The organism is Bifidobacterium sp. UBA4282, assembly GCF_002394995.1.
GTDB lineage: Bacteria > Actinomycetota > Actinomycetes > Actinomycetales > Bifidobacteriaceae > Bifidobacterium > Bifidobacterium pullorum_B.
On the sequence record NZ_DGVO01000029.1, the window covers coordinates 49,737 to 97,115 of the forward strand.

Sequence of the window (47,379 nt, forward strand, 5' to 3'; positions counted from 1 at the left end):
GGGGCGCCCGCTGTTTTCGGAAGGAGGGAGGGACGTGTTAACGGGTCTCGGTGGCCTGCTTCAGGGCGGGGGCCACGGAGACGGCCGGATTCAGACGCGGGATGAACGTGCACTGCAGCGCGTGGTACAGGTCGGACTTGCCGGGCCACACGGTGCCGATGACGTGGTTGTCCTTGTCCAGCTGGTGGAACCAGGAGCCGTGCTCATGGTCGATGAGGTATTCGTCGATGTACCGCCAGAACGTGGCGTACCAATCCTTGTACTCCTGCTTGTCGGTCACGGTGGCCAGCACGGCGGAGGTGTTCACGGATTCGGCGAGCGTCCAGTGCATGCGGTCGGTGACCACGGGGCGGCCGTTCCAGTCGGTGGTGTAGGCCAGTCCCACGGTGCCGTCGGTGTTCCAGGCGTCCTCGAGCGCGCGAGCGAACAGGTGTTCGGCGGCGTCGATCAGCGCGGCCTTCTGCTCGTCGGTGCGGCTGCAGCTGGTGGCGAACTGGGTGATCAGGCGGGCCCATTCGATGCCGTGGCCGGGCGTGGCGCCGTACGGCTTGAACTGGTCGTCGGGCTTGCTGCGGTTGAACTCCAGGTCCGGGGTCCAGTCGGCGGTGAAGTGCTCCGGGATGCGCCACGAGTTGTGCGACGCCCAGTCGACGACGTGGTCGATGATGCGGCCGGCGCGGGTGCGGTAGGTCTCGTCGCCGGTCACGTCCGCCACGGCCAGGAACGCCTCGACGGTGTGCATGTTGGCGTTGATGCCGCGGTACGGATCCAGCTCGGTGAACTCGGTGTTCCAGGTGTCCACGGCCAGGTCGTGCTCCTCGTCCCAGAAGTGCGCGTTGTAGGTGTCGAGCGCTTCGGAGAACAGTTCCTTGGCGCCCGGGCGTCCGATCAGCGTGGCCGAGGTGGCGGCCAGGATGACGAAGGCGTGCGTGTAGCAGACCTTGCCCGCCTCGGGGGTGCCGTCCGCGGTGATGGACGGATACCAGCCGCCGTTCACATCATCATGCAGCGGCCCGCGCAGGCCGTCGAGCGCCTTGTCAACGAGCTCCTCGGCGTCTGGCTCGCCGTGGATGGCGCCGAGCGTGTAGACGTGCGCCATGCGGCAGGTGATCCAGGTCTGGATGCCGTGGGAGGGGTCGGGGTTGCCGCGATCGTCCAGCCAGGTGGAACCGCCGTTCGGGGCGGGGAAGCGGTGTCCGAAATGCAGCAGTTCGTTGCTTTCGGCCTCAAGCAGGTCGTGGTTCTCCGGCGAGCCGAAGACATAGGCTTCGGGCGCGTAGGCGGCGGTCATATGCGATGTCCTTCCAGGCGTCCGTCGACATCGACGGTAACTGCGTTAATACGTTAACAATGTTAATGCTAAACCGCTTAAGACATGCCGGGTGCGGTGGATATGACGGTGTGAGAGCAACAAAAAAGGGTTCCAGGCGTATGCCCGGAACCCTGAACAAGTGGAGCCGCGGGGAATCGAACCCCGGTCCGATGACCGTACCCACAGTCTTCTACGTGCGTAGTCCGCTGGCTTTTCAGCTATTGTTCTGCCTCCACCTATATCGCGGACAACCGGTGGCAGGCCTATCCACAGTGTAAGTCCCTCAGACGCCCTGCGGCTCGGCGAGTGAGGCGAGTCTCCTTAACGACGCCCGATTTCTTCCCGGAGACGCAGAAGAACGGACGGAGCGGCTGCTCGCTGGATTAATCCTGGCGCGAAGCTCAGGCAGCGAGAGCGAACTCAGTGCGGTTAGATTTAGCACTTATTGTTTTGCGGGGGACATCCACGAGCGGACCCCGCATTCTCGGCACGCTTCCCTGCAGCGAACAGGTCATCGTCGAAACCGATCGGCCCCTTTTGAATTATCAAACCAGCCGGCGCGCGGCCGGACTTTCCACAATAACCCTGTTGCCCGATGAATGCAACTCGATATTCGCTCGGTGTACGGATCCATGCGTCGCATGGACATGGTGCGCCCGCGACGGAAAGATCCGATGGAGAGCACGAGATGGTCCTTCTGGTGTATGGATACGGTGTGCATGCACCAGAAGGACCAGATGACGAGTGCATAAAGATCCTTTTGACGCATAGGCACCGTATCCATGCGACAAAAGGACTTCCAAGGGCACATGTAATGGCCCATATGTCGCACAAGCACTATGCTCATGCGACATATGGGCCATAACGCTCACTCGCCGTTGATGATCTTGCAGTAGTCCGGGATGCCCTCCTCGGGATAGGCGGGCCAGGCACCTTCCTGCGTGCAGACGAAGGCGGATGTGTTGACGGCCGCGCGGTGCGCCTCCTCCATCGTGGCGCCGTTGAGCAGCTTGCCGGTGAAGGTGCCGGAGAACGAGTCGCCTGCGCCCACGGTGTCGGCCACCTCGACCCGCGGCGTGGAGATCGTGGAGCTCTTGCCCGTCTTCGACATGACGGTGCTGAAGGCGGCGCCGCCGGTCAGGATGATGTAGTCGAGGCCGTATTCGTTGATGAACCAACGGCAGGCCTCGTCGTCGGAGGTGCCGCGGATGTCGAACATGTCGCGCAGGAGGAACAGTTCGTCGTCGTTGATCTTGAACACGGTGGCGTATCCGAGCAGTTCCTCGATCAGCTCCTTGGAATAGTGGTCGCCGCGCAGGTTGATGTCGAAGAACTTCATCGTGCCGGGCTTGGCGTGCTTGAGCAGTTCGATGATGGTGTCATGCGATTCGGGGGAGCGCAGGCCCAGCGTGCCGAAGCAGATCGCGTCGGCGCTTCCGACGACCTCGATGAGCTGGCGAGTGTACAGGATGTGGTCCCAGGCCACGTTCTTCACGATTGTATACTCGGGGATGCCGTTCTTGAGCGCCACGTCCACGGTGCCGGTCGGCCAGGCGTTGCGCTGGATCATCGAGTTGATGCCGGCGGCCTGGGTGGCGGCCAGCAGCTCGTCGCCGAGCTCGTCCTCGCCCACGGCGCTGATGGCCACGCCCTCGGCGCCGTTCATGGAGGCGTGGTAGATGAAGTTGACCGGGGCGCCGCCGGCGCGCTTGCCGGTGGGGAGCATGTCCCACAGCAGTTCGCCGAGGGAGAGCACGGTGGGTTTGGTCATGGTGATTCCTTTCCTTGATTGATATGTTGGGTTGTCGATTGACGTCTTGGACCGCCTGCCGTCAGGAGATGTCGAAGAATCTCGACGGGGTGGTGAGGAACTGGGTGATGGCCACGGCCGCCGCGCCGGCGACGGTGGCGTCGGCGGGCAGTTGCGACAGGCGGATGTCCGTGGCCTCGATGACCTCGGCGCTGACACGGCGGCTGGTGATGTCGCGCACGATGTCGAGCAGCCGTTGCCCAGCCCCGGAGACGATGTCTCCGAGGATGATGCGCTCGGGGTTGAACATGTTGCAGATCGTCACGCATCCGTAGGCGATGTAGCGGCATGCTTCGTCGAGGATGGCCGTGGCCTGCCGGTCGCCGTCGTCGACGAGATCGAACAGGGCGTCGCACGCCTGACGGTGGGTCATCGATCGACTGTCGGCGATGATGCCGGCGGCGTTGATGCGCTCGTGGATGGCGTTGGCGGAGCAGTAGCGTTCCAGGCATCCGACGTTGCCGCAGTCGCAGGGCAGTCCGTTGACGTCCACGCTGGTGTGGCCGAGTTCGGTGGCCGTGCCTTGGGCGCCGTTGATGAGGTTGCCGTGGTCGATGATCCCGAGCCCGACGCCTTCGCCGAGCAGGTAGTAGGCGAGGTTGTTGCAGTGGCCGTCGTCGGAGAACAGGTGCTGGGCCAGCACGCCGGCGCGGGCGTCCTGCTCGACGAACACCGGTACGCGGAAGGCCGAGCCGAATTCATCGAGGAAGTTGATGGTGCGCCATCCTTGCATGGAGGAGACGACGGTGGTGTACCCCGCCTCGCGCAGGTACGGTCCGGGGACGGCCATGCCGATGGCGATGATGGCCGGGTCGGCGTCGAGCAGCGCGCCGACCTTGGTGTGGATGGCGGCGATGGTCTGCGGGATGGTGTCCTCGCTGACCGTGGGCAGGTCCTCGATAGACAGCGCGGTGCCGCTCAGGTCGAAGACGCCGATCTCCACCAGGCTGCGTGCGAATTTGACGCCGATGACGTGGAACCGCGTGGGGTCCAGGTTCAGGCCGATGGAGCGACGGTTCAGTCGTCCCTCCATGTCCCCGGTCTCCTCGATGATGCCGGCCTCGATGAGGCGTGCGGTGATCTTGGTGATGGCGGCGGGCGTCAGTCCCAGGGCCTTGGCGATCTGCGCCCGCGAGCAGATGCCGTGGTAGTACAGGTGCTGGAGGATGCGCGAGCGGTTCGACTCGGACACGGTCGCCTGCGATGCGACGGTTGTGGACGTGGGCATCGACGCCTCCTTGGGTGCGGTTGTCGGTCCGTCTTTGACTTCCAACGATTGTTTATATATTAACATGGTTAATGTATATGTCAATCGTTTTACAGCGTGTCGCCGACGGCCAAGGCCGCTGCCGCCCGTCGGGGATCCGTGACACGGCGTGGTGCCCGGTGCGGAGATGGTACCGTGGTGGCGTGGCAAGGCAGGAGAATCAAAGGAGATGCCCGTGACCGTGGAAATCGCCGTGCAGGATGTCGAAGGCGCGAGGATCGCCCTGGAGGAAGGGGCCGACCGCATCGAGCTGTGTGTGGCATTGGGCGCCACCGGTGGTCTGACGCCGAGTTTCGCACTGATCCAGGCGTGCTCGCATGTGGGTCTGCCGCGTGGCGTGCAGGTGCTGGTGCGCCCGCGTTCCGGCTCGTTCGTGTTCGGCAAGACGGAACGGATGGTGCAGCTGGGCGACGTGCGCTCCGCCATCCTGGCCGGCGCGAGCGGCGTGGTGGTCGGCGGGCTGAACGAGGACAACACCATCGACGTGCCCTTTGCCGCCGCCCTGATCGAATGCGCCCGGGACGAGGGCCGCCGCTGCAACCGTGACGTGCAGGTGACCTTCCACCGTGCGTTCGACATGGTGCCCGACCAGTTCGCCGCGCTGGACGTGCTGATCGAACTGGGGTATACGCGTGTGCTCACCTCGGGCGGGGCGCCGACGGTGCCCGAAGGCCTCGACCGGTTGCGCGATCTGGTGCGGCATGCCGCCGGACGCATCGAGATCCAGGCCGGCGGCGGCGTGACGCCCGAGAGCATCGGCGCGATTCGTGCGGCGGGGGTGGACGCCATCCACCTGTCCGGCAAGACGCTGGTCGCCGCGTCGGGCGGCCCCGGTGGCGGCGGCCAGAACCCCGTGGAGCGGACCGACCGCGTCATCGTGCGCGCCGCGGTGCTGGCCGCACGGTGACGTGTCGTCGGCGCCACGCCCCGCCGTATCACCGCTGAACGGCCGTCACCGCGCCAGATAGTCGCGCAGCACGGCGGTCGATTCGCCGCGGATCGCGATGTCGCTGCCGATCTCGCACCGCCGGATGCGTGTGTGGGCATGGAATGACGATGCCGTGGTCTGGTCCAGATAGCGCTGCGCGGCGTTGATGAAGTCGGAGTTGACGATATCCGGTGGTCCGTAGACGCAGATGTCGGTGATGTCGAGCAGGCCGACCGGCATGGCCAGAGCGTTGGCCAGATGGGCGCCGGCCTGTTCGAGGATGATCTGGCGCGACTCGGGATGCTCGCGCATCCGCGCCTCGAGCACCGGGGTGGAGATCAGCCGTTCGAGGCACCCGCGCTTGCCGCACGGGCAGGGCGGTCCCTCCGGGTCGATGGAGATGTGGCCGATCTCGCCGCCGGCGTGGTTCTCGCCGACCACCGGCACGTCGTTGATGAGCACTGAGGTGCCGATGCCGCGGCGGAACCAGACGAACATGAGATTGGGGCCGCCCTGTCCGAAGAACCGCTCGGCGAGCATGCCGCTGGTCGAATCGTTGTCCACGCTGACCGGCACGGCGAACCGCTGCTCCAGCGGCGTGCGCAGATCGACGTCATGCCAGCCCAAGGCGGTGGAGCGCCGCACCGTGCCGTCCACGATGACGCCGGGGGCGGCCACGCCGATGCCGATGACATGGTCGGTGTGGTCCATGAGCCGGGCCGTCAACTGCCCGATGTCGTCGATGGCGATGGTGTCCTCGGCGCCCAGCGCCAGTTCGGACCGGTACAGTATCGTACCCAGCAGATCGGTGACCGCACCCTGGATGAACCGCGACTGCGACAGGTCGATGCTGACGATGTGGAGCCGCTGGGTGTCGATCCCGAGCAGCGTGCCGCGTTTGCCCTTGCCGGGGTTGTGGGCCAGCCCGCCCTCCCTGATCAGTCCTTCGTCCAGCATCGAGCCGACCACGTCAGACACCGCCACGCGGGAGAGCCCCGTTCGTCTCCCGATCTGCGCGCGGGAGAGCTCGGTGGCGGGGAACAGCAGCCCGAAGATCAACGCACGGTTGTTCCGCCGTACGTCGGACGGGTCCGCTTTGGACGTATGCCCCGGCGCGAGGAAGGCGACGGGCGGGGTGGAAGGATTCATGGCGTTCCTTCTAAGTGTGCTGGGAAACGGTTGGCCGTTACCGTGGATACTTCATTGTATTGGTTCTCCATTGTAGACGGTTGCCCTTTCTCATATGCGATTGAGCCGCAGGGCGAGTTCCACGGAGCCCACGTTGTAGCCGCTGCACGCGTAGATGCCGGTCAGGGGGTCGTCCTGTGCCTGGCCGGGGCGGATGGCCACGATGACCGGCGACTTGTCCGGATCCACGAAGGTGATGCGCGCCAGTCGGGCCGCCGTCGGCTCGGAACACCGCCAGAGCCGGAACCGCCGGGGCAGGCGGGCGAGCATGGCCGTGATCGGGGCGCTGACGGGCGCATCATGCGGGCAGAGGGCGATGACGGGCTCGGTGCCGGTATCGGAATCGGGGCGTTCCGCCAGTGATTCGCGCAATTCGTCCAGCACGTGGATGCTCGGTTCGGAGCCGTGGACGTCGAGGATGAACACCACGCCGCGCCGGCCGTGCAGGACTTCGCTCAAGGGGGTGTCGGCCCCGTCGTCGGCGATGAGCGGCAGGTCCTCCAGCGGCAGATGCGCCAGCAGGTCGGACTGCGCCGGCCGGCGCCGGTCCAAGGCGATGGTGCGGTCCTCGTCCGCCACCCGGAGCGTCTGCGAGGCGGCCAACTGGCTGCCGTTGGGCAGGCGCGTGGTGGTGATGACGCGGTACGTGCCCGGCTCTAGGCGGATGCGGGCCGCGCCGTCCGTCCACAGGACGTCGCCCAGGTCGATGGTGGAGAAATCCATGCCGTACGGGGTGCGCTGCAGCCGGCTGATGGTCCAGTCCACGCCGTAGCGGGGGGTGTCGTCCCGTCCGGGGGCCGTGAGCGTGCAGGTGACCGGCCGATCGCTTTCGCGGGCCTGAACGTCAACGAACCGTGCGCCGTCGAAATACTGCGGGCTGCGGGTTTCGGGATTCAGACGCGCCGGGATGCCCAGGCAGCGGCAGACGGTGACGAACGCGATGCCGCGGTGCGGGCCGTCGCCGTATCCGCGGGACAGCAGCGCCGCCGTGCCGGTGTAGGGCTCGTCGTCCTCGGCGTCGCGCACGTCGCGCAGCATCTCCTGCCACAGCGTCCGCGGATCGGAACGGAACAGCGCGGTGCGGTCGGCGTCGAACCGCTGCTGCAGCACGCGGTGGTCGCCGGCGAGCTCCTCGCCGTCCACGCGCGGATTGAGCACGGCGTCACGCCACAGATCCGTGCGGGTGCGTTCGTCGAGGTCGGCCAGCATCCGCATCGCATGGTCCCGGATCGCCGCGGCCGCGGCCAGCGCGTCGTCGAGCGTCTCGGCGTGGACGTCGGCCAGATCCTTGTCGGAGAGCGCCTGCAACAGCAGCATCCGGTCGGGTTCGGCCCCCGCCTCCAGGAAACGGGCGATAACCGGCCAATTGCCGCCGGCCAGACGGAGGATTTCATCGGTGTCGGCGTCGCCGGTGGCCGACTGCCGGGCGAATGACTCAAGGCGTTCGACGCGCATGGTCTCCGCACGCCGCGCCCTGTCCGCGCCCACGGCCTTCTGCTCCGGCGTCAGCGCCGCGGCGCGGGAACCGCCGGCGGCGGGCGCGGACACCGACAGCGGCGTCCATGCGTCGTCGTCTCGGCGTTCGGCATCCAACGTCACGGTCACCGCGGTGGTGGATGCGGCGTCGACCAGCGCCTCGCCGAACCCATCCGGCGTCGAGGCGTGCACCAGCACGGTTCCGAGCCCGAGCTCGATGGCGGCACGGCCGTCCTCGTCGGCGGCCAGTTGGGCGATCGGCGCGAATTCGGCCATATTGAGCAGTTCAAAGCGCACGTTGGCACCGGGCACGGGGGCGCCGTCGGTATCGGTCACCGTGACGGTCAGTCGGGCGGTCGGCGCGTAGGAGGCCGTGAGGTTCTGCAGTATCGCGGCCCCCTGCCTGCCAGCCGACGGCGAAACATCGACCGATCCGGTCGTGTAATCGCAGAACACGCGGGCGTGAATCAGCATCGCGCGGGCCGCCGCGCAGTCGAACCATCCGCGGTCCAGCCGTTCCTCGGGCTCGCAAGCCCCCATGAAACGCCAGACGCCGTCGACCAGCGCCTCAACCCAGGCGTGGTTGTCGTCGCAATGCGCCCAGCGCGGGGTGTACACCTGACGCGCGGGGATGCCGATGGCTCGCAAGGCGCTCACCAGCAGCGTGGATTCCTCCCCGCAGCGGCCCGTGCCGCGGTTCAGCGCGCCGGTCGGACCGATCGTGCGGATGTCGGAGGGGGCGTAGGTCACATGCTCGGCGCACCAGTAATTGGTCTCGATCGCGGCGCATTCCATGTCAAGCGGCGTAACCCGTGCGTCCAGCTCGCCTGCGATGCGGCTGCGGCACGGTTCGAGACGCTCGTTGTTGACCCGCGGCCAGAACACGTAGTGGATGAAGACGTCCTCCGGCAGTGCCGCGGTCCATGCGCGGCTCCGGCGCAGCTCCAGGGCGTGGTCCACGTAGTCCAGCAGCGTCGCCGGCTCGCATTCGAGGATATCGGTGGTCGGCAGGGTGCCGACGAGCAGATGCATCAGGGCGCGTCGGTCGCCGTCGAGCCTGCCGATAAGCGTGTCGGCGGGGATCGTCAGGCCGCCCAGTGACGCCTTGCGGTCGCGATACCGGTTGTCGGCGTAGTCGTGCAGTGCGGGGGACAGGAGGTTCTCGCGCATGGGTGTGTCCTTGTGACGGCGGGATGGATACGGCAGTACTGTACGACGCCGCTTGTACCGTGACGGGTCGCGGGCGGTTCGGGTGGTAATCTGCCTAGTGACGCAGGTGTTGTGCGGGCGATGATGTGCCGCACGCCTGTGATCAGAGGAAAGCGAAGGAAACACCGTCAGGAGAGGAAAACCTACATGAATGAATACGTTGGCATCGATATCGGTGGCACCAAGATCGAGGCCGTGCTGGTCGATGAACGCAACACCGTGCTCAACACCTGCCGCATCCCCGCCCGGCCGGGTGCGCAGAACGTGCTCGACGACGTCATCGGCATCACCCGCAGGCTCGGCGGGGAGCCGGTGGCCGTCGGCGTGGGCCTGCCCGGACAGGTCGATTCGGTGACCGGCGTGGTGCGCGACATCGTCAACCTCGATATCGTCAAGCTGGAGCTGGGCCGCGAGGCCAGCAAGGCGCTGGGGATCCCGGTACAGGTTGAAAACGATGTCAACGCGGCCGCGCTGGGTGCCGTGGCCCTAATCGACGACCAGGTCTCCGCCGGCGATACCGTGGTGTTCCTGAACTTCGGCACCGGCCTGGCCGCCGGCGTGGTGCGCGACGGCCATGTGGAACGCGGGTACAGCGGCTCCTACGGCGAAATCGGACACATCCCGGTCGACCCGAACAAGTTCCTGTGCAACTGCGGCCAGCGCGGCTGCCTGGAGACCGTCACCTCGGGCGGCTCGGTGGCCAAGCTGTGGCCGGGCCAGCCGCCGCTGCCGGACCTGATCGAGAAGGCCAAGGCCGGCGAGCCCCGCGCCATGGAGGTGTACGGCATCGTGCAGCACGGGCTGGCGGACACCATCCAGGTGGTCGGCCAGGCGTATGACCCGAAGCTGATCGTGCTGGGCGGCGGCATGGCCAAGACCGGCCGTCCGCTGCTGGACATGATCGTCGAGGAGATGCGCCGCCGCGAGGAGACCAGCCATTTCATCGCATCGCTGCATCTGCCCGAGCGCCTGCGCCTGGCGCCGGTCGAGCGGCCGATCGGCGCGATCGGCGCCGCGCTCGCCGCCCCGCGCGACTGATGCGCAGTCGTCGTTTCCCGTCATGACGGCCGCCTTCCATGTGCACCAAGCCATGGGAGGCGGCCGTTGGCGTAGAGGGGGTGGCGGACGGCGTTTCTGGGGGAGAGGGCGCGGTAGGATTATTTATGACAAGGAAGTTAACGATTTAACTGCACAGTTATGTCGCTCACCCTGAAGAAAGTAGATATCATGCCGGAAATCATCATTGTTAAGAACGAAGCCGAAGCTGGTGAGATCTACGCTCGTTGCGTCGCCGACCTCATCAAGTCCAAGCCGAATGCCGTGCTGGGGCTGGCCACCGGTTCCAGCCCGCTGGCCGCCTATCAGGCGCTGGCCAAGGTCATCGACGCCGAGGACATCGATGTCAGCCAGGTCCAGGGCTTCGCGCTCGACGAATACCTGGGCCTGCCGCTGGACCATCCGGAGTCGTACCACTCCACCATCAACCGCACCGTCACCGTGCCGCTGGGCCTCGACCCGGCCAAGGTGCATGTGCCCGGCGACGCGCTGAACGGCTGCCCGCTGGAGGACGGCGAGCGCATCGCCGGCGCCGGTGCGGCCTATGACGCGGCGATCGAGGCCGCAGGCGGCATCGACGTGCAGATCCTGGGCATCGGCACCGACGGCCATGTCGGGTTCAACGAGCCGGGCTCCTCGCTGGCCTCGGGCACGCGCGTCAAGACCCTCGTCGAGCAGACGCGCGCGGACAACGCCCGCTTCTTCGACGACGACATCAACCAGGTGCCCACCCATTGCATCACCCAGGGCATCGGCACCATCATGCGCGCCCGTCACCTGGTGCTGCTGGCCTTCGGCGAGGGCAAGGCCGAAGCGATCCGCCAGACCTGCGAGGGCGGCATTTCCGCGTTCTGCCCGGCCTCGGCGCTGCAGATGCACCCGCACGCCACAATCATCGTGGACGAGGCGGCGGCCAGCAGGCTGAGCCACAAGGACTACTACGAGTACGCCTACGCCCACAAGCCGGCCTGGCAGGGCATCTGAACCCCGCCCCAAGTCCCAAGACTGCGAAGGAGTGATCATGGATTCCAACAGGATGGAAACCGTCAAGCGGGTCACCTCGGCCATCACCGGGGCCCCGGCCCGTATCGCCATCCGCGGCGCGCGGAAGATCGACGCCCGCGGCGTGCGGGAGCATTTCTGGCTGACCTCGGCCGACGGGGTCATCACGGCCACCGGCACCGACGAGGAGGAGTTCGAACACGCCTGCCGCTCCATCGCCATCGATCCGGCCGATGATACTCGGATCATCGACGCCGCCGGCCGTCTGTTGACCCCGGGGTACGTGGACATCCACGCGCACGGCTCGTGGGAGCGGTCCTTCGACGACGGTCCGGAAGGCATCGACATCGCCCGGGCCGGCCACGCCGTACACGGCACGACGCGGCAGGTGTGCTCGCTGATCACCAACCCGATCGACGTGATGTGCGAGAACCTGCGCAACGTGCGCGCCGCGATGGATCGCCGTCCGGATGTGCTGGGCTCGCATCTGGAGGGGCCGTTCCTGGCGCTCGCCCGCAAGGGCGCCCATGACCCGGAGTGCCTGAAGGATCCGGTGCCGGAGCTGGTGGAGCAGCTGCTGGACGCCGCCGACGGCAGTCTGCGCCAGATCACCATCGCGCCTGAGCTGCCGCATGGCATTGACGCCATCGGGCGGTTCGCGGCCGCGGGCGTCGTACCCGCGGTCGGCCACTGCGACGCCGACTATGACATGGCCAAGCGCGGTTTCGACGCCGGCGCGGGCATCGTCACGCATATGTTCAACGCGATGAACGGCCTGCACCACCGTGAGCCGGGCCCGATCCCGGCGGCGGTGGAGGACCCCCGCGTCACCATCGAGATCATCAACGACGGCTTCCATGTCCAGGATCCGATGGTCCGGCTCGGGTTCGGCTTCGCGCCGCACCGCACGGCGTTCGTCACCGATGCGATGGCCGCCACCGACTGCCCGGACGGCCCGTACAAGCTGGGTGCGTTGGATGTGAACGTGGTGGACGGGCACGCCCGACTGGTCTCCAACGGCGCGATCGCCGGGTCGACGCTGCTGCTGGAGGTCGCCGTGCGCCGCGCGGTCACCGTGCTCGGCATCTCGCCGGTCGACGCCGTCGAGGCCGCCACGCTGACCCCGGCCAGGACGTTCGGATACGACCGCCCGAATCCGGTCACCGGTGCGCCGCTGGGTCTGCTGGCCCCCGGATATGCCGCCGACCTGTTGCTGACTGATCCCGAGACTTGGACGGTCGGTGAGGTCTGGTGCGCGGGCCGTAAGCTCAAGTAACCGAGGCGTGCCTCGGTTGAGGCGACAAGAGTCCGTATAGTGAGATGACAACCTATGACGTCTCACTATACGGACTTTTTTGTTACGACCTATGATACGCCGGAAAACGGTGTCATTCCAAGGGAAAACGGGGATTGGATGACGTGGTTCGTGGGGTGCGGAGGGCCATGGGCAGGGCGATTTCGTAACATGCCGCGTCTACGGTCGTGACTTGGACGCCCGCCGAGCGCGATGCCAAAAGCGAATGTGGGATGCAGGCGGGTCCGAATGTTGACAGAGAGAGGATTCAAACGTGAATCGCAAGAAGATCACCGCCGTCATCGCCTCCGTGGCCGCAGTGGCATCGCTCGCGGCCTGCGGCGTGAAGGATGAGGCCGCACCGGCCGCCGACAGCAGCACCATCACCATCGGCACCACGGACAAGATCGTCAGCCTCGATCCCGCGGGCTCGTACGACAACGGCTCCTATGCCGTGCAGATCAACGTGTTCCCGTTCCTGTACGCTCAGGACTACAACACCTCCGAGCTGAGCCCGGACATCGCCGCCGACGACGGCACCTGGAACGAGGACGGCTCTCAGTTCACCGTCAAGCTCAAGGAAGGCCTGAAGTTCGCCAACGGCAACGATTTGACCTCTTCGGACGTCAAGTTCTCGTTCGACCGCATCAAGACGATCGACGACCCGAACGGCCCGGTGTCGCTGCTGGCCAACATCGAGTCGGTCGAGACCCCGGATGACACCACCGTGGTGTTCAACGCGGCCGTGCCGTTCGACGTGACCCTCAAGCAGGTGCTCTCCAGCCCCGCGGGTCCGATCGTCGACGAGGATGTGTTCAGCGCCGACGCCCTGACCGATGCGGACACGATCGTCGATGGCGACGCCTTCGCCGGCCCGTACAAGCTGACCTCGTTCACGCTTAACGAGAACGTGGCCTACGCCGCGAACGAGAACTACGAGGGCCTGACCCCCGCGCAGAACGAGACCGTGCAGGTGCAGTACTTCGCCGACGCCTCCAACCTGAAGATGGCCATCGAACAGGGCACCGTGGATGTGGCGTTCCGCTCGCTGACCGCCACCGACATCGAGGATCTCTCCGGCAATGACGACCTCAAGGTCGTGAACGGCCCGGGCGGCGAGGAGCGCTTCCTGTCCTTCAACTTCAAGATCCAGCCGTTCGGCGAGTCGCAGCCGGATGCAGACCCCGCCAAGGCCAAGGCCGTGCGCCAGGCCGTGGCCGCGCTGATCGACCGCGAGGAGCTGTCCGACCGCGTGTACAAGGGCACCTACACGCCGATGTACTCCTACATCCCGGATGGTCTGGAAGGCCATGAGGACACGCTGAAGGCCGCCTACGGCGACGGCAACGGCGGCCCGGACGCCGAGCAGGCCGCGCAGATCCTAGCCGACGCCGGCGTCGAGACTCCGGTGACCCTGAACCTGCAGTACAACGGCGACCACTATGGCTCCAGCTCCGCCGACGAGTACGCGGCCATCAAGTCGCAGCTGGAGGCGGACGGCCTGTTCACCGTCGACCTGCAGCAGACCGAATGGACCCAGTACAGCGAGCAGCGCCTCGTCACCGACGAGTCCGACGGCTCCTACCCGGCCTACCAGCTCGGCTGGTTCCCGGACTACTCGGATCCGGACAACTACCTGTCCCCGTTCTTCCGCGACGGCAACTTCGTGATGAACGGCTACTCGAACGAAGAGGTCAACACGCTCATCACCAACCAGGCCGGTGAGCAGGATCACGACAAGCGCATGGAGATGCTCGGCCAGATCCAGGACATCGTCACCGACGAACTGCCGACCATCCCGCTGCTGCAGGGCGCCCAGGTAGCGGTGACCCGCAACAACATCGACGGTGTCGTGCTCGACGCGTCGTTCCGCTTCCGTTACGCCTCGGTGACCAAGTCCTGAGGTCGCCTGAAGGAGGATGCCATCATCCTCCAAAAACGCCGTCGGACCCGTGTCTCCTATTCTTGACGGGTCCGACGGCCTTACCATCATACGTCCGACATCGCTGATGCCGGACACTCAACCGTATTCCGCCATCCTCCACCAAGGAGTTTTCGCGTGTCCCAAACCAGCACCCAGGACGCAACGGCGGAGCCCCCGACGCAGAGCGCATCCACGCGCCCGACAAAAGCCAAGAAAAACAGGCTGTCGGGAGGGTTCTTCCGCTTCGTCATCACCCGTTTCCTGCTTATCATCCCCACGGTGTTCATCCTGGTCACCGTCGTCTTCTTCGTCATGCGCGCCACCGGTGACCCGATCACCGCGGCGCAGGGCGGCCGTCTCAGCCCAGAGGAGCTGCAGAGGCGCATCCATGAGGCCGGCTACGACCGTCCGCTCATCGTGCAGTACATCGACTATCTGGGCGACCTGCTGCACGGCGACCTGGGCACCACCGTCACCGACAACCAGCCGGTGATCTCCATCCTGACCCGGTACGGCGCCGCCACCTTCGAACTGGCGATCCTCGCGCTGATCGTGGCCATGATCGTCGGCATCGCGTTCGGCCGCATCGCCGCGCACCACCGCGACCGTCTGGCCGACGCCGGCATCCGCACCTTCGCCATCCTGTGCTATGCCACACCGGTGTTCTTCCTGGGTCTGATGCTCAAGCTGATCTTCGCCGTGTGGCTGGGCTGGCTGCCCTCGTCTGGCCGCGCCGACCTGAGCAGCATGGCGCAGTTCGACCGCCTGGTCCAACCCACCGGCTTCTACATCATCGACGCCCTGCAGCTCGGTGACATGACCGTGCTGGCCGACGTGCTCCGGCACGCCGTGCTGCCCGCACTCGCGCTGGGGCTGCTGACCGCCGGCGTGTTCATCCGTCTGGTGCGCACGAACGTCATCTCCACCTATAACTCCGGATACGTGGAGGCCGCCCGCTCCCGCGGCGTCAGCGAGAAGCGGCTGCTGTCCAAGCACGCCTGGCGTCCGGCCCTGATCCCGATCATCACCGTCATGGGCATGCAGATCGCCGTCATGCTGGCCGGCGCCGTGCTCACGGAGACCACCTTCGAGTGGAAGGGCCTGGGATTCATGCTGTCCAACTATCTGAAGGCCCGCGACTTCGTGGCCGTGCAGGGCATCGTCATCCTGATTGCGATCATCGTTTCGGTGGCCAACTTCATCGTCGACGTGATCAGCGCGCTCATCGATCCGAGAGTGAGGTACTGACATGGGTGAAAGCACCGCAACCAAGGTCACCGTCCCCGGCGACAACCGGTTGGCCAACCTTGAGGTCAGCAAGAAGCCGTCCGTCTTCTCCCGCCTGCCGATCGTGCGCGACCTTAAGATCGCGGTCGGCTGGCAGAAGGCCATGCTGATCACCGGTCTGGTCATCACCGCCTTCTTCATCCTCGTCGCGATCTTCGCGCCGGTGATCGCCCCCTACGGGTATTCGCAGATCCGTGGCGACGACGGCGTGGCCTTCCCCACGCAGGCGCCGCCCAGCACCGAGCACATCTGGGGCACCACCGTCGGCGGCTTCGACGTGTTCAGCCGCACCGTGTGGGGCGCGCGCACCGCGGTCATCGCCATCATCGTGGCGGTGGTGCTCTCGATCTTCATCGGCGTGTTCCTCGGCCTGGTCTCCGGCTACTTCGGCGGCTGGGTCGACCGCGTGCTGGTGGTGATCGCCGACGCGATTTACTCGTTCCCCTCGCTGCTGCTGGCCATCCTCATGGCCATCATGATCTCCGGCGGCCAGTCCAGCCTGTGGGGCGGCATCCTCGCCTCCGGCGTATCGATCACCGTGGTCTACATCCCGCAGTACTTCCGCACCATCCGCGCCGAGGTCATGCGCATCAAGAACTCGGCCTACGTGGAATCGGCCAAGGTGGTCGGCGCCTCCACCTGGCGCATCATGACCGTGCACCTGCTGCGCAACTCCACGCGTACGCTGCCGGTGATCCTGACGCTCAACTCGTCGGAGGCCATCCTGACCTTGGCCGGCTTGGGCTTCCTCGGGTTCGGCATCGAGCCCACCGCGGCCGCCGAATGGGGCTACGACCTGAACCGTTCGGTGGCGGACGTGACCGCCGGCATCTGGTGGACCGCCGTATTCCCCGGCCTGGCGATCGTGCTGATCGTGCTGGGCATCACCCTGGTGGGCGAATCGCTCAACGATCTGGCCGACCCGCGTCTGCGCGCCCGCAAGTCCGCCGGCGAGGTCATCGGCTCGATCGAGGACACGTCGGTGGAGCCGAACGTCGAGCCGAGCGCCGATAACGAATACGCGATGAGCCTGATGTCCACCGCGCCGGGCGCGGCGGACGCCGACGGAAAGGAACCGGACCATGAGTGAGCCGAACGCATCCAGCGCATCCCCGTCCACGAATCTCGCCGAGATCAAGGATCTGAGCGTCTCCTTCATCACCGACGCCGGATCCATCAAGGCCGTGGACGGCGTGAGCTTCACGATCCCGCGCGGCACCGTGGTCGGCGTGGTCGGCGAATCCGGCTCCGGCAAGTCGGTGACCGCACGCTCGATCATCAAGCTGCTGCCCGAAACCGCCACCACCTCCGGCGCCGTGATGCTCTCCAAGCGAGACGGCACCGGCGAACTCGACGTGCTCTCCCTGAGCGGCGAGGACCTGCAGCGCATGCGTGGCAGCGAGGCGGCCATGGTCTTCCAGGAGCCGAACTCGGTGCTCAACCCGGTGTACACCATCGGCTGGCAGATCGAGGAGGGCCTGCGCGCGCACGGTATGAAGGACAAGAAACAGCTGCGCGCCAAGGCCGTCGACATCCTGAAGAAGGTCGGCATCCCCGACGCGGAAACCCGCGTGGACTACTACCCGCACCAGTTCTCGGGCGGCCAGAAGCAGCGCATCGTCATCGCGATGGCGCTGGTGCTCAACCCCGGCCTGATCCTGGCCGACGAGCCGACCACCGCACTGGACGTGACCGTGCAGGCCGAGATTCTGGATCTGCTGCGCTTGGCCAAGGATGAGTTCGGTGCCAGCGTGCTGATCATCACCCACAACATGGGTGTCATCGCCGATCTGGCTGACCAGGTGGTGGTGATGTACCGCGGGCATGTGGTGGAGCAGGGCGACGTGGAACAGGTCTTCTACCATCCGAACCACGACTACACCAAGCGGCTGCTCGCCTCGGTGCCGCGCATCGGCCAGCAGCTGGTCGTGCGCGATCTGGACGGCCGCGTCATCGAGCGCGAGGACGACTGGCGCGACCAGCCGATCGCCGTCGAGGCCAAGGGGCTGACGATCACGTATCCGGGTCACCTCATGCAGCCCGATTTCGTGGCCGTGGACGGCATCGACTTCACGATCCGTCGTTCCGAGGTGCTTGGCCTGGTCGGCGAGTCCGGCTCCGGCAAGTCCACCACCGGTCGCGCGATTGCCGGCCTACAGAAGGTCTCCGGCGGCTCGCTCAAGGTGCTGGGCGTGGAGATGAACGGCGTCAAAGAACGCGACTTCAAGCCCAAGCGCGCCGACATCGGCTTCGTGTTCCAGGATCCGGGCAGCTCGTTCAACCCGCTGATGACCATCGCACAGAACGTGGCCGAGCCGCTGATCGTGCACGGCAAATACCGTGACGTGGCGGAGGCCCGTGAGTACGTGGGCGATCTGCTGGAGATGGTGCAGCTGCCGCGCGTGTATATGAACCGTTTCCCGCATGAGCTGTCCGGCGGCCAGCGTCAGCGCGCCTCGCTGGCGCGGGCCTTGGCGTTGAAGCCCTCGCTGCTGATCGCCGACGAGCCCACCTCCGCCCTGGACGTGTCCGTGCAGGCCAAGGTGCTGGAGCTGTTCAAGCGCCTGCAGGCCGAGATCGGCTTCGCCTGCCTGTTCATCACCCACGATCTGGCCGTGGTGGATATGCTGGCCGATCGGGTGATGGTGATGCACAAGGGCCGGATCGTGGAGCATGGCGACACCGAGGACATCATGCAGCATCCGCAGGATCCGTACACCCGCAAGCTGCTGGCCTCCCTGCCGGTGCCGGATCCGCGCGAGCAGCGGGCGCACCGCGAACAGCTGCACGCGTTGCTGGCACAGGGCTGATCGGATCGCAACGCAGCCGGATACCCCATCCAACGGAACGAGGGTGGCCGCGGACGAATCGTCGTCCGTTGCCACCCTCGTCCCGTATCGGGGCGGATGTGCGGGCCGCCCGACCCGTCCGCCTTGACGCCCTCAGCGCCTGACCCGGATGTCGAAATAGTCCATCACCAGCTCGCAGAACATCATATTCGACCAGGAGAACCATTCGCGCGTATACTGCGTCGGATCGTCCACGCACACGCCCTCGTGCATCAGATGCGTGCCCGCGTCGATGGCCACCAGGTTGTTGAGGATCGCGGCCTTCTCGGCCTTGTCGGGTGAGGTGAGCCCCTGGATGGACAGGGCGATTGGCCAGACGTAGCGCGGCGGGGTGTGCGGGGAGCCGATGCCCTTGGCGTGCGCGCCCTCGTAGTAGAACGGGTTCTCGGCGCTGAGCAGCGTGCGGCGGGTGCTGAGGTAGAGCGGGTCGTCCGCCGCGCAGTACCCCAGGTAGGGCGCGGCCATCAGGCTGGGCACGTTGCTGTCGTCCATCAGCAGCGCATCGCCGAGCCCGTCGACCTCGTACGCCCAGATCGTCTCGCCGGCGGCATTGGTCATCGTGCCGTGGGAGCGCAGCCCCGCGTCGATCGATTCGCGCAGCGCACGCGCACGGGCGGCCATGGCGGCGTCGTCGATGATCTCGGTGAAGATGCGTTCCGCATAGCCCATGACGACCGCGGCGAACATGTTGGCGGGCACCAGATAGTGGTAGGTGCAGGCGTCGTCGCTGGGTCGGAACCCCGACCAGGTCATCCCCGTGGGGGCCACGGGCTGGAGAAGTCGGAGCGGTCGTCCGGATCCCAGGTGGCGCCGTTGGGCTCCTCGTTGAAGGCGTTGGCGTACGGGTCGATGCCGATGTAGCGGAACTGCAGGCGCACCAAGCCCTCGATCATATCGGCCAGGTCGGCGTCCTCGGCGGCGATCGGCAGGTACGGCCGCACCTGGGCGGTGGAGTCGCGCAGCCACATGGCGGGGATGTCACCGGTCAGCAGGAAGGTCGTGCCGTCGGCGTGGCGGTGCACGGTGGTGGTGAGCGTGTTGGCGAACGCGGCGTTGAAGTTCTCGGCCCAGTCGGCGTGTTCGGTGCCGCACAGCTCGGTGATGCGGTCCATGAAACGACGGACGGAGTCCGGCACGGTCTGGTATGGCATGATGCTCCTTCGCATATATGTAAACTTCGTTAATAAATAATAGTATCGTTGATTAACGGAGTTAACACGCCGATGGGCGGTAAACTCGGGAGCAGTCCAGAACACAGCCGTCGGCGATGACGGCGAACCGCTGATCGGAGCATCCATGACCCCTGTAACGAACCGTGCCGATATCCCGCTGATTCCGACGCCGCGTCTGTTGCGGGCGGACGGCTCCATCGCGGTGCTGGCGGCGATCGGGTGCATCGGGGAGGGGGCGGCCGCGGCGTCCTGCGACGCATCGGGCCGCCTGATGCGGCTGATCCGGTGGGACCTCGAAGCATGCGCCGGTCTGCGTTGGCGTGCGGGCCGGAGCGATGTCGGGCAGTGTGCCATCCGGCTGGACGTCGATGCCGCGATGGCCGCCCAATCCTACCATCTGGATGTCGGCCGGCGGACCGATGGCTCCGCCTCGGTGGCCATCGTGGGCGGGGATGCGGAGGGTCTGCGGTACGGCGTGCAGACGTTCCGCCAGCTGGTGCGCCACTCGGGGCCGGCCGTCCCCGTGGTGCACATCGAGGATGCCCCCGTGCTGCCGGTGCGCGGATACTACCTGGACGTGACCCGCGGGCGGGTACCCACGCTCGCGTCGCTGAAGGCCCTGGTCGATACCCTGGAGCTGCACAAGTACAACCAGCTGCAGCTGTACGTGGAGCACACGTTCCGTTTCGACGGGCTGAGCCAGGCCTGGCGCGGCACGGGCGCGCTCGACGCCGACGACATCCTCGAACTGGACGAATACTGCGCGAAGGCCGGCATCGAACTGGTGCCGTCCATCTCCACCTTCGGACATCAGTACATGGCGCTGCGCACGGACCGTTACGCGGGGCTCGGCGAATTCCCGGAACAGGCGGGGCGTCCGTTCAGCCTCGTCGAACGGATGGAGCATCATACGCTCAATCCGCTGATGGACGAGTCGCTGGCGTTGGCGAAACGCCTGATCGACCAGTATGCGCCGCTGTTCCGGTCGCGGAGGTTCAACATCTGCGCCGACGAGACCTTCGATCTGGGCAAAGGCCGCTCGGCGGCGCAGGCCGGGACCGTGGGCGTCGGCACGCTGTACGCCGGCTACCTGACCGAGCTGTGCTCGTATCTGGAGGAGCGCGGCCTGCAGCCGATGATGTGGGCCGACATCGCGGTCGGGCATCCACAGGCGTTGGAGCGGTTGCGCGACAAGGCCGTCCTGCTGAACTGGCAGTACGAACCCGACGTGGACGAGTCGCGCACCTCCCTGGTGGCCTCGACCGGCGCCGCGCAGTATGTGTGCCCCGCGGTGCACTGCTGGAACGCGCTGCTGCCGCGCATCGACACGGCGTGGGCCAACATCTCCCGCATGGCCGCGTACGGTGCGGCGCACCGCGCCGAAGGCATCCTCGTGACCGACTGGGGCGACTACGGGCATGTCAACGACCCGGTGATGAGCCTGCCGGGCCTGTGCTACGGGGCGCAGTGCGGCTGGAACGGGGGAGGGGACTGCGGCCAGGCGGCCGCCGATCGCGCGATCGACCGGCTGGAATACGGCGTGGAGGGCGGATTCGTGGACGCGTTGCGGCAGGCCTCGGCATGCACGACCTTCGGCTGGGACGATGCCGTGCGGTACCTGGAATTGGATATGCATGCGTATGACCATGCCGACCATCGGCCGATGCTGAACGGTGATGTGGCCGCGTTCTGCGACGTGTGCGTCGGGCCCGGGGCAGCGGAGCGCGTGGCCGATGCGGCGGACGTGCGTCAGGCGCGCGGGCGCCTGCTGGCGGCGTTCGCGGCGCGCATCGGTGATGCCGGGGTGCGCGACGCGGAACTGATGTCGGTCCGGGAGCGGCTGGCCCGTCTGCTGGGCGGCATGAGGGGCGACCGTGTGCGCTTCGGCGGTGCTGCGATGCTGGCCATCGAGGGCGTTGCCGCCATGAATTGGGCCGGTTGGCATCTGCTACGCATGCATGGCATCGACTGCGCCGAGGTCCGTGGGGTCCGGGTGCCTTCGGTGGAGGAGCCCGCCTGCCGTCTGGAGGAGTGGGCGGAGGCGATGGCGGAGTCGTGGCGGGAGTCCAGCCGCGAGTCCGAACTGCGGCGCGTGACCGATGTGGTATGGGCGTTGGCCGACGAGGTGCGCCGGGGCGAATGTGTCTCCTCCATGAGAGACACCACGTTGGACGGCGGAGGGGTCGGCGGTTCCCCTATGACCTGCCGGCCATCGTGAGCTTCGAGGACAGCGCCATCTGCGAGAGCATGTTCCCCTCCATCACGGCGGTGCACCGCGACGCCAGCCTGTACGGCACGAAGGTCGCCAACCTCCTGCTCAAGGTGCTGGGGGGGCCGTGGCCGGCAATCGTAAGATCCTCACCCCCAAACTGATCGTCCGGGAGAGTACCCGGATGATCCTACCCACTCCGGAAACCGTGTGACCATAGCCGATCACGGCATCCGTCCGGCCCGGATGTGAACGGCGGAACGGGCCGAGGCCGTTCTGCCTAATGCAGCTCGCCGCCGCAGGCGAACAGTGCGTGGGCGTCGCCTCCGGCCTTGTTGTTCAGATAGGTGCGCACGTAGCCGATGCGCTCCACCGTGCTCGCCGCAATCGGCTCGGGCAGGTCGTCCGGGTCGAACCAGCCGACCTTCAGGCTCTCGTCGTCGCCGACGAACGGGTCGGCGTTGCCCTGCGGATCGACCTCGCACAGGAACAGGTGGTCCATGTACATCGTCCGGTCGCCGTTGTCGTAGGTGAGCACCCGATCCGAGGACTTGACCGCCACCATGTCGGTGACGAGCGCGTCAATGCCGGTCTCCTCCCTGATCTCGCGCACGGCCGTGTCGGCGGGCTCCTCGCCGGGCTCCACGATGCCGCACACCAGCGCCCACTTGCCCGTGTCGGAGCGCTGTCCGAGCAGCACCCGCCCCTCGGCGTCACGCACGTAGGCGGTGATGCCCATCATCCACAGCAGGTCGTGGCCGATTTTCTCACGCAGCTTTAGCACGAATTCCGGAGTCGCCATCGTTCATCTCCTTAATCATGCGGGTCTGTGCCAACCTCCGCCGGCGCAGACCCGCACACGATCCATCGATAGGGATGATTCCAGCCTACTCGGCCATGGCGGCCATCCAGGCCTCCACATCCTCCACGGTCTTCGGAATGTCCACGGAGATCCACTCGGGGCCGTGCTCGGTCATCAGCACGTCATCCTCGATGCGCACGCCGATGCCGCGGAACTCCGGCGGCACCAGCAGATCGTTCTCCTTGAAATACAGTCCCGGCTCGATCGTGAAGATCATGCCCGGGCGGATCTCGGCGCCCTGATACGACTCGTAGCGGGCCTGCGCGCAGTCGTGCACGTCCAGACCCAGGTGATGCGCGCAGCCGCAGGCGTGCCAGCGGCGGTGCTGCTGGCCCTCGGGGGAGAGCGACTCCTCCACGCTCACTGGCAGGATGCCCCAGTCGTGCAGACGCTCGGCCAGCACGCGCATGCAGGCGTGATGGATGTCCGAATAGGTGGCGCCCACCTGCGCGGCCTCGAAGCCGGCGGCCTGCGCGCGCAGCACGGTCTCGTAGATGTCGCGCTGCAGCTCGGTGAACCGGCCGTTGACCGGGAACGTGCGGGTGATGTCGGCCGTGTACAGGCTGTCGGTCTCCACGCCCGCGTCGATGAGCAGCAGGTCGCCGTTGCGCACCACACCGGTGTTGCGCATCCAATGCAGGATCGGGGCGTGCGGGCCGGAGGCGATGATCGTGTCATAGCCGACCTCATTGCCCTCCTCACGCGAAACCGAGTTGAACGCGCCCTCAAGCATGCGCTCGGAACGCTCCTTGTCGATCACATGCGGCAGGGTCTTGAGGATCCGGTCGAAGCCCTTCTTCGTGGCGGCCACGGCCTTGCGCATCTCGCCGACCTCGTAGGCGTCCTTGATCATGCGCGCCTCGGCGGCCACCTCGTGCAGCTTGTCGTCGGCGGCGGTGTTGGAATCCGGGTCGGCGAAGCCGTTCGCCTCGCGCACGCCCTCGACCAGCTCGGTGATCGCGGCGTCGGTCTCGCGGATCACGCGCACGCGCACCGCGCCGGCCTCGGCGCCGACGTCCTTGCCGATCGCATCGGCCAGCTGGGCGATGTCATGGGTCTCCAGACCGGTCATCGCGGCCAGCTCCTTCAGACCGGCGCGCGGGCCGACCCAGTACTCGCCGTACTGGGCGGAGGTGTAGTACTCCTCGGTGCTGTTATCGGCGCGCGGCGCCACGAACAGCTCGGCCGTATGCGTCCTGCCGGCCTTGGCCTCCTCGGAATCCGGGTCCACCGGGTTGAGTACCAGCACGGCGCCCGCCTCGTAATCCTGGCCCAGGCCGGTGTAATAGGCGAAGGTGGTGTCCGGGCGGAAGGCGTAATCGCAGTCGTTGGAGCGCACCTTTGGTGTGCCGGCCGGAATCACGATGCGCTCGCCCGGGAACTGCGCGCCCAGCGCGTCGATGCGGGCCTGGATGTACTTGCTGGACTCCAGCGGCTCGATTTCGGGCTCCTGATCATCCCAGCCCGTGGTCATGAAATGCTTGAACGTCTCGCCGGTCGGCCGCAGCGTGCGGTTGTTCACACGGTCGGCGTTCGGCTGCTCCGCGCCCGGCGCGGCCGCCGCCTCGCGGGCCTCGTATTCCTTGTCCTTGTCGGTCACGACTTCGCTCATAGGTGAGACTCCTCGTTGATGATGCGTATGCGGATATACCGCGTCCCATCGTAGTCCGTTCGGAGGTCTTTGCGTATGCATGCCGTGGCATCCTCGACTCAGTTCAGCATCATGCTTCCGTCTTGTTCAATTTTTGCGGCCGACGTCGGAATTATCAAGAGTGTTTGACGCACTGTTTGAGTTATCTCCGACATGCGATTGAGAATTTATATGCCAACGGTTCTGCGGCCTTCTTGTATGCGTACAATGATTACAGCCTTACGCTGTGGTGAAGGGATGGTTGGCATATATGGCTGGTGAGATGGATTTTGAGAATGAACTGATCCATCATCTGGAGAGGATTGGTGGGTCAACGCAATGGAAGTATGAGCCTTCCATTAAGACGATTCCAGCGTTATGGGCTAATTTCCGGGCAATTCTCGAACGGAACAACGCGGATAAACTTGGTGGGCGACCTCTGACGGACACCGAGTTTGCCCAGGTCAAAGCTGTGATCTGTGGCCTACGCTCTCCTTATGAAGCGGGCTGTTGGCTGTATGGTCTGAACGGTGTGACTCAGATCGAGGTTGATCGGGACGAGACAGAGGATGGTACTGGCGGGAACCATATATTTCTGACCGTGTTCGATCAGGCTCAGGTTGGCGCTGGAAACACGGTGTATCAGATCGTCAATCAAATCGAGAGACCGCATGTTATGGCGGGACGTAAAAATCGCCGATTCGATACGACATTGCTGATCAACGGTCTGCCAATCATCCATATCGAGGAGAAGTATGACAAGCACGACGCTATGGAGGGACTGAATCAGATCCGCCAGTATATTGATGAGGGATTGTTTCATGACATTTATTCGACAGTGCAGATCCTGGTCGGTATGACTCCGTATCAGGCGTTGTACATGGCAAATACGGATGCTGATTCGTTCAATCCGGCGTTTGCATTTCACTGGCAACGGGAGGAGGACAGCAAACCGGTTTGGGATTGGCGTGAATTTGCGGATCTGATGTTGTCGATTCCGATGGCTCATCAGATGTCAACGAGCTACATGATTTTGGATGGAGACCCGAAGCATAAGAATCTTATCGTCATGCGCCCGTATCAGGTATATGCCACTCGTCGTGTAATCGAACGGTTGCGTACTCACGTATTTGGTACGGATGCGCAGGAAGCCGGGTATATCTGGCATACCACCGGATCGGGAAAGACGATCAGCAGTTTTAAGACAGCATGGTTGGCCTCCCGCTTGCCCAATGTGGACAAAGTGGTGTTCGTGGTCGATCGTGTGGCTTTGACGAGACAGACGTTCGAGAAATATTCCGCCTATGATCCCGATGCCGATGAGGACAATGCCGGTGTGGTTTCGGAGACCGCGAACACCGGTGTATTGCGAGCTAAACTGCGTAGTCGTAGCCGGAACAACTCGATTGTGGTGACATCCATTCAGAAGTTGGATCGCTTGTGCAAGCGTGACTCATTCAAAGCACCGGATATGAATTTCGTGTTCGTCGTGGATGAGGCGCATCGTTCCACGAACGGAGAGATGCTCAAGCGTATCAAAAAGGCTTTCCCGCGGTCGGCATGGGTTGGGTACACGGGTACTCCGGCGTTTGAGGGTGATATGACGCATGCCGCATTCGGCGATCTGATTCATGCATATACCATTCGTGAGGCGATAGCTGACAGGAACGTATTGGGATTCAACGTAGATTTTGAGAATACGATTCCCAATACGGAAATCACTGGTCAATTGCTGCCTGATTTGTTGAAGCAACGGTATCCACACTGGTCCGATAAGGATATCAGCCGCAAGGTGGCGCGCATGAGTCCTGAGGAGGTGGACAAATATATCGATTCCGGAGTATATGACAATAACCAGAAACATGTTGAGCAGGTTGTGGATGACATTGTCGTTCATTGGCGCAACCGGTCGAAAGAGGGGCGGTATAGTGCGATTCTGACCACACATGTCGGTGGCGGGAAATCGTCTGCACCAATGGCGATACAGTATTTCGAGGAGTTTCAGAAGCGAAACGAACAATTGGTTGAAGAGGGGAAGCGTCCTCTCAATGTCGCCTTGACGTTTTCCTATGGTACGGATAATTCCGAGTATCAATTGGATAAGAACCGTGGATTGCGGGCTGCCATGATGGCGTACAACACGGCATTTGGCACATCGTTTGACGATCGGACCGTAGGGGAGTATTTCAACGATGTCATGGACCGTCTGCGTGGCGAGGCCGAAGGCGAGAAACTGGATATCGTCATTGTGATCGATCAGTTGCTTACCGGATATGATGCGCCCAACGTGAATACGTTGTACGTGGATCGCACGCTGGCCGGAGCCAATTTGATTCAGGCATATTCACGTACGAATCGCATTCAGGACATGCATGCTAAGCCATGGGGTCATATTGTCAACTACCGTTGGCCGGAAACCTCGAAGAGATTGATGGATGAGGCATTGAGCATTTACGCGAATCGGGATTCGGCGATGGTGCAGGATCCGTTCAAGGACCTGCAGGATAGTGGTATCCTTGCCAAACCATTCAGCGAAGTGAAGGAGAACACCAAACAGATTGTCGAGAATCTGCGCGAATTATCGGATGGGTTTACCGTACTGCCGGCGAGTGAAAACGAACAGCAGGAGATGGCCAATCTGATCAGTCGGTTCAATAGCGGGGTCTCACAGCTTAAACAATATACCGAATTCGATTACGATCAGCCGGAACAGTTATTGAAAGAACTCAAGCTGTCCGATGACCAGGAAAAATGGTTGAATGGTCCGGCGCGTAGCGAACTGAAGAAGCTTGCCGAAGAACGGAAGAGTTTGATTGATGTATCGATGCTGGATTTCGGCGTGGAGCATATTGCCGAGATTCGTATTAATTACGATTACATCAACGAGCTGCTGGCAAAACTGCTGAATGAGGCTAAGGAGAATGCAACAACTGTTCGGGCAACGTATGACAACTTCAAACGTGCGACTGATCAACTTGAGGATCGTCGTTTGGCTGATCGGATGGTGGCTACGGCTGATGAGGCAATGGAAGTCGGTCAGCTTGAAGGTGTCACGTATCCGGTTGTTCCGGAATCGGTTGCGGAGATTGTCCGAGGCCATACGGCACGGGACCGTCGGCAGGCGTCATTGCGGTTCCGCGAAAAATGGGGGTTGGTTGATGTGGCAACGGCCAGGTTGCTGATCGACAGAATGCTGGATCGGCATATCCTGCATAAGGAGGATCTTGCGGATGGCGGAGAATTGTCGCAATTGTTAGCGGATGCCGTTGCGGAACGTCTCTATCAGCAGGATGCGCAGGATGAGGAGATTCGCAGACTAAGCCCGATTAAGTACCGTAATTCCCTTCGGCAGGCTTTGTATGAGTTTGCCGATTATGTAGTATCCCATTACTGAGAAAGAATTATCCCATGGCAGAACAGAATACGGCAAGGCAGCTCACATCTCAGTTGTGGGCGATGGCGAACGATCTGCGCGGCAAGATGTCCGCTGACGAGTTTCGCGATTACATCCTCGGATTCATTTTCTATCGTTATTTGTCCGAACGACAGGAGATGTATCTGGAGGATTTGAGGAACCAGAATGTCATCGAGACCTATGAGGGTGAGACGCTTAATGACGCATATGCTCGTCAGACGCAATCGGACGGTATTGAGGCTTGGCGCGAGGACATCTCTCAAAGCCTTGGATACGTCATTGATCCGGAATACACATGGGCGTCTTTGATAGCCAGGATTCGTGACCAGTCTCTTCGCCCCGACTATTTTCAGGCGATGTTCGATTCGTTCCGGCAGAACGCCGAGTTGAACGCCACTGCAGAGAAAGATTTCCGAGAGGTGTTCTCCGACATCAATCTCGCTGATTCCTCGCTGGGCAACTCCACGGCGGCTCGTGCCAAGAGTCTGTCCAACTTGGCGGAGAAGGTGGACTCCATCGACTTCAAGGATGAATCCGGACATGATATTCTCGGCGATGTCTACGAGTATCTTATTGCGCAGTTCGCCAGCAATTCCGGTAAGAAGGCGGGTGAATTCTATACGCCGCACGAAGTGTCCCGTGTACTGGCCAAATTGGTGACCTACGCGGATCCAACGTCCGAAGGTGCGGATGTCATTCTTGATACGAACAAGGATTTCAGCGTGTATGACCCGACCTGCGGCTCGGGTTCGTTGTTGTTGACCGTACAGAAGGAACTGCCGGGTTCTGAGCGTGAGGGGCGGGTCCGATTCCATGGCCAGGAACTGAACCGTACAACCTACAACCTGGCACGAATGAATCTCATGATGCACGGCGTTGACTACAAGTACATGAAGCTGCGTAATGCGGATACATTGGAACAGGATTGGCCGGATGGTGTCGACGAGAATGTATTGACCATCCTAGGGCGTTTGATGCTGTAGTCGCTAATCCTCCGTATTCTCAGCATTGGGACAACACCGAGACCAAGCTGAAAGACCCGCGTTTTAAAGACTTCGGCAAGCTTGCACCGAAGTCGAAAGCTGATTTCGCGTTCGTGGAGCACTGTGTCTACCACCTCAAGGATTCCGGTCGTATGGCGATTGTCCTGCCGCATGGAGTTCTGTTCCGCGGCGCGGCTGAGGGGGTCATTCGTAAAGCATTGATTGAGAAGAATTATCTCGATGCTGTGATTGGATTACCTGCCAATCTGTTCTATTCCACGTCGATCCCGACCGTCGTGCTGGTTTTCCGGAAAGACAGGAAAACCCGGGACATCCTGTTCATCGATGCTTCGCAGCACTTCGAAAAGGGCAAGAATCAGAATCATCTACGCGATGAGGATATCGATCTGATCTTCGAAACCTATATCAATCGCAAGGATGTCGACAAGTACGCGCATGTCGCCTCGCCAGACGAGATTAAGGAGAACGAATACAACCTCAACATTCCGCGGTACGTCGACACCTTCGAGGAAGAGGAACCCATCGATATTGATGAAGTGAATCGTCAGCTCGCTGAAGTCGATGCGGAAATTGCGCGGCTGCAAGCACAATTTGACGCCATGGTGGCCGATTTGGTACCAACGGAAGGGGATGCTTGTGCTTAGTGAACAAGAGATCATCAGCAAGCTTGTCGATAAAAGTATCGAGGCGTTTCTCGTGGGTTTGGAAATATATAACAAGCCTACGATCAGATACCGCGTTGAAGGATTCTCGTTCTTCATTATCAACGCATGGGAACTGATGTTGAAAGCGGAATTGATGCAACGTGGTGAGTCGATTTATTATCGCGATAACCCCGAACGCACGTTGTCGGTAAATGAGGTGATTCGCCGTATTTATACGGACAAACGACAGCCTTTGCGCCTCAATCTGGAACGAATCATCGAACTGCGCAATACCAGTACACATTTCATTACTGAAGATTATGAAGCGGCATATGCGCCGCTGTTCCAAGCGTGCGTATTGAATTTCGCTGGAGAATTAAATCGTTTTCATAAACGGGAGATTTCCGATTACATACAGCAGAATTTCCTTATGTTGTCGGCTACGGCTGAGCCGTTAACCAATGAGCAGATTCGACTGAAGTATCCCGCTGAGATTGCTGAGCGATTCATCAGGCAAGCCAATGCCATCAATGTTGATCAGGAACAGACAGCATCCGATAGATTCACCATACCGGTACGGCAGAACCTATACATTGTCCGAAGCAAGAAAGATGCCGATTTCACTGTGCGCGTGGAAAAAGAATCCGCGAACCCCGTTGCAATAGTGAAAGACATCAAAAATCCTGCCGATACACATCGTTATACGTACCATAACGTCATCGACGCAGTGAATACTAGATTGGCGGCTTCCGGAACTGTCATGCACTATGTATCGGGAGGAAGGGAACATACCGAATTCAACAGCTATACGCTTCAGCTGTTCATCAGGTTCTATGATTTGAAAAGCGACGAACGTTATGCATACAAGTATGTAATCGGCGACGAGGCACCGCGATGGACCTATTCGCAGCATATGATTGATTTCATCGTCGGAGAAATCGTAAAGGCTCCCGATGAAATCATCGGGAGCCTTAAGAGGCAGATAACCCCAGGAGCATAGGAATGCTCGGCAAACGCCTACCCCATTCTGGGACCCAGCTGTAATCCTTCACGAGTTATCTACTACAGAGAATACCACGGAGCATCGATGAGCAACCAATCTACAAAGAACAACGATATGAACGACGATGGCATGCTGAACGCTGAAGCACAGCGAAAGCTTCCGCAAGGGGAGATACTGCAGCCGAAACTCCGTTTCAAAGGCTTTACTGACCCTTGGCAGCAGCGTAAGTTGGGAGAGCTTGCCGAGTTCAGTAAAGGAGCGGGATTCTCCAAGAGTGACCTCTGCGAACATGGCAGAGGAATTATTCTGTACGGACAGATGTACACCAACTATCAGCTTGTGATAGATTGTATCTCCACACATGTGCCCATGAACTCACATGGGGTAGAAAGCCGACGGAACGATATCATTGTTCCAGCTTCCGGGGAAACGCCAGAAGATATTGCAACTGCTTCAGTGGTAAAGCTCGACGGAGTACTCCTCGGAGGGGATATCAATGTAGTCCGTTTGCATGGAAATCAAACTGATGCAACCTTCATTGCTTTGCTCTTATCGCATGGATCTTTGCACAAAACATTGGCTTCCAGAGCCCAAGGGAAATCAATTGTTCATCTTCATATTTCAGATATTGCAAACCTACATGTTTTGAAACCTGGTATTACGGAACAGTCTCGTATTGCAGAGTTCTTCCGTGTGCTGGATGATCTTATCGCTGCCGCCAAGAAAAAGGCCGACCTTCTCAAACTCAAGAAACGCTACTATTTGCAGGCCATCTTCAACCAGCGCCTGCGGTTCAAAGGATTCACAGAGCCATGGCAGCAGCGTAAGTTGGGAGAACTATTCAAGGAAAGGTCTGAACGAAGTAACCAAGGTGAACTTATATCCGTCACCATTACCAATGGAGTCGTACCAGCTTCTTCGCTTGAACGTAAAGATAATTCCAGCGAGGATAAATCGAATTACAAGCAAGTGAAGACAGGTGACATCGCATATAACACAATGCGGATGTGGCAAGGGGCAAGTGGTGTATCTCCCTATTCCGGAATCCTGAGTCCGGCATATACCGTACTTATCCCGAGTTCAGAAGTTTCGTCCTCCTTCTTCGCTCAGATGTTCAAGCTGGTAAGGATGCTTCATTTGTTCCAACGTTATTCGCAAGGGTTAACTTCCGATACGTGGAATCTGAAGTATCCGCTCCTTTCGGAAATTCGAGTAACAATACCTTCATTGGCCGAACAGGAGCGGATAAGCGAATTCCTCGTTCTAAATGATGAGCTAACTGCTCTTGTCAAGAAGAAAGCTGAAGATTTGCAGAAGATAAAGTCATATTATCTCCAACAACTATTTGTGTAAAGCAATTGCCTAATTACTGTAATGTGCTGAGGAATTGCATCACACGGTCATTGTCTTGGTTTTCCAGTTCTTTGATGATGTGCAGGTAGGTGCTTTGCGTGGTGCTCATGTTGGCATGACCGAGACGTCTTGCCACAGACGCGACGGAAACTCCCGCGTAAAGCAGCAGCGAGGCGTGTGTGTGTCTTAACCCGTGGACGGAGATTATCGGGACATCCGCCTGTGCACAGAGTCGGGCAAGCCTATCGTTGACCGTGGAGTTGTAGATGCGTTTCCCCTCATGCACGAACAGCGGTTTGTCTTCGGGACGCCCTTCGGATAGCTGTTTGAGTTGCATGCACAACATCCAATCAATCCGGATCTTCCTATTGGAGGATTTGTTCTTCGTCTTGGCGAAACGTCCCATGGAATCCTTGTAGCTCCAAGTCTTGCTGACATTGAGCATTTGCCTATGGAAGTCGACGTCCTGCGGCGTGACGGCGAGGGCTTCTGCAAAACGCAGTCCGGTCTTTGCGATCAGCAACAGCAAATAGTCGACGTTTGGAATTCCACGTAGTTCCAGTTGGTCTAGAAACTTCTGCAGCTCGTGCTGGTTGAGGAATTTGGGTTTGTGCTTTCGAGACACGGTTCCCTTGATCACGACCTTGAGCGTGGGATCCCGTGGAATGACGCCTTCCTCCACCGCATCAAGCAGAGCAGCCTTGACCTGATGGTGGAAATCCATGACTGTCTGGCGCTCATGGTCTTCCGCGAAGACATTGAGCAGCTGCTGATATTCGATTCGCGTGATGCTACCCAAGGACAATCTGGGTGCAAGCTTCAACAGATGCTGGTATGTCAGCTCGTATTTGCGGAAGGTGACATCGGTCACCGCTCCTTTCTTGTACATCTCCATCCAGTTATGGAAGTACGTCGGCAGATACTGGTTCTTATGCATGATTACCTTTCCACCGTCACCCACACGGCGACAGCGGAAACAGGCTAAACCTCATACGAACAAACGTTGCAGGTAAGCGGTCTTTCGCCGCTCAAGTAATTCGATTTTTCGTGCCAAAGCAGCGGCAAGATCGTCTAGTGCGTGAAAGAACTCGCCGATAGTTTTACGTTCTTGTGTGCTCGGAACTTTAAGTTCCCAATCTTTCAGTTTAGCGGCATTAAGATTGGGTTGCGTGCCCGTTGATATCAGCGGCAACCATTCATGACAGATGTCTGCTTTCTCTAAACGAGAAAATAAGAAATCTCGGATACAGGTTTCTTCAGGGATCACCATATTAAAGAAAGCTTGACTTGTTGCAAGCTCGATGTCAAGAATCGCTACTTTCCCAACACTCGCATACATGGCAAGAGTAATCGATCCTTTAGGAACGAGCCAAGCTGCGCTATTATCTAAGCCTCTTTGAGTGATCTTCTTTTGAGTTGCAGAGACCGCTCGTCCCGAGAGATCCGAGATACCGAGAAACGGAATCTTGCCGTTGTAATACTCAGGATGTTGAACTGAGGGGGTGCCTCCAGACCCGACCCGAATGCACAACTCCTCTAACTTACGCTGCTGCCAGGGTTTTGTGAATCCTTTGAACCGCAGGCGTTGGCCGAAGATGGCCTGCAAATAGTATCGTTTCTTGAGTTTGAGAAGGTCGGCCTTTTTCTTGGCGGCAGCGATAAGCTTGTCAATTGTATGGAGAAACAAAACAATGCGATATTGTTCTTCAATATTTGGGATATTAAGGGACATATCCAAAAACGTAGGAACATGAACTCGCTTTGCTTTTCTTGAACCGTCCGCAAGATTACCTTGATATAAATAAGTATGTTTGCTGAGGCATGTCATTAAAATGAAATTCGGATCAGCAGATGGTAAAATGTCAAAGGCTGGCGAATCCGCTGTGGACTCGTACCCGTCAAGTTCGGGTGGCACTAATCCAAAAGCCGCATGAAGGAAATCTAGCTTCCCATACATCAGTTGCCCGGTATGCCGAATATAATATTTCGTTGCATTGCTGCCTGCTGTCACCGTCTCTTTCTCGACCACGCCTTTGCCCCACAGTTTTACTGTTAGTTTATTCGCTTCAGAACCATCGTGCCCCGGAATATTGCTCTCGATTAAGTAGTCCGAATACTTACGCTGCTGCCAAGTTCGTGAAGTGTTCTTCCTAGGAGGATGTGAGTGTTTGCATCGCGAACTCTGAACTGTTTGATTCGGCGTTTGGCGGTTGACGTGAGGCGACTTTTGCGCTGTTGCTGGATTGCAACGTAAAGTGGACAGTGGGCCGCTGTCCCCGGTTGCCCCGTTCGCCTAGAATGAGTGGAGTTTGCATCGTCAAGAGGAACACGAGGGAACACGGCATGTCATTCGAGCATCCGAACCGGAGCAACGCATCCATCCACGAGGTCGAGCGCGAGATCATGCGCCGGCCGCCGGAACATAACACCACCAATCTGGATCTGGACCGGATGAACCTGATGCTCGACGTGCTGGGTCATCCGGAGGAGTCGTTCCGCGTCATCCACGTCACCGGCACCAACGGCAAGGGCTCCACGGCCCGCATGGCGGAGGCCATCTGCCGCGCCTACGGCATGCGCACCGGCCTGTACACCTCGCCGCATCTGGAACGCATCAACGAGCGCATCGCCATCGACGGCCAGTCGCTGAGCGACGACGACTTCGTGGACACCTGGGATCAGGTCAAGGATCTGGTCGATCTGGTGGACGCCAGGATGGAGGAACAGGGCAAGCCGAGGATGAGCTTCTTCGAGGTGCTGACCGCCATGGCGATCTGGAAGTTCGCCGACGCGCCGGTGGACGTGGCCGTCGTGGAGGTGGGCATGGGGGGTGCCTGGGACGCCACCAACGTGCTGAATGCCGACGCGGCCGTCATCGGACCGGTGGATATGGACCACATGCAGTGGCTGGGCGATACGGTCGAGCAGATCGCCGCCGAGAAGGCCGGCATCATCAAGCCCGGCTGCACCGCCGTGATCGGCCCGCAGCCGCACGAGCAGGCCGTGATGCCGATCCTGGAGGAGGCGGCCGAACGCAATCACGCCAGGATGCTGCGCGACGGGTACGAGATGGAGGTCGTCTCGCGCGCCCCGGCCGTTGGCGGACAACTGGTCACGCTGCGCACCCCGTTGGGGGAGTACGCGGAGATCCCGGTCGCTAAGTTCGGTGAGCATCAGGCGCACAACGCGCTGGCCGCGCTCGCCGCCGCCGAGGCGGTGATCCCGGTTTCCGGACAGCTGAACGCGGATATCGTATCCGAGGCGTTGGGCGGCGTGAAGGTGCCGGGCCGCATCGAGCAGGTGCGCACCTCGCCGACGATCATCATCGACGGCGGTCATAACGTGAACGCCGCCGAGGCGCTGCGCGCCGCCATCGAGGAGAACTATGACTTCACGCAGCTGGTCGGTGTCATCGCCATGATGGGCGACAAGCAGGTGGAGGAGTACCTGGGCGTGCTCGAACCGCTGCTCAGCCATGTGGTGGTGACCGAGAACTCGTGGCGCGAACGCGTCATGTCGGCCAAGGATCTGGAACAGGTGGCCGTGCGCGTGTTCGGCCGCGACCGGGTGACCTGCGAGCCGGATCTGCCCGACGCCATCCAGACCGCCGTGAACATGGTGGACGCCGAGGATGAGCTGGGCGTCGGCTACGGGCATGGTGTGCTGATCTGCGGCAGTTTCGTGACCGCCGGCGACGCCCGCACGATGCTCAAGGAGCATGCGCTGGGCGATCTGGCCAGGCCGAAGGCCGAGCGCGTGAACCCCGCCGACCTTACGCCCGAAGGCGCCGTCGCGACCGAGTCCGGGGACGACGAGGACGACGGGGACGAGACCGCCGGTCCGGCCCTCGACGCCGACGAGGATTTCGCCACCGACGCGAATCCGGACTTCGCCGACTCCGATTTCGGCATCTTCGACGTGGCCAAGGCGCAGGCCGAACTGGAACAGGACGCGCAGGCGATTATGGACAAGGTGTCCGGCGGCGCCAAGGATGAGTCATGATGCGCCGGCGCGGGCCGTCAGGTCCGGGAGAGGGCCGCTGACATGTATCTGAAGGAGCTCACGCTGCGCGGCTTCAAGTCGTTCGCCTCGGCCACGACCCTCCGGTTCGAGCCCGGCATCACCGCCGTGGTCGGGCCGAACGGGTCGGGCAAGTCGAACATTGTGGACGCGCTGACGTGGGTGATGGGCGAGCAGGGCGCCAAGAACCTGCGCGGCAGCTCGATGGAGGACGTGATCTTCGCGGGCACGTCGAGCCGTCCGCCGCTGGGCCGCGCCCAGGTGAGTCTGACCATCGACAACACCGACCGCACGCTCGACATCGACTACACCGAAGTCACGATCTCGCGCACCATCTACCGCAACGGTGGCTCCGAATACGCCATCAACGGCTCCCCGTGCCGCCTGCTGGACATCCAGGAGCTGCTGAGCGATACGGGGCTGGGACAGCAGATGCACGTCATCGTGGGCCAGGGGCGGCTCGACGCCATCCTCAAGGCCGATCCGAGCGGCCACCGCGCGTTCATCGAGGAGGCGGCCGGCATCCTCAAACACCGCAAGCGCAAGGAGCGTGCGCTGCGCAAGCTGGCGAACACCGAAACCAACCTGTCCCGATTGGACGACCTGCTCGGCGAGATCCGCCGTCAGCTCGGACCGCTCGGCAGACAGGCGCGCATCTCCCGTCGGGCCGACAGCATCCAGATCAGCCTGCGTGACGCGCAGGCGCGACTGTACGCCGAGGACGCCTGCGAATCGATGAAACGTCGGGAAGCGCTGCGTACGGAACTGACCGCGGTGCGTACGCAGCTGAACGCCGCACAGCACGACCTGGCCCAGATCAAGGTCCGCATCGAACAGGTGGAGGCGCTGAGCTCCCAATCCAGTCCGGCCATGGCCCGCATCAACCAGACCTTCCACGAGTTGTCGCGCATCGAGGAGCGACTGCACGCGCTCGCCCAGCTGGCGGGGGAGCGCAGCCGGTCGCTGGCCGGGCAGATCGTCACGAACTTCGGCGAGGACCCGGGCATCCTGGAGCAACGCGCCGCGGAACTGGACGCCCAGGCGCAGGACCAGCAGCGCACGGTCTCGGATATGCGACTGGCATTCGACAAGGCCACGGAACAGCGTGCGGACGGCGAGAAGCGGCTGGCCTCGGTCCGGCAGACGCTGAACGAGCTGCGCCGCACCGCGCAGCAGCGTGAGACGCAGATCGCCAATCTGCGTGAGCTGGTGGCCCGCGAGGAATCGGCGGTGCAACTGGCCGAAACCAGAATCCGTGATTTCAGCGGCCAGCGCGAGACGCTGGTGCGGCAGCACGACGAGGCCGAACGCCAACGGCAGGCGTTGGAACGGGAGTCTGAGGCTTCGGACGATGACGGCGGCGCGGCGCTGGACGCCGCACGCGAGACCGTGTCCCGGCTGCAGGACGAGCTCAACGCCGTCGAGGCGCGGCGGCGCGAGGTGGATGGACGGATCATCTCGCTGCAGGCCAAGGCCGACGCGCTCAAGGACACGCTGGACAGCCGTAATGCCTCCGGAAGCCTGGAACGGGACGCCTCCCTGGAGACGATGGGTCGGCTGACCGATTTCATCCGCGTCGCCGAAGGCTGGGAGGAAGGCGTCGCCCGCGCATTGGAGCAGTTCGCCGGTGCCATGGTGGTGCCGGGCCGGGAGCAGATGCTGCATGCGCTTAAGAAGGCGAAGGCCGACAAGCTCGGCAAGGCCGTGATCCTGACCGCCGCGCCCGATTCGGCGTCAGAGGCGTCCCACGTGGCGGCGGGACGTCCCACGGTCGCGCGAACGGCGGATGCCGGCCGATCCGTCACGCCGTTGGCTTCTTTGGTGGAGCTCAACCCCGATGCCGCGGATCCGGCACGGGCCGGTGACGTGGCCGACACGGTACGGGTGCTGCTGGCCGATGTCGCCGCCGTGGACGATGTGGCGCAGGCGCAGCGGGTGACCGCTGGCATGACCGGATTCACCCGCGCGGTGACACGCGACGGTGAGGTGGTGGTCGCCGGCGTGGCGGCGATCGGCGGCTCATCGCTCTCGCAGAGCGACCTGTCGCTGGCCTCCCGCAGGGATAAGGCGCTGCATGAGGTCGCCGGACTCAAGGTGGAATTGGCGGATCTCGACGCGCAGGTGGCGCAGGCTCGTGACGCGCGGGACCGGGCGCGGCTCGCCGTCGACGCCGCGGCGCAGCGGCGGACCGAACTGCGGTTGCGGATCCAGCAGGCCGAGAAGGCGCTGCGCGGCGCCGTCGACCGTGTCGCCAGCCTGAGCCGGCAGGTGACGGCGATGGACGAGCGCATCGCCAAAACCCGGGAGGATGCGCAGTCGCATCGGCTCAAACTGGATGATCTGAACCGGGCCTTGGTCTCGGCGCAGACCTCCACCGGCGAGCATGCTGACTTCGACGATCTGACCGACCGCGAACGGGAACTGGAACAGAGCCTGAACGCGGCGCGTGAACAGGAGGTTTCGGCCAGGATTGCGTGGACGGAGGCGAACCGCAAGGCCGAATCCCTGACCCGGCAGGCGGGGCTGCTGCATGACAACGCGCGGGAGGCCGCCGAACGCCGGACACGCCTGGAGACGTTGAACGAACGCCGCCGCAGGCAGATGGCGCGCATCGAACGCATCGCCGCCGATGCGGACGCGGTGGCCGGATTGGTGGCGGCGAGCATCCGGAACGTGGTCGCACGCCGCGAGGAGCTGCAGGCCGCCGTATCCAGCCACGACGAGGAGCTCAAGACGCTGCGCGCCCAACGCAACGAGATCGAGCCGCGCGTGGCCGGATTGCAGCGGCGCGAGCACGAGCTGGACGTGGACCGTGAACGGTTGGCCGCCGCATACGGGCAGCTGATGCAGAAGGTGGCCGATGCCGTCGGCATGGGGTTGGACGAACTGGTGGCGCAGTACGGCCCCGACCAGCCGGTTCCCGTGCTCGATGACGACGGGCGACCGGTGCCGTTGGACGACGGCGATGACGCCGCACGGTCGGATGAGTCAGGCGATACCGGGGCCGACGGCCCGGCGGACGGAGACGCCGCCGCACCCGTGGCGTACCGCACGGTGCCGTACGTGCGCGCCGAACAGGTCAAACGACTGGAGAAGGCGAAGCGGGACCTGGCTGCGCTCGGCAAGGTCAACCCGTTGGCGGCCGAGGAGTACGAGGCGTTGGAGGCCCGAAACCGGTATCTGAACGACCAGCGCAACGACGTGGTGAACAGTCGCGACGATCTGATGACGCTGATTCGCGACTTGGACAAGACGATGGTGGAGGTGTTCCGCAGCGCGTTCGAGGATACGGCGGCCGCATTCGAGCAGGTGTTCGCCACGCTGTTCCCGGGCGGCACCGGCCGGCTGCGGCTGGAGAACCCGGACGATCTGCTGACCACCGGCGTGCTGGTGGAGGCCAGCCCGGCCGGCAAGCGCGTCAAGCAGCTGAGCCTGCTGTCCGGCGGCGAACGGTCGCTGACCGCGCTGGCGCTGCTGTTCGCCATCTTCACCGCGCGTCCGAGCCCGTTCTACGTGATGGACGAGGTGGAGGCCGCATTGGATGACGTGAACCTGACCCGGCTGCTCAACGCGTTCGAGCAGTTGCGTTCGCACGCCCAGCTCATCGTCATCACCCATCAGCAGCGCACGATGTCGATTGCCGACGCGCTGTACGGCGTCACGATGCGCGCCGACGGCGTGACCGCCGTGGTCAGCCAGAAGCTCAAACGGGCGGGTTAGCGCAGGGCGAGTGCGCGGGCCGCGGTGTCCTGCACCAGGACGGCCTGGGCGTCGATGATGGGCAGCTGCGGCATTGGGAACGCCTCGTTGAGCACGCTGAGCTCGGTGCATCCGAGGATCAGCGCATCGCAGTGGCAGGGGCCCGACGGGTCGAGCATATCCCGCAGCACCGATTCGTACCGGGCAAGGCTCAGGTCGCCCGACCCCTTCACATCATCGTAGATTAGCGAAGTGATGCGGTCTTGCAACCCCTGGCCGGGCTCCACGAACACGTATCCCGCCTCTTCGACGGCCCTCCGGTACACGCCGGAAGCGCGCGACCCCTCGGTGCCGAGGAAACCGACGCGACGGCACCGCGCCCCCGGATAGGACGCGGCGAGCTTGGCGACGGCCCCGCGCGGCATGTGCAGGATCGGCACGTCGGTCAGCGCCTGCAGCCGTTCATGGAACACATGCGCGGTGTTGCAGGTCAGCACGATGAACGCGGCGCCCATCGCGGTGGCCTTGGCCACGTCGTCCGCCAGCACGGGGAACGGGTCGTCGTCGCTCCTGCCGAGGATGAACGCCGTCCGGTCGGGCACCGAGGCGTCGTTGAACACCACATAATCCAGGAAATCCTGATCCGTGTGGGTCGGCACGGCACGGTTGACCAGCCGGATGAAGCTCTCGGTGGCCAACGTGCCCATGCCGCCCAGCACCGCGAAGAACGGACGCCTCATTTCAGGTCGGCCTTCTTGCGGAACCACGTGGCGTAGCTCTTCTTGTAGAGGGCGAACATGTGGCGCACCATCAGCCAGCGCAGCGGGTTCATGTCCTTCTTGTACTCCAGCGTGGTGCCCCAGTCGCCGTCGCGCAGCATGCGCATGCCGCGGTCCTTGTCCTCGCCGGGCTCCACGTAGTCCTCGAAGATGGACCGGGGAATCTCCAGCCACAGCTTCGAGCCGCGCCCGAACAGCGTCTCGCCGTCGAACGGCGTGTCCTCCACCAGGTCCTCAACGAAGTAGCGGGCCAGGTTGAAGCCGTTGAGCGTCACGAAATAGCTGGAGCGGCCCTGGCGCAGGTTGATCTCGAAGAGCTTGTACTCGCCGTCGCGCTCGTCGTACTTCATGTCGAAGTTCGCCACGCCCTCGTACTCGATGGCCTCCAGGAAGGCCTTGATCCGGCGGAACACGTCCTCGTTGTAGTCGGGGATGATCGCCGCGTAGTTGCCTACCGCCACGGGGGAGGGGTCCTCAAGCAGCGGATGGCCGAGGAACATCATGCGCACGCGGTGGTGCTTGTCCACGTAGGCGTTGAGCACGCGCATATGCGAGTCGTCGCCGGGGATGAAGTCCTGGATCACCATCTCGGAGGTGTATCCGGCGTCGTAGGCGCGTCGGATGATCGTCTCCAACTGCTCCGGCGTGTCCAGGATGTAGGCCTTCTTGCGCCCCTCGAAGTCGATATTCAGCCATTCCACGCTGTTGGCCGGCTTCATGGCCACCGGGTAGTCGAACGGCAGGTCGCGGTACTCGCCGGCCTTCACCTGCTCGGCGGTCACCGTCTTGGTCTTGGGATGGGGCAGCCCGTACTGCTCGCACATCCGGTAGAACGTGGACTTGTACGCCAGCTTGCGCGACAGCTGGATGTCGAGCGTGTTGTACACGTAGTAGTGTTTCAGGTCGTCGCCGCACTGGCTGAGCAGGTTCGCGTACACGTCGCCGCAGGGGATCAGCAGCAGCGCGCGGTCCGGGTCCTCCTGCTTGAGCCGCTTGCCTTCGGCCAGCATGGTGTCCCGGAAGGTCACGAAATTGTTGAAGTCGGGGACGATGCGGACGTCGACGATCCTGCTGAACTTCGTGGGGCTCAGTTGGAAGTAGGCGTAGGCCCGGGATGTGATGCCGTACGCCTCGTGGAAGGCGCGGGCCATGCCGTAGACGTTGATGTCGCTGCCCAGCAGAATCGGTAGAAAACGAGTCATGGTGTTCACTGTAGCTTGAGGGGTGTGCTTGGGGTCGATGGATGGGAGGGGATCACAGGCCGAGCAGCCGGCGTGCGATGGGGGCGTCGCCCTCGTAAGGCACCGGCTTGCCGTTGATGATGTTGCGGCGTTCATGCCCCTTGCCGGCCAGCAGCACCACGTTGAACCGGTCGGCGTGGCGCCGGGCGTCCTCGATGGCCGCGCGGATCGCGTTCTCGCGGGGCACGATGACATGCGTCTCGGCGTGCGGGTCGGTCACGTACGAGCGCATCTGTTCGGCGATGGTCGTGGGGTCCTCGAAGTTGGGGTCGTCGAGCGTGAAGTAGAACGCCTCGGCGCGGCCATCGGCGCCCTTGACGATGCCTTCGCGCCGGTCGATGGCCTTGCCGCCGGTGGAGCCGGCCACCAGCGTGATGCGCGGATTGCGGTCGCCGTACGCGCGCAGCGCCTCGTCGACCAGTGCCTTGCAGCTCAGGTAATTGTGGGCGAAATCCACATACACCACCAGGTTGCCGCCCGCCGTGATGCGTTCCATGCGGCCGGGCACGCTCACCCGTTCAATCGCGTGGATCGCCGGGTCGGTGGCCGGCACGCCGGCCTTGAGGGCCATCGCCACGGCGGCCGCCGCGTTGGCGATGTTGAACGTGCCCGGCATCGCCAGCTCGAACGGTCCCAGCTCCGCGCCGTCCGCGGTCAGGAGGAATCCCATGCGGTTGTGCGGATCGGGGCGCGCCGCCACGAACAGGTCGCGGGCGCCGCTGCAGCTGTCCGTGCCGGCTGTGCCGTCCGTGCCGTCGAGGAAGGCGTACTGCGCCACCGGCACGTCGGCCATGGCGGCGTCCTGCATCAGCAGCCGGTGGTGGTCGCACGCGGCATCGAGCACCAGTGTTGTGCTGTTGGTGATGAGTTGGCGTTTGCAGTGGAGGTAGTCTTCGAAGGTGGGGTGTTCGATGGGGCTGATGTGGTCGGGGGAGATGTTGAGGAATGCTCCGATGTCGAAGTTGAGGCCGTGGACGCGGTGGACTTTGTAGGCTTGGGAGGAGACCTCCATGACCAGGTAGCGCATGCCGTTGTCGGCGGCCTGGCGCATCATCCGGAACGCATCCAACGACTCCGGCGTCGTCAGCTTCGAGTCGGTGTAGGTGCGGCCGTCCAGACAGGTCTGTTCGGAGGAGAACAGCGCCGCGCGCTGGTTGCTGTAGTCGTTCAGGATGGCGTGGACCAGGTAGGCGGTGGTGGTCTTGCCTTTGGTGCCGGTGATGCCGATGACGGTCAGCTCGTCCTGCGGGCGGCCGTAGAACTCCGCCGACAGCAGGCTCATCGCCTTGTGCACATCGTCCACGATCAGTCCGGGGGCGGCGGTGCGGTCGGAGTGGTCGTTCTCCGCCACGTAGACGGCCAGGCCGCGCTCGTCGATGCCGTCCAGGAACTCGGGACGGAACCGTCCCTTGACGAACAGCATCGACCCCGGCGTCACGGTGCGCGTGTCGTAGGTGACCGCGGCGATCGGATCGTCGGCGCCGGGGACATCGGATGCGTCCAGCGTCCAACCACCGGTATGGATGATCTCGCGCAGCAGATGGTGCCGTTCGAGCAGTTGCGCCGCCGTGGCGATGGTGAATGCCGGCATGGGTCGTCAAGCCTCCTGGGTCCGTATGCCTGCACGATCCCGGTGACCGTGCAGGATACGATGCTACTCCAAGGGCTCACTGAGCAGACGCGCCACCACCTTGTCATCACCCTCATAGGGCATATGGCGGTTCCGGTCCTTGATCCAACGTTCGTGCCCCTTGCCGATGACCAGCACCATGTCCCAGCGCTCGGGGTTGCTCCGGGCATCCCGGATGGCCTCGGTCAGCGCCGTCACACGGTCCACGACGATCCGCGCGTCCACGTCCGGATTGGTGACGTGCCGCAGCATATCGTTGCAGATGTCCTCATACGGTTCGGTGTCGGTGTCCTCGGCGGTGAAGACGAACCGGCCGATGCGGTGCTGGGCGGCCTCCACGATCTCCCGACGGCGGCCGATCGCCTTGTTGCCGGCCGCGCCGGTGACCAGGGTGATATACGGTTGGTCGGCGCCGTACCGGCTGTCGACGAAGTCGAGCAGCGCGGCGACGCTGGCGAAGTTGTGCGCATAGTCCACGATGGCCCAGGTCCGCGTATCCGGATCGGCGAGCACCTCCATGCGTCCCGGAACGGTCACGGTCTCGACCGCGTGCAGGGCGGGGCTGTCGGCGGGCACACCGGCGGCGGTCGCGATGGCCATGGCCGCGGCGGCGTTGGCGATGTTGCAGTCGCCGGGCAGCCGCAGCCGGAACGTGCCGGCTGCGTGGTCGCGGATGATGACGCGGAAGTCGTCCGGATCAGCTCCGTCCGCAACCGCGGCGATCGTGTGCGCCGTCTTGTGGCCGTCGTCGGGGCCGTGTACGGAGAAGTCGACGACCGGAATCCCGGCGTGGGCGGCGTCCTGCCGCAGCAGCTGCACACGGTCGCAGTCGGCGTTGACGACGAGTGTTGTGCTGTTGGTGATGAGTTGGCGTTTGCAGTGGAGGTAGTCTTCGAAGGTGGGGTGTTCGATGGGGCTGATGTGGTCGGGGGAGATGTTGAGGAATGCTCCGATGTCGAAGGTCAGTCCGTGGACGCGGTGGACCTTGTAGGCTTGTGAGGAGACCTCCATGACCAGGTAGCGCATGCCGTTGTCGGCGGCCTGGCGCATCATCCGGAACGCATCCAACGACTCCGGCGTCGTCAGGTCGGACTCCTCGTAGGTATGGCCGTCCAGGCAATTGTCCACGGAGGAGAACAGCGCGCAGCGGCCGCCCGAATGGGCGTTGAGGATCGCCTGCGTCAGGTAGGCGGTGGTGGTTTTGCCTTTGGTGCCGGTGATGCCGATGACGGTCAGCTCGTCCTGCGGGCGGCCGTAGAACTCCGCCGACAGCAGGCTGAGCGCCTTGCGCGGGTCGTTCACGATCAGTCCCGGGGCGCGGGTGGCGGCCGAATAATCGGTGTCGGCCACGTAGGCGGCCAGCCCCCGCCCGTCCAAACCGTCCAGATATTCCGGCCGGAACCGACCCTTGCAGACGAGCAGCGAACCGCCGTCCACGGTGCGCGTGTCGTAGGTGATGGCGGAGAACGGCACGTCGGCCGCCGGATCGTCGGGGACCTGCATCATCCAACGGTCATCGTGGATGACCTCCCGGAGCAGACCATGGTCGGATAGCAGCCGGGCGGCTGTACGGAGCGTGAGCGGCATGGATATGGTCCTTTCATGCGGACGTTGGGAACAGTGTAATCAAAGTCTCGGACTCTGAGTGTCTCCTGTAAGTCGGGTTACAGCCAGCTCTCACGCACTGGTGCCCGGCCGCGCCCGGCGAGCCAGCGGTTGTACGATTCGCGCCAGGTGCCGTAGGCATGTCGTTGCCAGTCCATCAGACCCTCAAGCGTGATATGACCGACCTGCGGATACAGCGTGGTCATCGGCGCGATCAGGTCGACCGCCGCGATGGTGTCGGCGGTGGCGTCGTGGAAATCACCGTCGGGCTCCACCCCGTAGTATTCGGTGGTGTATTCCAGCGTGCGCTTGCCGGAACGGCGCGATACGGAACGGTCGATGACCAGCGGATCGACCACCAGCATCGCCCGGCCATCCAGCCGCTCCTCCAGGGAACGCAGCTGCCAGCGGTTCAGATCGCCGGCCAGCATCCGGATGTCGAACGGCGCGTTATAGGCGAGCAGCGGGATGCGCTTGCTTTGGGCCAGCGCGATTAGCGAGGCGATGCGCTCGATGGCGTCGATCGGCTCCTCGCCGTGCTCCGCCAGGAACGCGTCGGTGAAGCCGTTGACCTTGCTGGCGCCGGGGCTCATGCGGCGGTGCGGGTTGATGATCCACGTGTCGATGACGTCGCCGTCATGGGCGGATCGCGGATCGCGCAGCACCAACGTGGCGGAGACGATGGCGTCCCTGCCCATGGCCACGCCGGTGGTCTCCGTGTCGAACCCCAACAGCCGGGATTGGCCGAGCGGGGTGTCGGCGTCCTGCACGGGGGCGGCTTCGAGGGCATCCTTCAGATTCGTCATACCGCATATTCTCACGGTCAAATCAGACAAATCGCGCCGACCTGCGGACCGATGCGGTGTCGCGGCATGGTGCGGACGGTACAATGGGCTGTCGTGGGCAGCGAGCATACCGAGACGATAGCGGAGCGGCGGGAACGCTTCGAACGGCTTGCCATGCCCGCCGTCAACGCGTTGTATCGGCAGGCGATGAAGCTGACCAATAACCCCGAGGACGCCCAGGACCTGGTGCAGGACACCTTCGAACGCGGGTTCAAGGCCTTCGACTCGTTCCAGCCGGGCACGAACTTCGAGGCGTGGATGACCACCATCGAACGCAACGCCTACTTCAACCAGTATGCCAAGGCCAAACGCCGCCCGCAGCGGGCCAACGACTCGACCGGCGAATACGACGACTGGGACATTTACTCCGCCTCCGAACACACCTCCGAGGGCCTGAAGTCGGCGGAGCAGGAGTATCTGGACACCTTCGCGCCCGAGGAGATCATGGCGGCGCTCGCCAAACTGAGCCCCGAACGCCGGCAGGTGTTCATCGACGCGGCCATCGACGGCAAGTCCTACCAGCAGGTGGCCGACGAGCAGGGCGTCAAGATCGGCACGGTGATGAGCCGTCTGAACCGCGCCCGCACGCAGCTGAAACGTGAGTTGGCGGCATACGCGCGGGAGCGTGGGTACGGCATTGCGGATTCACCGTCCGCGAACCACGATTCCGGCAAACATGGCGATAATGGAAACAGGACGTCAACCGATGGAAAGGAGCTGGCATGAATCGACATGTAGTGCGCCAGAGCCATATCTCCATCACCAGCCGGACCCATGAGGGCGTGGTGCACACCGACGTGCACATCGCCGAGGTCAACGAGGCAGCGAACGGGGAGTGCTTTGATCCTGAAACCTGTTGCGACGCGCGGGAGCGGGCGCTGATCGAGGCCCTGCGCGCCTACCTGCGCCCCGAACAGGCGCCCGAGTGTCTGCTGACCCGTCTGCGTGCCACGCTGGACCACTGCTGCTGCGAGCAGGATGCGCAGCCGCCGTTCCGGGGGTAATAAAAAATCCGCGGACCCTAAGCGGTTCCGCGGATGCCATGCTCATATCTCAGAGCTCACAGCTCAGGCATTCGGCCTTTTGCCGTGATTTGCTGCCTTTTTGCGACGCGCCTTGCGCTTGCGGCCACGCATGCCCATGATGGACTCCTTTACTGACGGTTAATAAGCCTACGGGATTATCTCACATCCGCGCGACGTTCACAACTTCGGCGGCGTCGCGCGGATGTGGATCCCTGTGGAATCAGGCCTTGCGCATACGGATGAACAGCGTGGTGGAGCTGACCTCGCCCGGCTTGATGACGATGACGTCCTTGCCGGAGCGGAACGCGTTGGCATAGGCGGTCTGCGGCTCCACCGCCACGCCGGCCGGATGGTTGTCCGGGGCGAAGCCGGTGCCGGTGCACACCTGGAACGAGGTGATGGTCTCGTCGCCGCCGACCTCCACGGCCATGCCGTCCGGGCGATACAGCACGGCCGTCACGGTGCCGTCCTCGGCGTGCTTGACATCGGTCCACGCATCGTCGTACGGCTGCTGATCGAGCTTCATCGGCTCGCGGAAGTCGTACTTCGTGCCGTCCACCGGCTCGGTGCCGGTCGGCAGCAGACGGTCGTCGACGGTCACATGCGTGTCGGCGGGCACCATCAGCGAGCACTGCGCGTTC

General features: G+C 62.9%; 33 protein-coding genes, 1 other RNA gene and 3 pseudogenes. 19 read left to right on the top strand and 18 right to left on the bottom strand.

Translation table 11 applies throughout. The annotated features are described in order from the left end of the window. Nucleotides 1–37: 37 nt before the first annotated feature. From B4C31_RS04265 to B4C31_RS04280, 4 genes are all read right to left on the bottom strand, one after another. On the bottom strand, nt 38–1,291 hold the full coding sequence (locus tag B4C31_RS04265; RefSeq protein WP_291531469.1) for an AGE family epimerase/isomerase: 1,254 nt from the start codon (nt 1,289–1,291) through the stop codon (nt 38–40). 158 nt (nt 1,292–1,449) lie between these two features. Further along, nucleotides 1,450–1,847: a transfer-messenger RNA gene (gene ssrA, locus B4C31_RS04270) on the bottom strand. A 333-nt stretch (nt 1,848–2,180) separates the two neighbouring features. Beyond that, complete coding sequence (locus tag B4C31_RS04275; RefSeq protein WP_291531470.1) at nt 2,181–3,083, bottom strand: carbohydrate kinase family protein; 903 nt, start codon at nt 3,081–3,083, stop codon at nt 2,181–2,183. A gap of 61 nt (nt 3,084–3,144) precedes the next feature. Beyond that, complete coding sequence (locus B4C31_RS04280) at nt 3,145–4,350, bottom strand: ROK family transcriptional regulator (protein WP_291531471.1); 1,206 nt, start codon at nt 4,348–4,350, stop codon at nt 3,145–3,147. A gap of 208 nt (nt 4,351–4,558) precedes the next feature. On the opposite strand from B4C31_RS04280, the gene B4C31_RS04285 reads away from it, so the two are divergent. Beyond that, nucleotides 4,559–5,296 (top strand): copper homeostasis protein CutC, encoded by a 738-nt coding sequence (locus B4C31_RS04285; protein ID WP_291531472.1) that lies wholly within the window; start codon nt 4,559–4,561, stop codon nt 5,294–5,296. 45 nt (nt 5,297–5,341) lie between these two features. Here the strand turns inward: B4C31_RS04285 and B4C31_RS04290 are convergent, their stop codons facing one another. Both B4C31_RS04290 and B4C31_RS04295 read right to left on the bottom strand, forming a co-directional pair. Then, nucleotides 5,342–6,466: an ROK family transcriptional regulator gene (locus B4C31_RS04290; protein WP_291531473.1), complete on the bottom strand. Its 1,125-nt coding sequence runs from the start codon at nt 6,464–6,466 to the stop codon at nt 5,342–5,344. 90 nt (nt 6,467–6,556) lie between these two features. Beyond that, complete coding sequence (locus tag B4C31_RS04295; RefSeq protein WP_291531474.1) at nt 6,557–9,151, bottom strand: transglutaminase domain-containing protein; 2,595 nt, start codon at nt 9,149–9,151, stop codon at nt 6,557–6,559. Nucleotides 9,152–9,337: 186 nt separating this feature from the next. Between B4C31_RS04295 and B4C31_RS04300 the strand changes: the two genes are divergently transcribed. The 7 genes from B4C31_RS04300 to B4C31_RS04330 all read left to right on the top strand — a co-directional run bounded on the left by B4C31_RS04300 (nt 9,338) and on the right by B4C31_RS04330 (nt 18,563). Next, nucleotides 9,338–10,228, top strand: coding sequence for an ROK family protein (locus B4C31_RS04300; protein ID WP_291531475.1), 891 nt, complete (start codon nt 9,338–9,340; stop codon nt 10,226–10,228). A 189-nt stretch (nt 10,229–10,417) separates the two neighbouring features. Beyond that, complete coding sequence (gene nagB, locus B4C31_RS04305) at nt 10,418–11,230, top strand: glucosamine-6-phosphate deaminase (RefSeq protein ID WP_204390200.1); 813 nt, start codon at nt 10,418–10,420, stop codon at nt 11,228–11,230. Nucleotides 11,231–11,267: 37 nt separating this feature from the next. Beyond that, entirely contained in the window at nt 11,268–12,524 is a 1,257-nt protein-coding gene (locus tag B4C31_RS04310; RefSeq protein WP_291531476.1) for an N-acetylglucosamine-6-phosphate deacetylase, read from the top strand. Nucleotides 12,525–12,816: 292 nt separating this feature from the next. Then, nucleotides 12,817–14,445: an ABC transporter substrate-binding protein gene (locus B4C31_RS04315; RefSeq protein ID WP_291531477.1), complete on the top strand. Its 1,629-nt coding sequence runs from the start codon at nt 12,817–12,819 to the stop codon at nt 14,443–14,445. Nucleotides 14,446–14,601: 156 nt separating this feature from the next. Then, nucleotides 14,602–15,714 carry an ABC transporter permease gene (locus tag B4C31_RS04320; RefSeq protein ID WP_291531478.1) on the top strand — a complete coding sequence of 371 codons (1,113 nt, stop codon included), beginning with the start codon at nt 14,602–14,604 and terminating at the stop codon, nt 15,712–15,714. A 1-nt stretch (nt 15,715) separates the two neighbouring features. Continuing rightward, complete coding sequence (locus tag B4C31_RS04325) at nt 15,716–16,843, top strand: ABC transporter permease (protein WP_349679125.1); 1,128 nt, start codon at nt 15,716–15,718, stop codon at nt 16,841–16,843. Next, a complete protein-coding gene (locus tag B4C31_RS04330) occupies nt 16,836–18,563 on the top strand; it encodes a dipeptide ABC transporter ATP-binding protein (RefSeq protein ID WP_291531479.1) in 1,728 nt (575 codons plus the stop codon). The genes B4C31_RS04325 and B4C31_RS04330 overlap by 8 nt, the downstream gene beginning before the upstream one ends. Nucleotides 18,564–18,695: 132 nt before the next feature. On the opposite strand, the pseudogene B4C31_RS04335 reads toward B4C31_RS04330, so the two are convergent. Continuing rightward, nucleotides 18,696–19,753 (bottom strand): annotated as a pseudogene (locus B4C31_RS04335) (glycoside hydrolase family 125 protein). A gap of 145 nt (nt 19,754–19,898) precedes the next feature. Here B4C31_RS04335 and B4C31_RS04340 point away from each other — a divergent pair. Both B4C31_RS04340 and B4C31_RS04345 read left to right on the top strand, forming a co-directional pair. Beyond that, complete coding sequence (locus tag B4C31_RS04340; protein WP_291531480.1) at nt 19,899–21,992, top strand: beta-N-acetylhexosaminidase; 2,094 nt, start codon at nt 19,899–19,901, stop codon at nt 21,990–21,992. Continuing rightward, nucleotides 21,959–22,197, top strand: a pseudogene (locus tag B4C31_RS04345) (substrate-binding domain-containing protein); the annotation flags it as partial. The gene B4C31_RS04340 and the pseudogene B4C31_RS04345, both read left to right, overlap by 34 nt. 66 nt (nt 22,198–22,263) lie before the next feature. Here the strand turns inward: B4C31_RS04345 and B4C31_RS04350 are convergent. Beyond that, nucleotides 22,264–22,785, bottom strand: a complete 522-nt coding sequence (locus B4C31_RS04350) for an NUDIX hydrolase (protein WP_291531481.1) — start codon at nt 22,783–22,785, stop codon at nt 22,264–22,266. 85 nt (nt 22,786–22,870) lie between these two features. Next, nucleotides 22,871–24,457, bottom strand: a complete 1,587-nt coding sequence (locus tag B4C31_RS04355) for an aminopeptidase P family protein (RefSeq protein WP_291531482.1) — start codon at nt 24,455–24,457, stop codon at nt 22,871–22,873. Between the two features lie 289 nt (nt 24,458–24,746). Between B4C31_RS04355 and B4C31_RS04360 the strand changes: the two genes are divergently transcribed. The 5 genes from B4C31_RS04360 (at nt 24,747) to B4C31_RS04380 (ending at nt 31,894) form a co-directional block, all read left to right on the top strand. Next, nucleotides 24,747–27,869, top strand: a complete 3,123-nt coding sequence (locus B4C31_RS04360) for a type I restriction endonuclease subunit R (RefSeq protein WP_291531483.1) — start codon at nt 24,747–24,749, stop codon at nt 27,867–27,869. Nucleotides 27,870–27,883: 14 nt separating this feature from the next. Then, complete coding sequence (locus B4C31_RS04365; RefSeq protein WP_291531484.1) at nt 27,884–28,873, top strand: N-6 DNA methylase; 990 nt, start codon at nt 27,884–27,886, stop codon at nt 28,871–28,873. Then, complete coding sequence (locus tag B4C31_RS04370; RefSeq protein ID WP_291531485.1) at nt 28,816–29,538, top strand: N-6 DNA methylase; 723 nt, start codon at nt 28,816–28,818, stop codon at nt 29,536–29,538. The genes B4C31_RS04365 and B4C31_RS04370 overlap by 58 nt, the downstream gene beginning before the upstream one ends. Then, entirely contained in the window at nt 29,531–30,538 is a 1,008-nt protein-coding gene (locus B4C31_RS04375) for a DUF3644 domain-containing protein (protein ID WP_291531486.1), read from the top strand. Before B4C31_RS04370 ends, B4C31_RS04375 begins: the two co-directional genes overlap by 8 nt. Nucleotides 30,539–30,625: 87 nt before the next feature. Next, a complete protein-coding gene (locus B4C31_RS04380) occupies nt 30,626–31,894 on the top strand; it encodes a restriction endonuclease subunit S (RefSeq protein WP_291531487.1) in 1,269 nt (422 codons plus the stop codon). A gap of 13 nt (nt 31,895–31,907) precedes the next feature. Here the strand turns inward: B4C31_RS04380 and B4C31_RS04385 are convergent, their stop codons facing one another. Together B4C31_RS04385 and B4C31_RS04390 are read right to left on the bottom strand one after the other, a co-directional pair. After that, nucleotides 31,908–32,831 (bottom strand): site-specific integrase, encoded by a 924-nt coding sequence (locus B4C31_RS04385; protein ID WP_291531488.1) that lies wholly within the window; start codon nt 32,829–32,831, stop codon nt 31,908–31,910. A 51-nt stretch (nt 32,832–32,882) separates the two neighbouring features. Further along, complete coding sequence (locus tag B4C31_RS04390; protein WP_291531489.1) at nt 32,883–33,923, bottom strand: restriction endonuclease subunit S; 1,041 nt, start codon at nt 33,921–33,923, stop codon at nt 32,883–32,885. Between the two features lie 314 nt (nt 33,924–34,237). Here B4C31_RS04390 and B4C31_RS04395 point away from each other — a divergent pair, with 314 nt between their 5' ends. Further along, nucleotides 34,238–35,896: a bifunctional folylpolyglutamate synthase/dihydrofolate synthase gene (locus B4C31_RS04395; protein WP_291531490.1), complete on the top strand. Its 1,659-nt coding sequence runs from the start codon at nt 34,238–34,240 to the stop codon at nt 35,894–35,896. Nucleotides 35,897–35,938: 42 nt separating this feature from the next. Further along, nucleotides 35,939–39,634 (top strand): chromosome segregation protein SMC, encoded by a 3,696-nt coding sequence (gene smc / locus B4C31_RS04400; RefSeq protein ID WP_291531491.1) that lies wholly within the window; start codon nt 35,939–35,941, stop codon nt 39,632–39,634. On the opposite strand, the gene B4C31_RS04405 is transcribed toward smc, so the two are convergent. From B4C31_RS04405 to B4C31_RS04425, 5 genes are all read right to left on the bottom strand, one after another. Beyond that, complete coding sequence (locus B4C31_RS04405) at nt 39,631–40,353, bottom strand: aspartate/glutamate racemase family protein (RefSeq protein ID WP_291531492.1); 723 nt, start codon at nt 40,351–40,353, stop codon at nt 39,631–39,633. The two genes, smc and B4C31_RS04405, sit on opposite strands and share 4 nt — an antisense overlap. Then, nucleotides 40,350–41,594, bottom strand: a complete 1,245-nt coding sequence (locus B4C31_RS04410; RefSeq protein ID WP_291531493.1) for a carboxylate--amine ligase — start codon at nt 41,592–41,594, stop codon at nt 40,350–40,352. The genes B4C31_RS04405 and B4C31_RS04410 overlap by 4 nt, the downstream gene beginning before the upstream one ends. Before the next feature lie 52 nt (nt 41,595–41,646). Beyond that, entirely contained in the window at nt 41,647–43,224 is a 1,578-nt protein-coding gene (locus tag B4C31_RS04415; RefSeq protein ID WP_291531494.1) for a UDP-N-acetylmuramoyl-L-alanyl-D-glutamate--2,6-diaminopimelate ligase, read from the bottom strand. Nucleotides 43,225–43,287: 63 nt separating this feature from the next. Next, complete coding sequence (locus B4C31_RS04420; RefSeq protein WP_291531495.1) at nt 43,288–44,850, bottom strand: UDP-N-acetylmuramoyl-L-alanyl-D-glutamate--2,6-diaminopimelate ligase; 1,563 nt, start codon at nt 44,848–44,850, stop codon at nt 43,288–43,290. A 77-nt stretch (nt 44,851–44,927) separates the two neighbouring features. After that, a complete protein-coding gene (locus tag B4C31_RS04425) occupies nt 44,928–45,674 on the bottom strand; it encodes an exonuclease domain-containing protein (RefSeq protein WP_291531496.1) in 747 nt (248 codons plus the stop codon). 153 nt (nt 45,675–45,827) lie between these two features. Here B4C31_RS04425 and B4C31_RS04430 point away from each other — a divergent pair, with 153 nt between their 5' ends. Continuing rightward, nucleotides 45,828–46,439 (top strand): sigma-70 family RNA polymerase sigma factor, encoded by a 612-nt coding sequence (locus tag B4C31_RS04430; RefSeq protein WP_349679126.1) that lies wholly within the window; start codon nt 45,828–45,830, stop codon nt 46,437–46,439. Next, nucleotides 46,436–46,717, top strand: a complete 282-nt coding sequence (locus B4C31_RS04435; protein WP_033505966.1) for a hypothetical protein — start codon at nt 46,436–46,438, stop codon at nt 46,715–46,717. The genes B4C31_RS04430 and B4C31_RS04435 overlap by 4 nt, the downstream gene beginning before the upstream one ends. A 63-nt stretch (nt 46,718–46,780) precedes the next feature. Here B4C31_RS04435 and B4C31_RS08815 read toward each other — a convergent pair whose 3' ends face one another. Together B4C31_RS08815 and B4C31_RS04440 are read right to left on the bottom strand one after the other, a co-directional pair. Further along, complete coding sequence (locus tag B4C31_RS08815; protein WP_369803150.1) at nt 46,781–46,855, bottom strand: 50S ribosomal protein bL37; 75 nt, start codon at nt 46,853–46,855, stop codon at nt 46,781–46,783. A 103-nt stretch (nt 46,856–46,958) separates the two neighbouring features. Continuing rightward, nucleotides 46,959–47,379, bottom strand: a pseudogene (locus B4C31_RS04440) (aldose epimerase); the annotation flags it as partial.

Bases quoted from the DNA above. Each gene is read 5' to 3' on its own strand.
- B4C31_RS04350 (WP_291531481.1), bottom strand. From the start codon at position 22,785: ATGGCGACTCCGGAATTCGTGCTAAAGCTGCGTGAGAAAATCGGCCAC.
- B4C31_RS04325 (WP_349679125.1), top strand. From the start codon at position 15,716: ATGGGTGAAAGCACCGCAACCAAGGTCACCGTCCCCGGCGACAACCGG.
- B4C31_RS04355 (WP_291531482.1), bottom strand. From the start codon at position 24,457: ATGAGCGAAGTCGTGACCGACAAGGACAAGGAATACGAGGCCCGCGAG.
- B4C31_RS04330 (WP_291531479.1), top strand. From the start codon at position 16,836: ATGAGTGAGCCGAACGCATCCAGCGCATCCCCGTCCACGAATCTCGCC.
- B4C31_RS04285 (WP_291531472.1), top strand. From the start codon at position 4,559: ATGCCCGTGACCGTGGAAATCGCCGTGCAGGATGTCGAAGGCGCGAGG.
- B4C31_RS04410 (WP_291531493.1), bottom strand. From the start codon at position 41,594: ATGACTCGTTTTCTACCGATTCTGCTGGGCAGCGACATCAACGTCTAC.
- B4C31_RS04405 (WP_291531492.1), bottom strand. From the start codon at position 40,353: ATGAGGCGTCCGTTCTTCGCGGTGCTGGGCGGCATGGGCACGTTGGCC.
- B4C31_RS04360 (WP_291531483.1), top strand. From the start codon at position 24,747: ATGGCTGGTGAGATGGATTTTGAGAATGAACTGATCCATCATCTGGAG.
- B4C31_RS04280 (WP_291531471.1), bottom strand. From the start codon at position 4,350: ATGCCCACGTCCACAACCGTCGCATCGCAGGCGACCGTGTCCGAGTCG.
- B4C31_RS04265 (WP_291531469.1), bottom strand. From the start codon at position 1,291: ATGACCGCCGCCTACGCGCCCGAAGCCTATGTCTTCGGCTCGCCGGAG.
- B4C31_RS04425 (WP_291531496.1), bottom strand. From the start codon at position 45,674: ATGACGAATCTGAAGGATGCCCTCGAAGCCGCCCCCGTGCAGGACGCC.
- B4C31_RS04275 (WP_291531470.1), bottom strand. From the start codon at position 3,083: ATGACCAAACCCACCGTGCTCTCCCTCGGCGAACTGCTGTGGGACATG.
- B4C31_RS04435 (WP_033505966.1), top strand. From the start codon at position 46,436: ATGAATCGACATGTAGTGCGCCAGAGCCATATCTCCATCACCAGCCGG.
- B4C31_RS04380 (WP_291531487.1), top strand. From the start codon at position 30,626: ATGAGCAACCAATCTACAAAGAACAACGATATGAACGACGATGGCATG.
- B4C31_RS04290 (WP_291531473.1), bottom strand. From the start codon at position 6,466: ATGAATCCTTCCACCCCGCCCGTCGCCTTCCTCGCGCCGGGGCATACG.
- B4C31_RS04430 (WP_349679126.1), top strand. From the start codon at position 45,828: ATGCCCGCCGTCAACGCGTTGTATCGGCAGGCGATGAAGCTGACCAAT.
- B4C31_RS04420 (WP_291531495.1), bottom strand. From the start codon at position 44,850: ATGCCGCTCACGCTCCGTACAGCCGCCCGGCTGCTATCCGACCATGGT.
- smc (WP_291531491.1), top strand. From the start codon at position 35,939: ATGTATCTGAAGGAGCTCACGCTGCGCGGCTTCAAGTCGTTCGCCTCG.
- B4C31_RS04300 (WP_291531475.1), top strand. From the start codon at position 9,338: ATGAATGAATACGTTGGCATCGATATCGGTGGCACCAAGATCGAGGCC.
- B4C31_RS04365 (WP_291531484.1), top strand. From the start codon at position 27,884: ATGGCAGAACAGAATACGGCAAGGCAGCTCACATCTCAGTTGTGGGCG.
- B4C31_RS04395 (WP_291531490.1), top strand. From the start codon at position 34,238: ATGTCATTCGAGCATCCGAACCGGAGCAACGCATCCATCCACGAGGTC.
- nagB (WP_204390200.1), top strand. From the start codon at position 10,418: ATGCCGGAAATCATCATTGTTAAGAACGAAGCCGAAGCTGGTGAGATC.
- B4C31_RS04295 (WP_291531474.1), bottom strand. From the start codon at position 9,151: ATGCGCGAGAACCTCCTGTCCCCCGCACTGCACGACTACGCCGACAAC.
- B4C31_RS04415 (WP_291531494.1), bottom strand. From the start codon at position 43,224: ATGCCGGCATTCACCATCGCCACGGCGGCGCAACTGCTCGAACGGCAC.
- B4C31_RS04310 (WP_291531476.1), top strand. From the start codon at position 11,268: ATGGATTCCAACAGGATGGAAACCGTCAAGCGGGTCACCTCGGCCATC.
- B4C31_RS04385 (WP_291531488.1), bottom strand. From the start codon at position 32,831: ATGCATAAGAACCAGTATCTGCCGACGTACTTCCATAACTGGATGGAG.
- B4C31_RS04340 (WP_291531480.1), top strand. From the start codon at position 19,899: ATGACCCCTGTAACGAACCGTGCCGATATCCCGCTGATTCCGACGCCG.